The 52,856-nt window shown below is 69.2% G+C and carries 70 protein-coding genes (1 of these 70 running past the window's edge); 41 read left to right on the top strand and 29 right to left on the bottom strand.

Translation table 11 applies throughout. The features are described from left to right. The 3 genes from CFW40_RS35590 to CFW40_RS35580 form a co-directional block, all read left to right on the top strand. A protein-coding gene (locus tag CFW40_RS35590; RefSeq protein WP_088802622.1) for a hypothetical protein crosses the window boundary here: on the top strand, positions 1 to 22 show its end. Its footprint begins 284 nt before the window's first position; the window shows 22 of its 306 coding nt (coding positions 285–306); the start codon falls outside the window, past its left edge; the stop codon is at positions 20 to 22. Positions 23 to 78: 56 nt separating this feature from the next. After that, positions 79 to 549 carry a DNA-binding transcriptional regulator gene (locus CFW40_RS35585; RefSeq protein WP_088802621.1) on the top strand — a complete coding sequence of 157 codons (471 nt, stop codon included), beginning with the start codon at positions 79 to 81 and terminating at the stop codon, positions 547 to 549. 179 nt (positions 550 to 728) lie between these two features. After that, positions 729 to 1,781 carry a hypothetical protein gene (locus CFW40_RS35580; RefSeq protein ID WP_143034618.1) on the top strand — a complete coding sequence of 351 codons (1,053 nt, stop codon included), beginning with the start codon at positions 729 to 731 and terminating at the stop codon, positions 1,779 to 1,781. A gap of 87 nt (positions 1,782 to 1,868) precedes the next feature. Here the strand turns inward: CFW40_RS35580 and CFW40_RS35575 are convergent, their stop codons facing one another. The 14 genes from CFW40_RS35575 to CFW40_RS35515 all read right to left on the bottom strand — a co-directional run bounded on the left by CFW40_RS35575 (position 1,869) and on the right by CFW40_RS35515 (position 8,733). Then, positions 1,869 to 2,168: a hypothetical protein gene (locus CFW40_RS35575; protein ID WP_088802619.1), complete on the bottom strand. Its 300-nt coding sequence runs from the start codon at positions 2,166 to 2,168 to the stop codon at positions 1,869 to 1,871. A 134-nt stretch (positions 2,169 to 2,302) separates the two neighbouring features. After that, on the bottom strand, positions 2,303 to 2,872 hold the full coding sequence (locus CFW40_RS35570; RefSeq protein WP_088802618.1) for a hypothetical protein: 570 nt from the start codon (positions 2,870 to 2,872) through the stop codon (positions 2,303 to 2,305). Continuing rightward, positions 2,869 to 3,189, bottom strand: coding sequence for a hypothetical protein (locus CFW40_RS35565; protein WP_088802617.1), 321 nt, complete (start codon positions 3,187 to 3,189; stop codon positions 2,869 to 2,871). Before CFW40_RS35565 ends, CFW40_RS35570 begins: the two co-directional genes overlap by 4 nt. 65 nt (positions 3,190 to 3,254) lie before the next feature. After that, entirely contained in the window at positions 3,255 to 4,304 is a 1,050-nt protein-coding gene (locus CFW40_RS35560; protein ID WP_088802616.1) for a type III polyketide synthase, read from the bottom strand. A gap of 70 nt (positions 4,305 to 4,374) precedes the next feature. Beyond that, a complete protein-coding gene (locus CFW40_RS35555; protein WP_176956738.1) occupies positions 4,375 to 5,211 on the bottom strand; it encodes a helix-turn-helix domain-containing protein in 837 nt (278 codons plus the stop codon). Between the two features lie 380 nt (positions 5,212 to 5,591). Continuing rightward, positions 5,592 to 5,762, bottom strand: a complete 171-nt coding sequence (locus CFW40_RS37495) for a hypothetical protein (RefSeq protein ID WP_176956739.1) — start codon at positions 5,760 to 5,762, stop codon at positions 5,592 to 5,594. Next, positions 5,759 to 6,250, bottom strand: coding sequence for a hypothetical protein (locus CFW40_RS35550; protein ID WP_088802614.1), 492 nt, complete (start codon positions 6,248 to 6,250; stop codon positions 5,759 to 5,761). The genes CFW40_RS37495 and CFW40_RS35550 overlap by 4 nt, the downstream gene beginning before the upstream one ends. Then, entirely contained in the window at positions 6,247 to 6,732 is a 486-nt protein-coding gene (locus CFW40_RS35545; protein ID WP_088802613.1) for a hypothetical protein, read from the bottom strand. The genes CFW40_RS35550 and CFW40_RS35545 overlap by 4 nt, the downstream gene beginning before the upstream one ends. After that, positions 6,729 to 7,046 carry a hypothetical protein gene (locus CFW40_RS35540; RefSeq protein WP_088802612.1) on the bottom strand — a complete coding sequence of 106 codons (318 nt, stop codon included), beginning with the start codon at positions 7,044 to 7,046 and terminating at the stop codon, positions 6,729 to 6,731. The genes CFW40_RS35545 and CFW40_RS35540 overlap by 4 nt, the downstream gene beginning before the upstream one ends. Then, the gene (locus CFW40_RS35535; RefSeq protein WP_088802611.1) at positions 7,043 to 7,228 is read right to left on the bottom strand and encodes a hypothetical protein; all 186 of its coding nucleotides are present in this window, start codon (positions 7,226 to 7,228) and stop codon (positions 7,043 to 7,045) included. The genes CFW40_RS35540 and CFW40_RS35535 overlap by 4 nt, the downstream gene beginning before the upstream one ends. Beyond that, on the bottom strand, positions 7,225 to 7,458 hold the full coding sequence (locus tag CFW40_RS35530) for a hypothetical protein (protein ID WP_088802610.1): 234 nt from the start codon (positions 7,456 to 7,458) through the stop codon (positions 7,225 to 7,227). Before CFW40_RS35530 ends, CFW40_RS35535 begins: the two co-directional genes overlap by 4 nt. Further along, the gene (locus CFW40_RS35525; RefSeq protein ID WP_088802609.1) at positions 7,455 to 7,952 is read right to left on the bottom strand and encodes a hypothetical protein; all 498 of its coding nucleotides are present in this window, start codon (positions 7,950 to 7,952) and stop codon (positions 7,455 to 7,457) included. The genes CFW40_RS35530 and CFW40_RS35525 overlap by 4 nt, the downstream gene beginning before the upstream one ends. Positions 7,953 to 8,017: 65 nt before the next feature. After that, positions 8,018 to 8,290, bottom strand: coding sequence for a hypothetical protein (locus tag CFW40_RS35520; RefSeq protein WP_088802608.1), 273 nt, complete (start codon positions 8,288 to 8,290; stop codon positions 8,018 to 8,020). Between the two features lie 80 nt (positions 8,291 to 8,370). Further along, complete coding sequence (locus tag CFW40_RS35515) at positions 8,371 to 8,733, bottom strand: hypothetical protein (RefSeq protein WP_088802607.1); 363 nt, start codon at positions 8,731 to 8,733, stop codon at positions 8,371 to 8,373. Positions 8,734 to 8,861: 128 nt separating this feature from the next. Here CFW40_RS35515 and CFW40_RS35510 point away from each other — a divergent pair, with 128 nt between their 5' ends. Continuing rightward, positions 8,862 to 9,755: an ATP-dependent DNA ligase gene (locus tag CFW40_RS35510; RefSeq protein WP_088802606.1), complete on the top strand. Its 894-nt coding sequence runs from the start codon at positions 8,862 to 8,864 to the stop codon at positions 9,753 to 9,755. Here the strand turns inward: CFW40_RS35510 and CFW40_RS35505 are convergent. The 4 genes from CFW40_RS35505 to CFW40_RS35490 form a co-directional block, all read right to left on the bottom strand. Further along, positions 9,721 to 10,113, bottom strand: a complete 393-nt coding sequence (locus tag CFW40_RS35505) for a hypothetical protein (protein WP_088802605.1) — start codon at positions 10,111 to 10,113, stop codon at positions 9,721 to 9,723. The two genes, CFW40_RS35510 and CFW40_RS35505, sit on opposite strands and share 35 nt — an antisense overlap. A gap of 82 nt (positions 10,114 to 10,195) precedes the next feature. Further along, on the bottom strand, positions 10,196 to 10,930 hold the full coding sequence (locus CFW40_RS35500; RefSeq protein WP_088802604.1) for a hypothetical protein: 735 nt from the start codon (positions 10,928 to 10,930) through the stop codon (positions 10,196 to 10,198). A gap of 105 nt (positions 10,931 to 11,035) precedes the next feature. Then, complete coding sequence (locus tag CFW40_RS35495) at positions 11,036 to 11,419, bottom strand: hypothetical protein (RefSeq protein ID WP_088802603.1); 384 nt, start codon at positions 11,417 to 11,419, stop codon at positions 11,036 to 11,038. 146 nt (positions 11,420 to 11,565) lie between these two features. Beyond that, positions 11,566 to 11,775 (bottom strand): hypothetical protein, encoded by a 210-nt coding sequence (locus tag CFW40_RS35490; protein WP_088802602.1) that lies wholly within the window; start codon positions 11,773 to 11,775, stop codon positions 11,566 to 11,568. 207 nt (positions 11,776 to 11,982) lie between these two features. Here CFW40_RS35490 and CFW40_RS37490 point away from each other — a divergent pair, with 207 nt between their 5' ends. Further along, positions 11,983 to 12,147, top strand: a complete 165-nt coding sequence (locus CFW40_RS37490) for a hypothetical protein (RefSeq protein ID WP_176956740.1) — start codon at positions 11,983 to 11,985, stop codon at positions 12,145 to 12,147. A gap of 29 nt (positions 12,148 to 12,176) precedes the next feature. On the opposite strand, the gene CFW40_RS35485 is transcribed toward CFW40_RS37490, so the two are convergent. The 10 genes from CFW40_RS35485 to CFW40_RS35445 form a co-directional block, all read right to left on the bottom strand. After that, positions 12,177 to 12,914 (bottom strand): hypothetical protein, encoded by a 738-nt coding sequence (locus CFW40_RS35485; RefSeq protein WP_088802601.1) that lies wholly within the window; start codon positions 12,912 to 12,914, stop codon positions 12,177 to 12,179. 73 nt (positions 12,915 to 12,987) lie between these two features. Continuing rightward, positions 12,988 to 13,161: a hypothetical protein gene (locus CFW40_RS37485; protein WP_176956728.1), complete on the bottom strand. Its 174-nt coding sequence runs from the start codon at positions 13,159 to 13,161 to the stop codon at positions 12,988 to 12,990. Further along, the gene (locus CFW40_RS35480; RefSeq protein ID WP_088802600.1) at positions 13,158 to 13,490 is read right to left on the bottom strand and encodes a hypothetical protein; all 333 of its coding nucleotides are present in this window, start codon (positions 13,488 to 13,490) and stop codon (positions 13,158 to 13,160) included. The genes CFW40_RS37485 and CFW40_RS35480 overlap by 4 nt, the downstream gene beginning before the upstream one ends. A gap of 103 nt (positions 13,491 to 13,593) precedes the next feature. Further along, complete coding sequence (locus CFW40_RS35475; protein WP_088802599.1) at positions 13,594 to 14,040, bottom strand: protein kilB; 447 nt, start codon at positions 14,038 to 14,040, stop codon at positions 13,594 to 13,596. 80 nt (positions 14,041 to 14,120) lie between these two features. Further along, complete coding sequence (locus CFW40_RS35470) at positions 14,121 to 14,303, bottom strand: hypothetical protein (protein ID WP_088802598.1); 183 nt, start codon at positions 14,301 to 14,303, stop codon at positions 14,121 to 14,123. 201 nt (positions 14,304 to 14,504) lie between these two features. Continuing rightward, positions 14,505 to 15,008, bottom strand: coding sequence for a GntR family transcriptional regulator (locus CFW40_RS35465; RefSeq protein WP_088802597.1), 504 nt, complete (start codon positions 15,006 to 15,008; stop codon positions 14,505 to 14,507). Between the two features lie 75 nt (positions 15,009 to 15,083). Further along, positions 15,084 to 16,244, bottom strand: a complete 1,161-nt coding sequence (locus tag CFW40_RS35460; protein WP_088802596.1) for a hypothetical protein — start codon at positions 16,242 to 16,244, stop codon at positions 15,084 to 15,086. Positions 16,245 to 16,476: 232 nt separating this feature from the next. Continuing rightward, positions 16,477 to 16,767: a hypothetical protein gene (locus CFW40_RS35455; protein ID WP_088802595.1), complete on the bottom strand. Its 291-nt coding sequence runs from the start codon at positions 16,765 to 16,767 to the stop codon at positions 16,477 to 16,479. Positions 16,768 to 16,981: 214 nt separating this feature from the next. Beyond that, on the bottom strand, positions 16,982 to 18,187 hold the full coding sequence (locus CFW40_RS35450; protein WP_179265984.1) for a helix-turn-helix transcriptional regulator: 1,206 nt from the start codon (positions 18,185 to 18,187) through the stop codon (positions 16,982 to 16,984). Positions 18,188 to 18,365: 178 nt separating this feature from the next. Then, entirely contained in the window at positions 18,366 to 18,662 is a 297-nt protein-coding gene (locus tag CFW40_RS35445) for a hypothetical protein (protein WP_256331846.1), read from the bottom strand. 550 nt (positions 18,663 to 19,212) lie between these two features. Here CFW40_RS35445 and CFW40_RS35435 point away from each other — a divergent pair. From CFW40_RS35435 to CFW40_RS35375, 14 genes are all read left to right on the top strand, one after another. Continuing rightward, positions 19,213 to 19,458: a hypothetical protein gene (locus CFW40_RS35435; RefSeq protein WP_088802592.1), complete on the top strand. Its 246-nt coding sequence runs from the start codon at positions 19,213 to 19,215 to the stop codon at positions 19,456 to 19,458. Beyond that, positions 19,455 to 19,637 (top strand): hypothetical protein, encoded by a 183-nt coding sequence (locus CFW40_RS37480; protein ID WP_088802591.1) that lies wholly within the window; start codon positions 19,455 to 19,457, stop codon positions 19,635 to 19,637. The genes CFW40_RS35435 and CFW40_RS37480 overlap by 4 nt, the downstream gene beginning before the upstream one ends. Next, positions 19,634 to 20,002, top strand: coding sequence for a hypothetical protein (locus tag CFW40_RS35425; RefSeq protein WP_088802590.1), 369 nt, complete (start codon positions 19,634 to 19,636; stop codon positions 20,000 to 20,002). Before CFW40_RS37480 ends, CFW40_RS35425 begins: the two co-directional genes overlap by 4 nt. A 10-nt stretch (positions 20,003 to 20,012) precedes the next feature. Beyond that, positions 20,013 to 20,858, top strand: a complete 846-nt coding sequence (locus CFW40_RS35420) for a hypothetical protein (protein ID WP_088802589.1) — start codon at positions 20,013 to 20,015, stop codon at positions 20,856 to 20,858. A 46-nt stretch (positions 20,859 to 20,904) separates the two neighbouring features. Further along, positions 20,905 to 21,084 carry a hypothetical protein gene (locus CFW40_RS35415; protein ID WP_088802588.1) on the top strand — a complete coding sequence of 60 codons (180 nt, stop codon included), beginning with the start codon at positions 20,905 to 20,907 and terminating at the stop codon, positions 21,082 to 21,084. Between the two features lie 71 nt (positions 21,085 to 21,155). After that, positions 21,156 to 21,362 (top strand): hypothetical protein, encoded by a 207-nt coding sequence (locus CFW40_RS35410; RefSeq protein WP_088802587.1) that lies wholly within the window; start codon positions 21,156 to 21,158, stop codon positions 21,360 to 21,362. A 71-nt stretch (positions 21,363 to 21,433) separates the two neighbouring features. Next, the gene (locus tag CFW40_RS35405; RefSeq protein ID WP_088802586.1) at positions 21,434 to 22,627 is read left to right on the top strand and encodes a hypothetical protein; all 1,194 of its coding nucleotides are present in this window, start codon (positions 21,434 to 21,436) and stop codon (positions 22,625 to 22,627) included. A gap of 37 nt (positions 22,628 to 22,664) precedes the next feature. Continuing rightward, positions 22,665 to 23,183 carry a hypothetical protein gene (locus tag CFW40_RS35400; RefSeq protein WP_256331847.1) on the top strand — a complete coding sequence of 173 codons (519 nt, stop codon included), beginning with the start codon at positions 22,665 to 22,667 and terminating at the stop codon, positions 23,181 to 23,183. A 1-nt stretch (position 23,184) separates the two neighbouring features. Further along, the gene (locus CFW40_RS35395) at positions 23,185 to 23,781 is read left to right on the top strand and encodes a hypothetical protein (protein ID WP_088802585.1); all 597 of its coding nucleotides are present in this window, start codon (positions 23,185 to 23,187) and stop codon (positions 23,779 to 23,781) included. Between the two features lie 137 nt (positions 23,782 to 23,918). Continuing rightward, positions 23,919 to 25,826 (top strand): hypothetical protein, encoded by a 1,908-nt coding sequence (locus CFW40_RS35390; RefSeq protein WP_088802584.1) that lies wholly within the window; start codon positions 23,919 to 23,921, stop codon positions 25,824 to 25,826. Continuing rightward, positions 25,819 to 26,196 (top strand): hypothetical protein, encoded by a 378-nt coding sequence (locus CFW40_RS35385; RefSeq protein WP_088802583.1) that lies wholly within the window; start codon positions 25,819 to 25,821, stop codon positions 26,194 to 26,196. The genes CFW40_RS35390 and CFW40_RS35385 overlap by 8 nt, the downstream gene beginning before the upstream one ends. Positions 26,197 to 26,281: 85 nt before the next feature. Continuing rightward, a complete protein-coding gene (locus CFW40_RS35380) occupies positions 26,282 to 28,546 on the top strand; it encodes a type IV secretory system conjugative DNA transfer family protein (protein ID WP_088802582.1) in 2,265 nt (754 codons plus the stop codon). Between the two features lie 5 nt (positions 28,547 to 28,551). Next, complete coding sequence (locus CFW40_RS37475) at positions 28,552 to 28,719, top strand: hypothetical protein (RefSeq protein ID WP_176956730.1); 168 nt, start codon at positions 28,552 to 28,554, stop codon at positions 28,717 to 28,719. Between the two features lie 54 nt (positions 28,720 to 28,773). Then, on the top strand, positions 28,774 to 29,253 hold the full coding sequence (locus CFW40_RS35375; RefSeq protein WP_088802581.1) for a hypothetical protein: 480 nt from the start codon (positions 28,774 to 28,776) through the stop codon (positions 29,251 to 29,253). Positions 29,254 to 29,694: 441 nt separating this feature from the next. Here the strand turns inward: CFW40_RS35375 and CFW40_RS35370 are convergent, their stop codons facing one another. Then, positions 29,695 to 30,123 carry a hypothetical protein gene (locus CFW40_RS35370; RefSeq protein WP_143034613.1) on the bottom strand — a complete coding sequence of 143 codons (429 nt, stop codon included), beginning with the start codon at positions 30,121 to 30,123 and terminating at the stop codon, positions 29,695 to 29,697. A gap of 118 nt (positions 30,124 to 30,241) precedes the next feature. On the opposite strand from CFW40_RS35370, the gene CFW40_RS35365 reads away from it, so the two are divergent. The 22 genes from CFW40_RS35365 to CFW40_RS35260 all read left to right on the top strand — a co-directional run bounded on the left by CFW40_RS35365 (position 30,242) and on the right by CFW40_RS35260 (position 52,717). Further along, a complete protein-coding gene (locus CFW40_RS35365) occupies positions 30,242 to 30,751 on the top strand; it encodes a hypothetical protein (protein ID WP_143046331.1) in 510 nt (169 codons plus the stop codon). After that, positions 30,748 to 32,280, top strand: a complete 1,533-nt coding sequence (locus CFW40_RS35360) for a terminase large subunit domain-containing protein (RefSeq protein ID WP_256331848.1) — start codon at positions 30,748 to 30,750, stop codon at positions 32,278 to 32,280. Before CFW40_RS35365 ends, CFW40_RS35360 begins: the two co-directional genes overlap by 4 nt. Positions 32,281 to 33,013: 733 nt before the next feature. Continuing rightward, positions 33,014 to 34,960 (top strand): hypothetical protein, encoded by a 1,947-nt coding sequence (locus CFW40_RS35355; RefSeq protein ID WP_088802578.1) that lies wholly within the window; start codon positions 33,014 to 33,016, stop codon positions 34,958 to 34,960. 65 nt (positions 34,961 to 35,025) lie between these two features. Then, entirely contained in the window at positions 35,026 to 35,754 is a 729-nt protein-coding gene (locus tag CFW40_RS35350) for a hypothetical protein (RefSeq protein ID WP_088802577.1), read from the top strand. Between the two features lie 109 nt (positions 35,755 to 35,863). After that, on the top strand, positions 35,864 to 36,607 hold the full coding sequence (locus tag CFW40_RS37470) for a hypothetical protein (protein ID WP_176956731.1): 744 nt from the start codon (positions 35,864 to 35,866) through the stop codon (positions 36,605 to 36,607). Positions 36,608 to 36,622: 15 nt separating this feature from the next. Further along, positions 36,623 to 37,669 (top strand): major capsid protein, encoded by a 1,047-nt coding sequence (locus tag CFW40_RS35340; protein ID WP_088802576.1) that lies wholly within the window; start codon positions 36,623 to 36,625, stop codon positions 37,667 to 37,669. Between the two features lie 5 nt (positions 37,670 to 37,674). Beyond that, on the top strand, positions 37,675 to 37,971 hold the full coding sequence (locus CFW40_RS35335) for a hypothetical protein (protein ID WP_088802575.1): 297 nt from the start codon (positions 37,675 to 37,677) through the stop codon (positions 37,969 to 37,971). 84 nt (positions 37,972 to 38,055) lie between these two features. Beyond that, on the top strand, positions 38,056 to 38,394 hold the full coding sequence (locus CFW40_RS35330; protein WP_088802574.1) for a hypothetical protein: 339 nt from the start codon (positions 38,056 to 38,058) through the stop codon (positions 38,392 to 38,394). After that, entirely contained in the window at positions 38,391 to 39,233 is an 843-nt protein-coding gene (locus CFW40_RS35325) for a hypothetical protein (RefSeq protein ID WP_088802573.1), read from the top strand. The genes CFW40_RS35330 and CFW40_RS35325 overlap by 4 nt, the downstream gene beginning before the upstream one ends. Beyond that, complete coding sequence (locus CFW40_RS35320; RefSeq protein ID WP_088802572.1) at positions 39,230 to 39,409, top strand: hypothetical protein; 180 nt, start codon at positions 39,230 to 39,232, stop codon at positions 39,407 to 39,409. The genes CFW40_RS35325 and CFW40_RS35320 overlap by 4 nt, the downstream gene beginning before the upstream one ends. Continuing rightward, positions 39,399 to 39,776, top strand: a complete 378-nt coding sequence (locus CFW40_RS35315; RefSeq protein WP_088802571.1) for a hypothetical protein — start codon at positions 39,399 to 39,401, stop codon at positions 39,774 to 39,776. Before CFW40_RS35320 ends, CFW40_RS35315 begins: the two co-directional genes overlap by 11 nt. Further along, positions 39,776 to 40,225 carry a DUF6093 family protein gene (locus CFW40_RS35310; protein ID WP_088802570.1) on the top strand — a complete coding sequence of 150 codons (450 nt, stop codon included), beginning with the start codon at positions 39,776 to 39,778 and terminating at the stop codon, positions 40,223 to 40,225. The genes CFW40_RS35315 and CFW40_RS35310 overlap by 1 nt, the downstream gene beginning before the upstream one ends. After that, positions 40,222 to 40,608 (top strand): hypothetical protein, encoded by a 387-nt coding sequence (locus tag CFW40_RS35305; RefSeq protein WP_088802569.1) that lies wholly within the window; start codon positions 40,222 to 40,224, stop codon positions 40,606 to 40,608. The genes CFW40_RS35310 and CFW40_RS35305 overlap by 4 nt, the downstream gene beginning before the upstream one ends. After that, the gene (locus CFW40_RS35300) at positions 40,605 to 41,060 is read left to right on the top strand and encodes a hypothetical protein (RefSeq protein WP_088802568.1); all 456 of its coding nucleotides are present in this window, start codon (positions 40,605 to 40,607) and stop codon (positions 41,058 to 41,060) included. The genes CFW40_RS35305 and CFW40_RS35300 overlap by 4 nt, the downstream gene beginning before the upstream one ends. Before the next feature lie 122 nt (positions 41,061 to 41,182). Next, complete coding sequence (locus CFW40_RS35295; RefSeq protein WP_088802567.1) at positions 41,183 to 41,656, top strand: hypothetical protein; 474 nt, start codon at positions 41,183 to 41,185, stop codon at positions 41,654 to 41,656. A gap of 84 nt (positions 41,657 to 41,740) precedes the next feature. Further along, complete coding sequence (locus CFW40_RS35290) at positions 41,741 to 42,286, top strand: hypothetical protein (RefSeq protein WP_088802566.1); 546 nt, start codon at positions 41,741 to 41,743, stop codon at positions 42,284 to 42,286. Positions 42,287 to 42,429: 143 nt separating this feature from the next. Then, positions 42,430 to 42,687, top strand: coding sequence for a hypothetical protein (locus tag CFW40_RS38620; RefSeq protein ID WP_256331849.1), 258 nt, complete (start codon positions 42,430 to 42,432; stop codon positions 42,685 to 42,687). Positions 42,688 to 42,702: 15 nt separating this feature from the next. Beyond that, positions 42,703 to 47,907 carry a phage tail tape measure protein gene (locus tag CFW40_RS35280; RefSeq protein ID WP_088802565.1) on the top strand — a complete coding sequence of 1,735 codons (5,205 nt, stop codon included), beginning with the start codon at positions 42,703 to 42,705 and terminating at the stop codon, positions 47,905 to 47,907. Continuing rightward, positions 47,894 to 48,796, top strand: a complete 903-nt coding sequence (locus tag CFW40_RS35275) for a phage tail domain-containing protein (protein WP_088802564.1) — start codon at positions 47,894 to 47,896, stop codon at positions 48,794 to 48,796. The genes CFW40_RS35280 and CFW40_RS35275 overlap by 14 nt, the downstream gene beginning before the upstream one ends. An 8-nt stretch (positions 48,797 to 48,804) precedes the next feature. Next, positions 48,805 to 49,746 (top strand): hypothetical protein, encoded by a 942-nt coding sequence (locus CFW40_RS35270; RefSeq protein WP_088802563.1) that lies wholly within the window; start codon positions 48,805 to 48,807, stop codon positions 49,744 to 49,746. Then, positions 49,746 to 50,840, top strand: a complete 1,095-nt coding sequence (locus CFW40_RS35265; RefSeq protein WP_088802562.1) for a hypothetical protein — start codon at positions 49,746 to 49,748, stop codon at positions 50,838 to 50,840. Before CFW40_RS35270 ends, CFW40_RS35265 begins: the two co-directional genes overlap by 1 nt. After that, on the top strand, positions 50,840 to 52,717 hold the full coding sequence (locus CFW40_RS35260) for a hypothetical protein (protein WP_088802561.1): 1,878 nt from the start codon (positions 50,840 to 50,842) through the stop codon (positions 52,715 to 52,717). Before CFW40_RS35265 ends, CFW40_RS35260 begins: the two co-directional genes overlap by 1 nt. Positions 52,718 to 52,856: the final 139 nt, after the last annotated feature.

Below are 52,856 nucleotides of genomic sequence, written 5' to 3'. Positions count from 1 at the left end.
CGTCTCCCGCGCCACCAACTGACCGAACCGCCCGCGGCCCCAGGTGCCCCCTGGGGCCGCCTTCGCATGGAGGACCCAATGACCGACTACACCGACCCGCCCGGCATGCCGGAGGACGAGCGGATGACGGACGCCGAACTGCGCGTGGTCCGCGAGTACCTGAACGTCACCCCGGAGTGGCTCGGACAGCACCTGGGCGTGTCCGCCCGCACCGTGCGGCACTGGGAGGCTGGCAAGTACGCCATCCCCGACGGCGTCCGACTTGAGGTGGAGGATCTGGAGCGGCGCACCGGCGAGTTCGTGGGCGGCATCGTCGACCAGTTGATGGACACGCCGGAACCGGGGGCAGTGACCTACCGGACGGATGAGGAGTACCACGCCGCGCATCCGGAGGTCCCGTTTCCCGCGGCGTGGCACCGGGCGGTGGTGGCCCGCGTCGCCCAGGAGGTGCCGGCGCTGCGCATCGCCTACGCGTCCGACGTGGAAGTGGCGTCCGGCTCGGCGCCACAGGCGGCGCGCGGACGAGAACTGCGCAACGGAGCCGTCTAGTGGCGGGGTCGTGCGAGGCGCCTACGAAGCACTGCGGGACCCCTTACGGTTGGCGGCTCGGCGGGCGGTGCGTTGACTGCCGGCGGGCGCACAACGACGAGACCAAGGAGGCGCGCCGCCGCAAGAACGCCCCGCCATCCGCCCTGCTCGACCGTGTCGCGGAGCAGATGGACCTGGGGATGACCCTGCCCGAGGCGTCGCGTTCAGTCGGGGTGCCGCCGAAGCGGGTGCGGGCCTCGGCGCCTGGACATCCGCGTCTCGCTGCCGCCATCGCCCGCCACGAAGACACCCCGGACGGCGGCGGCGACTTGATCGAGGCCGTGGAGGCGGCGTGCGCATACCTTCTCGCGCTCAAGGGGTCCGCCAGCCCTGAGCAGGCACCCGCAGGGCCCTCCGAGTGGCGGCACTGCCCGTCATTCGTGGCTCTGGAGCGGCATTTCAAGCTCGCTTCCATGTCTCCCCCGGATCGCTTCACTGCGCTGCTGAAGCAGGGGTGTTCCATCCCGGATGCTCTGGAGGCGGCAGGCCCGGACGTTAGCCGCTTCAAGGTCGACAAATGGCGGCGGGAACATCCGGACCTGAATGCGGCGTTCATCGCGGCGCGATGGCAGGACCAGACCCCGCTCTCGCAGCTGACGGCAGAGGAGGTGGCTAGCCTGCGTGCCGCATGGTCTGACCCCTCAGTCCCGATCTCCGAGATCGCAGAACGGTTCAGCGTCCACCCGCAGACCATCAGCAGGTGGCGCAGGAAGCTCGATCTCCCGAGCCGTCGGACAGGCGGCGACGCGGCGGCGCGCACAGACGAGAGCTTCGTCGCCCAGCTGGTGGAGATCTTCGAGCAGGAGCCCGTGGCGTTCGCCGAGGCTGCCAGGCGATGCGGGTTACCCCTTGGTCGCCTGAAGAGATTGAGAGCTGACCCTGAGTTTAGGGCGAGGCTGGATGAGGCTCGACGTGAGTGTCTTGAGCGCATGCGGCGCGAAGTTCGTGAGCGCGTGGCGGCGCGGAAGCGGGGCCTGCTTACGCAGCCCAGGCGCCCGTATGCTGCTCGCCCTCAGATCTCTGACCCCGAAGTGGAGCGCCAGCTTCGGGAACTGTGGGCCAGTCCCAGTTTCACGGCGACGCAGATCGCCGCGGAGCTGGGGGTGAGCCTGGGGACGGTGGAGAACTGGAAGAGGGCTCTCGGGTTGCCGCATCGCTCAAACCACCACCCTGGCAGGGAGCCGTCGGATTGATCCACGTACCGAGACGCACCGCCCGAACTGGGTGGGGCTTCGTCGTGCCGCGGCGCTTTCTTCCTCGGACGGTGTGGCGCCCCACGTTCACGGCTCGAGCGGCGGGTCCCCAGCGGCGGCGATGCGCATGGCGTCGGGGTCCCAGCGGTAGGTGCGGGCCTGATAGCTGGTGTCACTGTCCAGGTGCACGTCGACCTGCACCGCGGTCCGGCCGTCCCGGTACCGGTGCACGGCGATGACGGGGCAGCGTCGCCACTGGCCGCGGATGAAGACGCGGAGCGCGGGCCGGCTCGTCCGCGGCCACGTCTGCACGGTGGGCGAAGGGCCCTGGCCGGGCGCCCAGGGTGTGGCTTCGACGGCCTCGTGGGGCTCGGGTGGGGCCGGCACCCCGGCAGTGTCTCAGCCAGCCTGCACGGCTCGCGCGATGGCCCAGTCGATGGCGACACGCACCCCGTACACGGTGAGGATGCCGCCGACAGCCACGCCCAGGACCGCGCCGATGATGCTGCTGGCCCGGTCGCTTACCGTTGCTCCTCGACTGGATCGTACTGATGCCAGCCCGGGGCGGCGACGTAGCTGGTATCGGGTGGGCAGTGGCGGCACCAGACCGGGTCGGCGATGTGCGCGCTCTTTGGGTGAGTGCAGTGCGTGCACGGGTGATTGGCGGACGTGGCGGACGGCTCGGTCGGGGAGCGAAGCGCGGACTTGGCGGCGAGCACGCCATGCTTGTAGCCACGAAGGTAGCTGCCACGGTCAGGCTCGTTGGCGTCCATGGCCTCAGGTGCGGTGGAGACGTTCTGCACCCGGTCGATGGCGGCCAGGGCCTCGGAGCGCTTCTCGCCCAGCTCGAAGTACTTCTGCTCCCATCCGCGGGCCTGGTTCTCGGCCTCGTCGAGTTGCTTCTTCAGGTCGGGTGGTGGGCTCTGCTGGCGGTAGGCGGCGATGATCTGCGCGGCGTTCCGGGCGTCTTCGGGGACGGCGTTCAGCGGGTCGATGAGGCAGGTGGTGCCGTTGTCGGGGTGCTCGTCTTCGTGCTGCTGGAGGGCTATGACGAGGTCGATCGCCCAGGCGGGCGCGTGGTGCTGCGTCACTGCTGCTCCTCGGCTGGCGGCTCGACGAGAAGGGGCGCCGTGCGTTCCTCGCGGGCGGCCTGGTTGGGGTCGTTGGGGTCGGTGTACCGGTAACCGTCATCGGTGAGCAGGTAGACGGTGTGCCGGATGATGCGCTGGCCGTCCGGGACGGTTTCCACGGTCAGCGGGTCGGGCACGGCGACGTTCTGGTAGTCGATGCCGTTGGCGGTGAGCCAGTCGCAGAGCTGTTGGCGTCGGGGTGTCTCGGCGATGGTGGGCCAGATGGTGGCGTCGTTGAGGACGATGCGGTCGGGCTGGGGTTCAGGGGAAGGGGCCATGTCCCCATGCTGGCGCGGTTCGCCGGATTCATTGCCCCTACCAGGGCGCGGTCGGAAGGGGGCGGTCAGCTGACCCAGGTGCCGGTGAGTGCGGTGGTGGCGAACCCTGGCCCGTAGGCGAGCGTGACGCCGCGGTCCCCGTCGGCTGGTGGGGTGTCGTGGGTGCGGCGCAGCACGTCGAGGACGGAGGCGCCGCCGAGGTTGCCCACCTGCGCGAGGCTGGCCCAGGAGTGGGTGAGCTGTGCCGCGGTGAGGCCGAGGCCTTTCTGGGCGGCGTTGAGGATGGCGGGTCCGCCGGCGTGGATGACCGCGAAGGCCGGGGCGAGGCCGTCGTGCTGCTTGAGCCAGTCACGCAGGGCGGGCATGGCGTCAGTGGGTGCGGTGGTCGCGGCGCGGGTGGAGTCGAAGTGAATGCCCGCCTCGTCGATGCGGCCCCAGTAGCGTTCGCGGGAGTGGGGGAGGAGATATTCCCAGGTGTCGTCGATGCGCATGCCCGGCTGGAGCTGGTCGGCGGTGACGATGCAGGCAGAGGCGGCGTCTCCGAACAACGCCTTGTAGATCATCGACTCCATCGACGTGTCCCCGTGGTGGTAGATCGTGGACAGGGCCTCGGACACGACGACAAGGACGCGGGCGCCCGGGTGCGCGGCGACGAGGTCCGCGGCGCGGGTGAGGGCCTGGGCGCCGCCAATACAGCCGACGGTGGCGAGGGCGATGCGGCGGGCGTCGGGGCGCAGGCGCAGCTGCTCGACGAGGTGGACGTCGAGGCCGGGGGCGGCCCAGCTGGTGGTGTTGCTGGTGACGATCGCGGTGATGTCGCTCGGCTGGAGGCCGGCTTCCTCGAGGGCCCTCTCGGCGGCGGTTTCGGCGAGGCTCGATGCGTCGTCCCACGCCTGCTGGTTGCGGTCGGCGACACCCAGGCTGCCGGATATCTGCTCGGATTCCAGGGGGTGGTGGAGTGCACGGCGTTGGACGCCGGTGTTGCGGATGACGCGCAGCACGGTCCCGAGTTTGGGGTGGTCGGGGTGGTGCTGGGTGATGTTGTCGCAGATGTCGTCGGTCGTGGCCCAGTGGTTGGGATGGTCGATGGTGGGGCGGGTGACGTGCACGGGCATGAGGCCTCCCCCTGGTGAAGCCTTCACGATACGGCGATGGCCCGCCCGGTGTGCCTCGGGCGGGCCGTGATCAAGCCGCGGCTCGTAGGTAGGGGCGGCGTATCTGTGAGGGGTCGGCGCCGGGGTTCAGCTTCACGAACATGACCCGGGCGTTGGGGCTGGACAGGGGCTCTGCCGCGCAGATCTGCACCCAGCACGGCCCGAGCGTGGGGTGGAGGAGGGGGCGTTCCTGCCCGTCGGGGTGGACCTGGGCGGTGGAGCGCTCCTCGTACAGCGGTCCGCATTCGGTGTCCTTGATGACGGCGTCCTCGATGCGGGCGAGGGTTTCGTCGTCGGGCAGGATGGCGCGCGCTCCGCGTAGCTGTGGCAGGACGTACGGCGTCCAGACGGTCTTCCAGCCCGTGAGGGTGGTGCGTGCCTCATCGGACAGCAACATCCACTCCATCATGTTCGGCGGCGGTTGCTGGTGGGCGAACAGGCTGACGAAAGGCTCGTTGTGGGCGAGGAGGTTGTACGACTGGTCGGTGATGTACGCCATGTGCCGGCTGCCGTCGATGACGTCCTTCCACATGCCGGGCACTTCGAGGCCTGAGCGGGGGTGGAGGCGGCTGTTGGGGTCGTCGCCGCGGGCGTAGCGGCACATGGCCACCCACTCTTGCTCGGTAAGGCGGAGTGCGTTGGCGTAGGCGCGGAGGAGCTTGAAGCTGGGGTTGTGGATTTTGCCGTTGATGAGGCGGTTGTAGGTGTTGTTGTCGTAGCCGGCCATTTGGTCGACGTGGGACTGGGTGAGGCCTCGGCCTGCGGCTCGGCGTCCGGGGTTTTGGGCGACCTGGATGCCGGGGACGGTCGCCGGGTCTATGAGGGCACGGCGGGCCTCGAGTAGGCCGGCGAGCGCGGTGCTGTCCAAGCGTTCTCCTGGGGCGGGGCTTTGTTGGGGTGTTCTTCCTAGGAAGGATTCGCTGATGTATTCGGTTGAATATTCGCCAATGATGGCGGTGTCGCCGGTAACGCGGGTGACGGGCGGGCCTGTTGTGGAGCGGGCTTGTCTGGGCTGTCAGCGCCGGCGGCCCGCTCCGGTCATTCGCAGCTGGCCGGTGGCTGGGCCGTCGGGCGGCAGTCGATTTTTGCGTTGCGTGCATATGCCACGGGCGTGTTGACGTCAGGTGTAGCAGGCCGTGTTGCTGCTGTCGCGTCTGGCTGAATTCTATTGCTGTCGGTCATCGAACCCTCACCCAGCGCTCACTCGGCCGTCACGCCGGTCACGCCCCGTTCGACGCGTCGCGGGCATCACGCCTCCTTGGCGCGGTCGAGGATCTGCTGGAGGCCGGCCTCGACGTCGATGACCTCGTCGAGGGCGGCGAGCATCCGGTCGTTGTCGGCGGTGAGCCGGTCCAGCACGTGGTCGGTCTCGGTGCGGGCGGCGCTGTCCGCGAGGTGCTGGTCGATAGGGTCGGTCACTGCTGCTCCTGGGGTTCGTAGTTGTGCCAGGCGTCGTCGCTGCCAGCCTGGTCGCACACGGTGCACAGGCCGACAGATACGGGCTCGTCCGCGTCCTGGTGCTGGTCTTTGGGATGCCCGCACTCGGCGCACGACGCCTCCTCGATGCCGAGGTCGCGGCGGACCGTCTCGATGATGGGCGCGAGCTTCACGGTCTCGGGGAGTCGCTGCTCCCATACAGCCAGGCGTTCCGCAGCGCGGGCGATGGTCGCCTCGGCTTGTTCGGCTCGGCGGTGGGAGCCAGCGAGGAGGTTGACGGCACGTTCCGCCTTCCAGGCGCGGGTCCGCAGCTGCTTCAGCTCGGGGCGGAGGGAGCCGAGGGCGGCGTCGGCGTGGGCGAGCCAGATGGACCGCATGTGGTTCCATGCCGGGTCGGTGTTGCGGAACGCGCGGCTTCCGGCAGCCTCCGCCATGGCGGAGGCGATGCGCTGCCGCAGGTCGTCGGTCACTGCTGCTCCTCGCTGTCGGCCACATCGAACGTCACGACGCGGGCTGTAGTGGTGCGCCGGGCGATGCGGTACTCGAAGTCCGGCTGCGCCCGGCGGCGCGCGGCGAGTCGCTGGAGGACGAGGGCGGGGTTCTGGGTCGTGCCGCCGGCCTGCTCCCACGTGCCGTCGGGCTGCTGGCACTGGACGAAATACTCGACAGTCTCCCGCCGTTCCGTGGAAGCCTCGAGAGATTTGATCGCCGGGTAGAGGTCGGGGAACGCCAAGCAGGCGTCGATGACGTGGGCGATGGTCTGCCGGTCCTTGCCGATGGGCTCGCCCTCGGGGTGCCGCATGCCCTGGACGTAGCCCATGACGGCTGCGTCATGGACCAGCGCCTGCTCCCAGCCGGTGAGGGCGGCGAGAACGGCGCGGACCCTGTCGGCGTGGGCGGCCTGTCGCTGCTGCAGGTAGCTGGCGAGGGAGTCAGGGATGGTGTTGGTCACTGCTGCTCCTTCTTGGTCCGGTTGACGGCCCAGTTCGGGTCGAAGGCAGGCTTGAAACATGGCGTTTGGGCCGATTCAGCACGCCGACGCTGGTTTTCCCGGCGGTTACTCATGGCCTGGATCGGGTGGATGAGGATGAAGCCGAGGAAGTAGATCTGAGCGATCCACCAACCGGGGTGCCGCTTGGCGCTGGCGTGGCGGGCCTGCTTCCAGATCCAGGGATTGAGGCGGTTGTCGAGGGCTTCGATCGGGCGGGTGCGGCCAGCGAGGTACCCGACGGCCAGGGCGGCGATCACGGCCAGCGTGACAATCACCGCTCCTCCTCAGCGCTGCTGCTGCGTCGTGCTTCTGACCGGTGCTGGTCCTGCTGTTCGGGGGTGAGCTGGTCCCATGGCGGCGCGGTGCGCTGCGGGTTGATGTGGGCTGCGCCGGCGAGGCCGCGGGCGAGCTGTTCTACCTGCTCGTCGGTGGCCTGCTCGGGGTGGGTGCTGGTCACTGCTGCTCCCGGGCGTTGATGTGGGCGTGTGCGGCTGCGCGGGCGTCTGTGCTGTGCCCGTTGCGGGTGGGGCGGGTGCTGGCGCCGATGAGCCACGCGGCCGCGGCGTACGGGCCTTCGCGGTCGGCGATGTGCTGGTGGAGGTTCCAGGCCTGGTCGCGGTGCTCGTCGGTGTCGAGCCAGTCGGTGAGCGTGGGGCCGCCGGCGGCGTCGAGGGCGTGGCTGGTCACTGGTCATCCCCGAAGGTCTCGGGGTGGCTGGCCTTCCACTCCGCCCAGTGCTTGCTGGGGTATTCGGTGTGCATGCTGTGGCAGCGGTCCATGACCTGCTCCAGCGTGTGCGCGGGCAGCAGGTCGTACTCGAACTCTCCGCCTCGAAGCCGCGGGGAGACCGGGACCCAGAAGGGGCCGTACTGCCAGGTGACGACGCGGTATGACCAGTCACTGTCACCCCACTTGTGGAAGATCTTGGTGACGGCGTCGACGTCGAGCGGACGTTTCAGCAGCTTGGCCTTGTAGGAGTCGTTGAAGAAGTACTCCTTGTACTCCTCAATGAAGCTGGCGAGCATCCTTGCCTCGGCGTCGGTGGGGCGGGCCTCGGAGCCGCGGTCGAAGGTGGCGATGTAGTGCCACTTGGGGTGGGTACCAGTGACGGGGATGCGCAGGGCGGTGAGTGGGTCGTCGCGGTCGGCGTCGGTTCCGAACGGCCAGGTAGCGGCGGTCATGCGGGGCTCCTTGGGCGGGTGTCCATGCTGTCGCGGTTTGGTGCGGGGCGTTGCCCCGGCGTGGGTCAGTGCGAGGCGTTGAAGAGGGAGCGCGCGAGGCTCGGGCTGAACGCGGTAACGACGTCGCCCGCGGTCCGCATGTCGCGGAAGGCCTCGGTGCGCTCCTCGTGGAGTGCCTGCGTCCACTCAGGGTCCTCGCCGTTGTTGCGGCGGAGTTCTTCTTGAGCCCAGCGCCAGCGGTTCTTGGCGGTGAGGAAGTCGTCGCGGGCTTCGGTGACGTGCTGGGGGATGTGGCCGAAGAGGGCGGTGAGGACTTGGCTGGAGAGCTTGTGTGTCATGACGCTGCCTCCTGCTGGTGTTGCAAGGATTGGGGCGGCCCGCGCCTGGGGGTGAGGGCGCGGGCCGCGGTCGGTGGTGGTCAGCCGGCGATTTCGGGCCAGAGGGCGACTGCGCATCGCATGTAGGCGTCGGCCAGCAGCTTGCGGGACTCGGGGCCGCCGACTTGGGCGGCGAGGCGGGCGTAGATGTCGAGCCGGTCGGTGGTGGCGGGTTCGTTGGCCAGGACCGTGGCGAGTTCCTGCGGGGTGGTGGGCAGCTCGGGGAGGTGTTCCAGCGTTTCGTCGTGGGGCTCGACGTCGACCTGGGCGTCGGCCTGGTCGCGGAGGTGGTGGGTGAGGTTCCAGGCGGTCAGGTCGGCGACGCCGCGGATGGAGTAGGGGCCGAGGGCGATGGTGGTGTAGCCGGGGCGGGTGAGGGTGACGGAGTAGCGGGTGGTGTCCATGCGGGGCTCCCCTGTTGTCTGCTTGAGAACAGCATGACAGATTTCGAGGGTCTGCACAACAGGTTCAGTGAAGTGTTCGTACGGCCCACGCCACGGTGACGACCACCACCGGCCCTCGTTGCCCTGGCATGCCACTCCGACTGCCCGCGACCGTCGCCCTCGCCGAAGCCGCCACCGACCTACCGTCCGGGCCCGGCTGGGCATACGAGCCGAAGTTCGACGGGCACCGCGTCATCGTGGCCCGCCCCCAGGAAGGCCGCGCACGACTCCAGGCCGGCCGCTCCCACCGCTCAGTGACCGCCCACTTCCCCGACCTCGCACAGGCCGCCGAGCAGCTACCGCCGGGCACGGTCCTCGACGGGGAGGCCGTCATCTACCAGGAAGGCCACGTGGACTTCACCGCGGTGCAGCAGCGGGCCCTGTCGTCACCGCTGCGGGCCCGGCTTCTGGCCTCGCAACTGCCCGCCTCGTACGCGGCGTTCGATGCTCTGGCGGTGGAGGGTGAGGATTTGCGGGCGCGGCCGTACGAGGAGCGCCGCGAACGGCTCCTGGCTGTCCTGGGGCCACTGGGGCCGCCCCTCCAGGCCGTGCCGTCCACCACCGACCGGGGCGAGGCCCTGGAGTGGCTGGAGGCCCTGCGCGGGCAGGGCATTGAGGGGATCGTCGCGAAGCGGACCAGCGGACGGTATGCGGCGGGCCGGCGGGCGTGGGTGAAGGTCCGGCACGCGCGGGCGCAGGACGCGGTGGCCGTCGGCTTCACCGGTGCGGCGTCCCGGCCGAAGCGCGCCGTCGTGGATGTGGGAGGCGGCCGGCTGTTGCTGTCGACGCCGCTGGATGTGGCGTTGTCGGGGCTGCTGGCGCAGGCCCTGGAGGTCGCAGGTGACGCGGTGGGCGGGGTGGAGTGGATGCGGGATGGGACGCAGTTTCATGTGCTGCGGCAGGTGATGCCGGTGGAGGTGGAGGTGGGGACGACGCGGCATCGGCATGTCACGGTGCGGCGGTTGCGCCCGGATCTGGGGTAACGGTGCTGGCATCGTTCAGGCGGGAGAGGGAGGCCATGGCCTCACGCAGGGCGGCGCGGGCGACGGTGAGCCCGACTTCGGCGTTGAGGAGCGCCCGCAGGGCCAGGGACACGTCCTCGCCCGGATCCCCGGCCCCGGCCACGCTGACCGTCTGCTGCTCCTCGAGGGCCCGCAGCGCGGCCGCGGTCTGCCGGGCGGCCTGTGGGAGCTGGTTCACGGCCAGGTGCAGGCCCTCGGTGACATCCCGCACCTCCTCGACCGTGCCGAGCTGCGCGGGCTTGGCCGTGGCTGTGACGAGGGCGCGGCATTCTTCCGCGGCCTGGTAGGCAATGAGCGCGGGGTCGCGGTCGATGCGCATGGCGTTCTCCCGGGTTGGGGTGTTTGTCCGGGAGTGTGACAGCAGGCACTGACAACGGGTGCGGTTTGGGGCCGGGGAGGGGTCAGGCGACGCCGAGGGCGGCGGCGTTGGCGAGGAGCTGCTTGATGCCGTTGAGGTCGTAGGGGGTGAGGGTGCCGGCGCGGGAGTCCTGGTAGCCCCCGTTGGGGCTGGTCATGAGCGGCGTGACGCCAGTGGTGTCCTTGACGGTTTCGTAGCTGGTGACCTTGCCGTCGTTGTTCATATCCGAGTTGCAATGGTCGAGGCCCAGGGCGTGGCACAGCTCGTGGACGAGGGTGTTCTTGCGGACGGTGTCGGTGATGGTCCAGGTGCCGTCCCAGTACTCCGAGTCGATGAGCACGTACCCGCCCCAGACGCTGTTGTCGGCGGTGTTGTAGCAGGGCAGGCCCTGGGAGTAGCCCGCGGTGCCGACGGGCCTGTACGCCTCGCCGTACTGGATGTGCCCCTGCGGGGGGACGGTGGAGTAGTCGGGCGTCTCGATGCCGCCGATGGCGATGTTCACGCCGACGCCGACGAGCTGGCCGACCGCGGTGGTCAGGTAGGGGACGTAGCGGTCCTTGAGGGCCTGCGTGGGGAACGTGACCGTGTACTGCTGGCTGGGGCTGAGGCAGTAGGTGCGGCACTGGGTGGTGATCCGCCATCCGGTACCGGCGAAGACGGGCCCGGTGGCGACGAGCCCGCCGGTTCCGGTGGTCGCGGTCCGCGGGGCCGGCAGCGTGGCGGTGGCGGGGAGGCCTGCGGTGTGGGCGGCGGAGAGGTGCGCGGGGAGAGTTGGCATCCGTCCATGCTGGCGCGGATCCGGGCGGGCATTGCCCCTGCCGCTGGAGCACGAAAGCGGCCCCCGGCTTGAGGGCCGGGGGCGGTCATCACAGGCAGGGCGAGGTCAGTCCTCCGCGAGCCCCGGCAGCCCCTTGGTGTCGACGCCCATGGCTGAGGTGGCGGAGTGCATCCGGCCGAGGGCGGCCGCGAGTTCCTGCGCGTGCTGAACCGCATCCTCGCTGGCGGCCAGCATCTGCACGATGGCGGCGTCCGGGTCGCCCTGGCCGTCGATGAGCAGCCGCCCTTGCTCGTAGGTGCGCATGGCGGGCCGGGTGGCCTGGTCGATGGCCTGGCCCAGCATCTGGGCGAGGTGGGTCAGGTTGCCGAGGGCGCCGTAGCTGTGACTGGGGAAGGTCCACTCGTCGCTGGCGTGGCGGCTGGCGTGGTTGAAGGCGCGGATCTGCTCGGCGGCGCTCGACAGGTTCTCGACGGGGCTGGTGTCGGTCATGAGGGGAGCCTAGCGAGGCCCTGCTCACCCCGTCAGAACGCGCTGGACACCAGCCATATGACGCCCACGTACGCGCCGACGCCGACGCCGACGCCGACGCCGAGGATGATGCCGAGCCACAAGCGCGACTGCGCGGCCGGGCCTGGTCAGTGAGCCGCCTTCGCGATGCCCTCCACCAGTTGCTGCACCGCGCCGAGGACGCTGTGCCCGAACGCGGTGGGCGCGAGGAGCAGCCCGAGGACGAGGATCACCGTGATCCCGAACATTTGGTCGAGGCGGGTGCGGGGCTCGACAGGCCGCCGGAGCCGCACGAAGACGATGATGGCGAGCAGCACGGCCACGTTGATCGTGAGCATCCAGCGGTCCCCTCCCACGTCCGCCGGGTGGCGGTCTGGGGATGGTGTACCGCCGCCGGGGCTGAGGTGTCAGTCGAACAGGCGCGGGTTGTCGTGAAAGCGGCGGCCCGGCCGAAACCCGGCCGCCGGAACAGGGGGTCTTGCTCGCTTCGGCCCCCGCCACGCGCCTCGGCTGCTACCAAGGGGAGACCTACAGGGGAGCGGCAGGTGAACTTCGAGTTCGTGTGCGGATGGTGCGATACGGAGTGCGTCGTCTACGGCGAGCCGACCGGGTTTTGGACGGAGCAGTACCGGCTCCCTGGGGAGTGGGACTGCTGGTGGTGCGACGGGACGAACACCACCCCTGACGGGCCGTGGACACCAGCCGACTAACGAGGAGTGCCCCCAGCCGAAGCCAGGGATCACGCCTCCTCGGCGGGCGACTGCGGGTTGAGAACGTCCAAGCCCTGCTGCTTCCACTGCTGCTCATACCGCCACAGCCCGTTCGAGCACTCGTCGCGCTGCCGCGTGTGGAACACGGCGGAGTCCTGGCCCCAGTCGGGACGCCACAGGTTCGGGCCGGGAAAGCAGGTGGCCTTCATACGAGACGTGATCGTCTCACCGCACCCCAGGCACGCGCCCCGCGGAATGGCCATGAGGCGGTCCGTGTGGGCCATCTCGCGGTCGATGGTCGCTTCCAGGGTGGCGTGGTTGCAGGGAGGGACCTCGTTGCACAGGCGGCAGACGCTGTAGTGCTCGGGGAGGACGAAGTAGGTGTGGGAGACGCGCACAGCGTAGTGCTTGGCCTTCGTAGTGGGCCTGTCAGCGGGCCGGATGACAAGAACGACGGGCCGGTGCTCCCACGTGGCGCGATCAGGACCGGGTCCCGACAGGCGGCCGGCGGCGATGTGCTCGGCGCGCCATTTGCAGTACCGGTCCCACTCGTCGCAGAAGCGCTGGGGCCACAGGTCGAGGGGGCGTTCGGTGATCTCGATTACCTCGTAGGCCCTACGGTCACTCCAGACGATGATCGAGCCGGGGCGGATGCGGGTGTCCCGCAGGCTGGTTTCCTTGAGGCCAGGCATCGTGCTGGGCATGTGGCCGGTCTTGTGGTGCTGCTCGGGGCGCCACCGGTGCAGGTAGCTGGCCGGAAGGGACATCACGCCTCCTTGGCGCGGTCGAGGATCTCCTGGAGGCCAGCCTCGACGTCGCTGCGCTGCCACAGGTCGTCGGTCACTTGCTGCCCCTCTGTTGGCGTCGGGCTAGCATCCGGGCTTTGATCTGGTCTTGGGTGGGCTGCTCCCACTGGTGCCAGCCCACGGGCGGCTTCCACTGCTGCATGTGCTGGCGCTGGTCGATGCCGCACCAGCGGCAACTGTTCGGCTGGGGCATGCGGTTCTGCGTCATGCGGCGGCCTCCACTGGGATGTTCTTCTCCGGCCACGTGAGGCACAGGTCGCAGCAGCAGGCGCCTCCGTCCTTGGCGATGACGTGCCCGAACTTGTTGAGGGTGTAGGTGCCGGGCTCGTACCAGTGGGGCGACGTCTCGTAGGGGTTGTTGCCGGGGCCGCGGGCGTCGATCTTGTCGATGACCTGCCGGAACCAGTCGAGGGCCTGAACTTCGGTGCCCTGCCAGGCGTGGCTGATGATCTGGCCGTTGATGAAGGTGCGGACGTGTCCGGGCTGCCGGGCTTTGAGGATTTTGATGTCGCGGCCCTTGTACGTGGTGCGGATCATGCGGGGCTCCTCGAGGGGAGGCGGGTGTCTATGGTTCCGCGGTCAGCGGGGTTCGTTACCCCGACGCGGTGGAGCGGGCGCCGCGGGTGCGGCGCCCAGGGGGTCATGCGGCGAGGAGTCCACCGGCGGCGTGGGTGAGCGCGTCGGTGGCGGTGATGGCGTCCTCGCGGGCGGCGTTCAGCGCAGCGTGGTCGGTGGCGTTGCGCATCGCGTAGGTGGCGGCGGCCGCGGCCTGGACGGTGGCGGCCAGGTCCGGGAGGAGGACGGTGACACGGACGGCGGGCGCGGTGATCGCGGCCCGGGTGGCGTGCGAGTCGGCACGCAGCCCGGTCCAGTCGGCGCCGGAGAGACGGGCGTCCTCCCGCAGCCACATGGTGCGGCGGTGGTCGGCGAGCGCGGTGACGAGGTCCGTAACGGCGTCAAGGGCGTCCCTGCGGTGCGCGGCGGTTGCGGCGGCGGTGCGTTCGGCGCGTTGTCCGCGCTGCTGGAACCAGGCGGAGACGGACGCGCCGGCCAGAGTGCCGAGGATCGCAATGACGGACTGCCACATGGTGAACCTCCGCGAGTCGAGGTGGGCGGCCCGGCCGCCGGGCGACCCGAGGGTCACCCGGCGGCCGGGCCGGCGTTACGTCACCGCTCGCCCAGGTGCATCCGGACCAGGTTGCCGATGCTGTGGGCGACGCCGAAGACGAGCTCCAAGTGCTGGAGTTGCTCAGGCGGCAGCGCGGCGAGGACGATGAGGAGTGCCGCGTAGGTGCCGAACTGGTTGGGCTCGTTCGGGTGGCTGGTAGCGGCGGAGCTTTGGCTGATCATGGTCTACCTCCGGGAAGGGCGAGTGCGGCAAGGTGGCTCCTTGCCTGGTCGCCAAGTCACTTGGAGGCGGGGTGCTGTTGGGCCCCGTCGGTGCCTTCAACACCGGCGGGGCACTCACAGCATGACACCTTTCGAGTGTTTACACAACAGGTTCGGCGAAGCGGGGGGTGAGGGGCGGCTCCCGCAGGCCCCCGCGATCCGTCAGGTGACTGAGTCGATCACCGTGTAGCGACCGTGGTGCACCTTCCGGAGGACCTTGTCCTCGGCAGCCAAGCGGCCAAGGATGTACGAGACGGTCGTGCGTGCGATGCCCAGCTCACGGGACACGGAACCGGTTCCCAGGATCGTGCCCGCAGGGTACGAGCCGTCATTGATCCTGGCGGTCAACGTCTCCCGGACCAGGCGCCTGTCGGCTGTGTCGTCGTAGCCGGCTTTGGGGTCGTACCGGCTGTGGCGCCACTCCTTGTCGTAGAGCGGCTTCTCTTCCTTGGTGGCGCGGACCTCGGTTTCGCGGGCGACGGTGCGATTCTCGTGCCACTCCACCGTGGTGCGCGCGACCAGGTGCCACCACGGCTGATTGTCCTCGTGCTCGCGCAGGCGGTATTTCGGGAAGCGAGAGATGCCGAGGTACAGCAGCACCTCGTGGGTGTCGTAGAGGCGGTATAGGGCGGTGGGTTCATCGGCGTACATGTGCGTGACGGTCATGGTCCCCCCTCGGGACTGGACGGTAGCGGTGGGCACTGACAAGCCCGGCGACGCTGCGGGCCGCCGGGCGGTCGGTCAGACGAGCGCGCCTTCTCGGCAGTCCCGGCAGAGAACGGGCTCGGTGGCGCCGATCAGTGGGCGTGTGCACTCCGGGCACCGCGGTCGGCCAGGAGCCGCCTGGACGGGCACAGACGGTTGCGCTTCTGGCGCCCGGGGGGCTCCTGCGGACTCTCGCTGACGGTCGGCCTTGCGGTCGCTCTTCCTCACCTCGCAAGACCGGCACGGCTCGGCGGTGTCGACGTCCACCCGCTCGTCGCACCGGTCGTGGTCCGAATCGTCGGCCGTCACCATGGCCCGCAGCGGGCCGAACGGCTGCTTGCCCAGCTCTCCCGCGTAGAACTTCGATGCCCAGAAACGCTCCCAACGAGGCAGCACCCGGTAGGCCACCAGCTGCTCAGGCGTCCGCGACCGCGGCGTGCCCTCCGCCAAGCCGGCGAGGATGTCGTCTGCGATGTTCCGGGGCGTCTTCACCGGCAGAGCCCGGTCCAGGTCGCGGGGCAGGAGATCCCGTACGGCCTGCACCATCTGCTTCTGCTCTCGGGTGAGACGGGGCTTGCTGTTGCCGGACGCGGCGAAGCCGCCCTCGGATCCGCCTCTACTACCTGCACCTGTCCTACGGACATCCAGGGCGCGATGCGCCGAAGGTGCCCCATCCGTCTTGTTCGTGTCTGTGTTGCTCTCCGTATTACTAATACGGCCCGGGAAACCGACTGCCGGAAAACCGACGCCCGGAAACCCGTCTTCGGCCTGACCAGCACCAAACGCAGTGTTTCCGCAGGTCACACCGGAAACGGGATCCTGGGCCCCGGCTCCACCAGCGGAAACAGCTTCCTGGAGCATGAAGGTCAACAGTGGCTCCTCTGACAGCACAGACTCGGTCCGCCAGTGGCCACGCTCGTCCTGGAACCGGTTGCGGATGATGTAGCCGAACTGCACCAGCTCGTTCGCCGCGCTGCGCATGGCCTCGCGGCCTTCCACCTTGCCGCCGTGCTTGGCGGCCTCCTTCTTCGCCCGGTCGACCATGTCGTCGACCGTCGTCTCCCAGCCCGGCGGGTAGCTGAGCAGCTCCACCAGCAGGCCGCGGGCCCGCCAGGAAAGGCGGTAGTCGCGAGCGACGAGGTTCGGGACCTGCACGAACGAGAACTTCGGCTGCGTGCGGCGGATGGGCGTCTTCACGCGGGCACCTCCGCCGTGCGGAGGATCACGGTCATGTGGCTGGGGGTAGTACGGACTTCCAGTACTGCTTTGGGTACGCTCTTCATCAACGCCTCTTTTGCAGGGATGGCGAACTGTGCGGCGAGCTGCGAACTCGTCGTATTGCGCTTCGGACGGCCGGCTAGCTGCGAACTGCCGGCCGTCTTTGCGTTTCCGGGACTGCCGCGGATGCGGCCTTGGCGTCCTAAGCGGGTCACTGAGCGCCCCGCGGCTTCTTGTCCGGCCCGCGTCCGGTGATCGGGTTCTTCCGGAAGTACTCGAGGAACGGGCCGGTCTCCATCACGTGGGCGTTGGCCAGTTCCCAGTACGGGTATGGGCGGTCCGGGCCGAAGGGCCAGTCGGGATCGCTGGCGGAGATCCGGCGAACGCCTTCACGGCTCATGTTGGACGCGAGTCCGAGGCGTACGAGCAGGTCAGCGCCGGTCGCGAAGGTCACGACGGGCGGCGTCTGGGTCTTCGTTCTGGGGTCGGCGGGCACCTTCATGCGTCCGCCTTGTGAGCAGCAGTGCTCCAGGGGAGCGCGAGAGTATCGCCAACAAGTACAGTCACAGGGACGGCCTTCCTTGCAGAGGGATGGGGCGTCATGCCGGCGTAGCTGCGATCCACTCGAGGTAGCGCCGGTATCCAGGGCGGCGATCGGTCTCCACACCGGTCGCCGCTCACCTTTTAGGGCGGTCCGCGCATGTATGTCCCCTTCGTCATGCCGCCAGCTCCTTGATTGCCTGCACCGTCTCCTCGGCGGTCCGGTTGCCCTGGAACCGCGGGGCAGACAGCATGCTCGCCAGACGATCAGCGCGCTTGATGATCCAGGAAATCTGCTCCTCCAACGGCAGCGACAGGATCGGCCCGATGGCCTCCGCCGCACCTTCCACGTCACCGAGCTGGACGCGAGCCGTGGCCAGGTAGACGTGCGCGAGGCGCTCGTCGTCCAGCGACCGCTCGTCCTCGGGTCCGGCCTGCCACATGCCGATCGCGGCCGTGGCCTCACGGGCTGCGCGCTCGGCGTCGTGGCCGCCGTCCAGCCAGATCAGCGAAGACCCGGCGTAGTACGACTGCTTGGCTGCGGAGAATCCGAAGAGCCCGCCGAGGCTGTCCGGCCGGCGGATCCGCCCGCGCGCGTCCTCCGCGCCATCCAGAGCGGCGTTCGCCGCCTGTGAGTCGCCGAGATTCGCCAGGCACTGCGCCTCGCCGCACCGGAGCCGGGCCTCGCCCGTCCCCGTCCCGGACCCCACGTGCTGATAGCCGTCCCGGATCGCGTCCAGCGCCAGCCCGTAATCGCCCATGAACCGGCAGATCAGCGAGCGCGTACCAGCCACCCAGGCCGCCAGTTCCGCGTCCCCGGCGTACTCCGCGCACCGAGCAGCAGCCGCCACGTGATGCAGGGCCTCCTGCGGGTCGCCCATGTCCAGCAGCGCGTATGCCAGCACGCCGGACAGCTGCCCGGCCGTGACGTACAGGTCCGAACGGTCCTGCGGCCGGTGATGCCCGGACCGGATCCGCTCGGCGGCCGCGGCCCGCAGTGCGTGCGCGCGGTCCATCATCGGCGCCGGGGGAGTGCCCAGGTAGTCCACCGCGGTCGCCTCAACGCCAGCATGCAGCTCGCTGATGTCCAGGTCGGCCATGGCGCACAGGTCCCGCGATATGGCGAGGGCCGCGGCCCGGGTGCGGTGCGTTGCTGCGTCGCGCCGGCGGATCGCGTCTTCCTTCTCCCACGCCTTGTACAGCTCTCCGTCCGCGTTGAGGGCGACGTCCACCGCGGCCGCGAACGGCTCCGTAGCGGTGCGTCGTCCGCTCTCCGCGTGGGCGAAGTAGGTGCGGTCGTAGCCCGTCCGCGTGGACAGGTCGGCTAGTGACATCCCCGCCGCAAGTCGGCGGGCGCGAAGCTGCTCTGGGAAGGTCGGCATGGTGGCGAGTGTTCCTCCTCTCCGTCTTGCGTGGTGCCGGGTTTGAGGCATCTGCCCGACCTGACCTGTTGACAGATTCCGTTCTGGCGAACTGTCAACAGCTGGCGCTGCTCCTGGGGTACGGACCGGTGCTGGCATGGAAGGCATGAGCGATCACGCCCTCCTGGCCGGCCTCGGCCTACGAATTTCCTTCTTCCTTGGCCTGCATCCGGTCAGTCCGCTGCCCCTGCCGGGACTTGCGGTTGGTGAAGTACGGCTCGAGGACGTGCCAGTCGAAGACCCTGATGCGCCCCACCTTCGTGGCCTCGTCCATGGGGATTGGCCAGTCCGGGTCGGTTTCGGCGAGCTGCCGGATTCGTTGGGGGCTGATCTTCTTCAGGCCGCTTGCTTCCAGCCGTGCAGGCATGTCAGCGAACGACACCAAGTCGGGGGCTCCCTTCTCTTCGCTTCTCTCTCCCTTGGGGGAGTCGGTCATTACGCATCCTCTCATACTTCCTTGTGCTGGAACAAGGAAGTGCGCTATGGTCGTCTCAGCACAACAGCAAGACCCCGGGCCAGCAATTGCCGGACCGGGGCCGTGTGTCCAACCCGGTGCTACCAACACCGAACCGGATGCGCACCGTCCTACCTGCCCAAACAGGAGACGATCCACATGCAGGATTTTCGCACGACTGCGCACGTAAGCACCATCGGCCCGCGCACGGCGCGCCCGGTGGTCCCGATCCGCAACCAGGCCGACGAGCTGCTGCTTGAGAACGCCGTCGCGTTCGCCAGCCTCGTCCAGGCCGCGATGGCCGCCGCCCCGAACGGAAGCCTCGGCGACCCGGCCGCAGTCCACGCCATCAGCGACCCGGACACCGGGAACCTGATCGGCGGAGGACAGCTCCCCGACCACGTCGTCCGCACCCTGACCGCCGTGTACCGCGAGGCCGCTGACCGGCTGGCCGGCGACGACGGCCTGACCGCCCTCATGGACGCCGTGTTCCCCCGGCCCCGCGACTCCTGGCCCTCGCCGGCGGTGCGTGATGGCGGAGATCTACAACCAGCTCGGCGACGCCGCCACCATCACCCTCGTCGGCCTCGCCCTCATCCTCCGCGACGACTTCCGCCTCCCGGCCTGGATCGTCGCCATCCCCGGCAGCCTCTACACCCTGCGCTGGATCGCCCTCGACGACACCGGCAACGCGATCAGCGGGGCTCTTTTCACCGCCATCGCGGTAGCGCTCCTCACCTGGATCAGCCACGGACCGAAGACGGAGGGCGCGGCATGACCGCCGCCGCGGCCCCCGAGCCCGTCGACCTCGACCTCGAAGCCGAAATCGAGCTCACCTTCTGGGCCATCCACCCCCTCGACCTCCTCGCCGACGTCTACGACCACTCCGCCGACCCCGACGCCTCCTTCGCCGCATTCCAGACCCTCGTCGACCCGCTCGAAGGCGGCACCGCATGACCCGCGACGACCTCACCACCGCGATCCACGAACTGTCCGGCGGCCTGTACGGCGCCCACCCCCTCCTCGACCAGATCATCAGCAACACGGTCGCCCTCCACCACGCCGACCTGGACACCGACGGCCTTGCCGCCGTCGCGCCCCGGCTCTTCGGAGACGACAGCTTCCTCCGCCTCCTCGCCCTCATCGCGCAGGGCATGGCCAGCAGCGACACCGTCCAGGACCTCGCCCCCAACGACCGTGACGGTGCCCAGAGCGCCCTCAACTCCCTCGCCGACCAGCTGCTGGCCTTGGCCGCCGGCCTCACCCACATCGCCGATCAGGCCGCCGCCGACAAGGCCGCCTGGCACCTCGACCCCGCATAGGAGCACCGACATGGCCACCACGATCCGGAACACGTACGGCACCCCGCACAACGTCAGCGACACGAACCCGACCCACGTCACCAGCTGCGACCGCTACCGGCTGCCGCTCGTCGGCACCATCGCCCCCGGCAACCCGGGCTACGAGGACATGGTCGAGATGCTGAAGGACAACGGCCACGACACCCGCCCCGAGGGCTACGGACTGATCTTCCTGGAGTCCGAGGAGTTCAGCGCCACCTACTTCGGGTCGATCGAGCAGATCGAGCAGTACAAGCGCGACAACGTCGACGGCAAGGCGACGTTCGATGCCCAGCAGGGCGTCACGTACGCACAGTGGCCCCACGGCAAGGGCTGGGACGAGTTCCTGCCCCGCGTCTTCTGGAACCAGGCAGCCCGCGGAGCAATCGCGGACGGCGTCGGCCTCGTCACCGCCTTCGCGCACACCGAGGTTCCGGGCGCCGAGGTCATCGTCTACGAGTTCGAAGGCAAGTGGCTGCCCGACAGCGACACGACCCAGATGGTCACTTACCACTGCACCGCCTGCCACAAGGACACGTTCCACGACTCCGGGCACGTGCGCGAGAACAACGGCCCCTACAGCCGACGTTGGGCGGCCCGGCAGGCCCGGCAGCACATTGTGAGCGCTCACCGCCACGGCGTCGGCGACAGGAACAGCTCCTGCCGGCCGAACGGCGGCGAGATGCTGCGCGTCGTCAACGCCGTAGCGAAGAACCGCCTCGGCATGACGAGCAACCCTCTGCCGGACACCGACGACGCGTACTGCGCGACCAAGGGCCCCTGCTCGATCATCCGCGAGCTCCGCGCGGGCGTCCGCCCGGCCGTCTACCGCGCCTGAGAGACCCACCCCAGCCTCCGCACTGCACCCGAGACAGGAGAACACGATGAGCAGCAAGGCCGAACGCAAGCAGGCCCGCGCCGAACACCGCGCCGCCAAGCAGGCCCTCCACAACAACCAGGCCGCCGAGAAGAAGGCCGGCATCAGCCACGAGACCGACACCTACCGCGAGCTGAACGCCCGCGTGAACGAGACCGAGAAGTCGGTGCCCTGGTACCGGCGCTAGCCACCCACCGACCGGGGCCCGGTCGAGCCGACAGGCCGGGCCCCACCCACCGACCCCGCATAGGAGACCCCATGGCACCGCCCAAGGCCGAAACCGCCGCCATCAACGCCATCAACAACCTCCACACCGCCCTCGCCCAGTCCGGAGCCGCCCACGACCCCGCAGGCATGACCGACACCGACATCAACCGCGTCGTGGATGCCGCCTACACCGCCCGCGCGGCACTCGACGCCGCCGGCGGCCCCCTCAAGACCGCCGCCGACAAGCTCACCGCCTGACCACCCCTCCCGCGGGGCCCGGAAGCCGACACCGGGCCCCGCACCCCGCGCCCGAAAGGACACCGCCGCCCATGCTTTCCCAGATGCTGCACGCGGTCGCGCAGGTGCCCGGAGAAGCATGGGCCGTCCTGCTCGCCCTGCTCACCCTCACCTTCGGCTACCGCATCGCAAAGACCCGCGTCCGCACCGACCGCAAGCAGCCCCACGACGCCAAGAAGCGCCGCGCCCGCACCGGCTTCCTCGGCATGGGCCTCGTCGTCGCCGCCGGCCTCGCCCTCTCCACCAACACCTCCTCCCGCTTCGCCGAGAAGCGCCTCCACATGGACTCGCCCTGGCACATGACCGTCGGCCTCGTCCTCGAAGCCATCGTCATGGGCCTGTCCATCTACTCCTGGGCCTTCAACGACAAGGGCGCCGCCCGCACCGCCTACTTCCTCGTCTTCGCCCAGGCCGTCGGCGCCACCGAGGTCGTCCGCCAGGAGCACGAGGACCTCGGCACCGCACTGGTCCGCATCGTCGGGCCGGTCATGCTCGCCTACGGCCTGCACAAGCTGCTCGGCCTCGAAGCCAAGCTCGGCAAGATCGAGATCAAGTCCGACGGGATGCTCGCCCGTGCCTGGCGCGACCGGATGAAGCGCCTCGAATCCAAGCTCGGCATCGGCTCCCGCGGCGCGGACGCCGAGTCCATCAGCCGCCGCAACGCCCAGGACAAGCTCGCCACCCTCACCACTCTCGGTAAGCCCTGGTACATGAGCCAGCACCGCTACAACAAGGCCCTGATGCGCGCCGGCGACGCCTCCTTCCACGGCCTCGGCGACACCCTCGACGAGCTCGGCATCGAGCTGCGAATCACGACCCGCATCGACCGGATGCGGGCCTTCAAAAACCTCCCTTCCCGGGACGAGACCTACGTCCTGCGGTCCCTGCGCCCCGCCAGCGGCCCGCAGGGCGCACCGGAGGCCGCGCCCGACGACATCAGCGCTCTGACCAGCGAGGGCGCACCGGGGCGCACCACAGGGCGAGGTGAAGGCGCGCCCGAGGCGAACCCGGGCGAGGCGCAGGCGAGCCAGGGGCCCGACGCAGGCGAGACCGACCGGCGCACCCTCGCTTTCGACCTCTACTTCGACCTCCGCAAGACCGGCCCGGCCCCCTCGCAGAACGCCTTCGAGAAGGCATGGCGCGATGCCGGCTACGGGCTGAAGACCGACGACATTCGCGCCCTCTACAAGGACGTCCACACCAAGGTCACCGGCAACAACGCGTAACCGCCGCGCCGCCCACCACCCCCGGAAGGAGGCCGCCATGAGCCGCACCACCACCTTCGACCAGACAACGCGGACGGCGCCCTCGAGTGCCGCCCCGGTTCGCACGAAGACCACCCGGCAGCTGGTCGACGAAGCCCTCCGCGGTCTCCCGCCGGTGACCTCCGAGACCCCGTCCTGGTCCCACCGCCTCCTCCCCGCCACCGTGCGGGGCCTGCTCGCCGACCTCGGCCTGTGGCAGGACCCCACCCCCCAACGCCCTTCCGTCCACCTTGAGCAGGTCCTCGCCGTACTCCGCCGCTACGGCTGGTGCCAGTCCCTCGACGTCACCGCCACCGGCCGGCTGTGCATCCGCGGCGCCATGAACGTGCTGGAGAAGACCGGTCACGTCACCCCCCAAGCCCGTGACCGGGCCGTCCACTACCTCCAGCAGACCCTCCATCAGGCCGGAATCACCATGCAGTACTTCGCCTGGAACGACCTCCCCGACCAGCAGTTTTCCACCATCCAGACCCTCCTCGAAGCCGCCGCCCGCACCGCCCGAGAAAACGGAGAATGAAATGCCTGCCCCCGACCCCGAATTCGACCGCATGATGAGCAAGGAATTCCCCGTGAACTACCCCGCCGAATACGTCGACAACACCCCCTATGGCGGACCCGCGCAGGCCGCAAAGCCCGGCCTGACAAAGCGCGGAAAGGTCGCCCTCGGAATCGGCGCCACCGTCATCGCAGGCGGCGGCCTGATCGGCTACCAGACCCACGCCGCCAACGAAGTCAAAGCGCAGGAAATCGCGCTGAAGGCACAGGCACTGGAAATCCAGAAGATGCGCGAGCTGAACAGGGCTAGCGAGGCCAACAAGAAGGCGCAGAACAAGCAGGCCAACGCCCGCCAGGCCTCCATCGACTCGTGCGTGAAGAGCCACGACGACCAGGTCGGCAAGGTCCTCGGAACCACCTACCGGGACGTCGTCGAGGCCTGCCAGACCCAGTACCCGGACACCGTCGCCGGCGGTGACATGGAGGCGGCAGGCGCCTCGCAGACCGCCACCGACAACGGCGCCGGCGGCGTCAACCAGGGCCTCCTGGTCGGCGGTGGCGTCCTCGCCGTGGCCCTCGTGGTCGCCGTGAAGAAGGGCACGCGGAGTAACCCCGCCTAGTTCTTACTCCTCTTCCTTCAGCCCGAAAAGACCTCCTCTCGACCCCCTAGAGCCCGCCAGGACAGCTTTTTCGGGCCGAGGGATGAGGAGTAAGAACTCCACCGCAACCACGTCAGCTACCGAGAGTGAGGAGTGTGATGGCAACCGCCACCGTCCCCGCGGCCGTTCCCGACCCCAACGACCCGCCCAACACCAGCACCGGCAACGGCCCCTCCGGGCTGCTCGCATCCATGCTCGCCCCCGTCGAGCCCGCCCGGCCTGCCACCTTCGACATCCCCGCACCCGCGGCATCTGACGGGACGGCCGAGGAGGCCGTCGCGGCCGCGTCCAGCGCGGCCTACCACGGCACCGAAGAAGCAGCCGGCCCCGGCCACAAGAGCAGCACCACCATCGACAAGAAAAGCATCTGGCGCGCCTGGCTCCTTGCCGGTGCAGCCCGTTGGGGAAAGGGCGGCGGTGCGCACAATAAGCGCCTCGACATGCTGAAGGCGAAAGCCGCCGCGCATCAGGTGAAGGAAAACAGGCAGGTTTCCGTAAACCGCTCCAGCGGCCTGCTTCCCGGAAAAGGGAATGCAGGATCCAACGGGAGCGGGAAATCTGGCGGCGGCAAGGGTAATTCGGGAGGAGGGGGATCTGGCAGCTCCGGCGCATCCGGGAAGGGGCCAGCCAAGGGGCCGGTGAAGAGCCAGGGGAATTCCAACGGACACGCCCACAAGGGCCCGGCGGGACGGTCTGGGGGCGGTGCCGGCTCCGGATCGGGAACTGGCGGACGCGGGGCGGGCGGGTCTGCCGGCGGCGACGGCGACAGCAGCAGTAGCGGCCGCGGTGGCGCCGCCCCCAAGTGCCCCAAGACAGACGGAAGCAGCGGACGCGACCCGAAGCCCTCCAAGGCCGACCTGACCAAGGGCAAGGACCACCACCACGGTGGCGGGGCGAGCGGCAGCAAGAACGGCACTACCGGCCCGACCGGAAGCAGCGGCAAAAACGGCACCTCCACCAACGGCGGCAGCGCCAAGGGGCCCAGCCCCGCGGCCGCCAGCAAGGACGGCAAGAGCCCCAAGGCTACCTCCGGCAAGGGCAGCGCCGACACCAAGGGCGGGAAGGCCAGCAAGACCGACCTCACCAAAAGGCCTGGGGAGAAGCCCGGCAAGCCTGACCCGGCCGAAGCGCCCACCGGCAAAAACCCCGAACCGGACTCACCAGCCACCAAGACCGACAAGACGCCCAAGGACAGCAAGGACAGCAAGGCCAAGGACGACAAGACCGCACAGCCCAAGTCCAAGGCCGAGACCAGGAAGCAGGCCGACGGAAAGAAAACCGTCGGCAAGCCCTTCACCACCAGGGAGTCCCGCGCAACCGGCTACCGCGACGGAATCCGCGCCGCCACCTGCGTCGCCCACGCCAAGGCGTACTGCGACGGCGTCAAGGACGGCTGGAACGACGTCACCGAGGCCGCCGACCGGCAGAAAGCTCAGCTCGACAAAGCCCACGAAAAACGCAAGAAGGCACGGGAAGCAGCCCGAGACAAGGAGCAGGACGTGAGCGGAGCCGGCACCAGCGCCGACCATCACAAGCCCCAACCCATCGAAGTGAAAGGCGTCGACGCAGACACCGTCTGGCTGGGCGAAGGCGCCGACCGAAACTCCCTCAGCCGCGGCGAAGTCCGGTCCCTCAAGCACTTCGAACGCCGCCTCGAGGCCAAGGCGACGTCCATGAAGAAGGTCGCCGAGGGCACGAAGCTACTCAAAGCCCACGCCGAGGCACAGTCCCAGAAGGCCACCGCGCTCATGGAGGCAACCAAGTCCGTCAAAGGCGGGGAGAAGCTGATCGCCTCCCTGGTCAAGACCGCGGACGCGGCGAAGGTCCAGGCCGACCTGGCCGAAGAGATCCACAAGCGCGCAGTCCGCGCCGCCGACGGCTGCGCCGCAGTCCTCGCCAACGCCCAGACCCGATACGGCGCCATGTACAAGGCCGTCGTCGACTCCGACGAGGAAGTACCCGGAGAAATGGACTTCTACAAGGACGGAGCCACCACCCATGGCTGACATCACCTACAAGCAACTCAAGGCCGCCGTCGAAGGCCTCGCCAAGGAGGTCACCCGCGCCTCAGACGCTATCCGCGGCAAAGCCCAGCAGATCGACGAAGAGGCCAAGGACACCGCCCGCATCGCAGAGATGATCGCCGGGATGGGCGTCGACACCGCCACCGTCGGCGAGACCCGCGACCTGTCGCGCCTCATGAACGGCGTCTCCGAAGCGGCCATCGCCTACGCCTCCGCCGGCGGCAACACCGCCAAGTCCGCCAACGCCGCAGCCATCCAGGCCCACACCACCCACGGCGGCATCCAGGAAGCGTTCGCCAGGGCCGCGCTCGACATGAGCCACCTCGACCGCGAATGGCTCCGCCAGGGCTAACCGCCCAATGCGGCGGGCGGGACCGGAAGCCCCCGGTCCCGCCCTCTAACCCAGGCCACTACGACCCGCACCCAGGAGTATCCCCGTGAACACGCCCGCCGCCACCACCCCCCGCACAGCATCCACCGAACGAGCCGTCGCCTTCGCTACATCCGCAGCCCCCGTAGCCGTCGGCGTCGTCGCCCCGTTCCTCGACGGCGGCGCAGCGTTCACCGCGACCCTCGCCTACGGAGGCGCAGCCGGATTCATGGCCGCCAACTACATGCGCCGCATCCCGCAGGCCCTGGCCAACAACCTCCCCGCCGCAGACATCATGCAGGCCCACCGCTCCCCGCTGTTCATTTCCACCCTCTCCACCGGCATGGCCCTCGGCATCGGCACCCTCGGCGGACCCGACGGCGCCGACGCCCTCATGGCCGGCCTCCTCACCCTGCCCTCCGTACCCGGCATCGTCTCCCTCGGCTGGTGGGCCGCGGTCGCCCTCGTGCCGCTCAAGCTCCGCAACGTCTTCGGCCGCAAGGCACGCAAGACCTCCGTGGGCCACGCTACGGCCGCAGCTGTGGCGCACACACTCGCCCCGACCGACGCCAACGACATCCTCAAGCAGTGGGCCCAGCACATCTCCAACCCCCACAACGGCACCCACAAGGGCCAGGAACTCACCGTCCGAACCATCGGCCCGAACCGCTGGACCGGCACCATCACCGCCCCCGTCGGATCCTCCGTCACCGTCACCGAGGAGAAGATCTCCTCCGTCTACCGCAAGGACGCCGCCTGGATCACCCTCAGGTCCGGCGCCCACACAGGGGAGAAGCACATCACCGTCAACCTCACCGCCCCCGCGGAACTCGACACCAGCACCCTCGCCGGGGCCTGGAAGAAGTGGGTCGCCCCCGCCGTCATGAAGGGCTCCCACCTCGAAGAAGTCCAGACCGACCCCCACACCGGCGGAGAGGTCGCCATCGTCGTCGCCAACGAAGACACCGCCCGCCTCGTCACCCCCAACCAGGACGACCTCGCCGGAGCCCTCCGCACCACCACCCTCCTCTGCTCCTACTCACCCACCCCCGGCAACCCCCGCCGCGGAGAGATCCGCCTGATGCAGCACAACCCCCTGGAGGACGGCACCCCGTTCCCCGGCACCGACGTCCTGAAGATCTCCGAAGGCGGCTACGTCCAGGTCGGCCGCCACGTCTCCGGGTTCCCCGCCCGCGTCCAGTTCACCGACCCCGTCCTCGGCGCCCGTCACCTCTTCATCGCCGGCGTTACCGGGTCCGGCAAGGGAGGACTCGTCCAGATTGCCGCCCTCGCCGACCACGTCAACGGCCACGCCATCATCTACTCCGACCCCAAGGGCTCCTCCAACCCCGACGTCGAAACCATGGCCTGCTACAACGGCCTCGGAGAAGACGGCTGCATGGGCGGCCTCCGCGTCGCCTACGCCCTCATGCAGTGGCGCATCGAAGAGTCTGCTCGCCTCAAGATGAAGAACTTCGTCGCCACCCCGGAACGCCCCTGGGTCCGCTTCATCCTCGACGAGGCCCACGTCCCCCTCTCCGAGCTGGACCACCACAAGAAGGAAGCCCGCATCATCCTGGAGGCCCTTGCCGCCAAGGCCCGCTCCCTCGGCATCATCCTGCTGATCGTCAACCAGGCTGTGAACGCTGACAAGCTCGGCGGCTCCACCGCCCTGCGCACCAATGTCATCCAGGGCGGCAGCCTCGTCATGCTCCGTACCGACTCCGACCAGCAGCACCTCGCCACCACCGGATTCGAAGGCGTCGACCCCGGCCAGATCCCTGCCGCCTGGGACGTCGACCGCCCCCTCATCTACGACGAGACCGTCGCCCTCAAGGACCCCCGCTCGACCTTCGGCCTCGGATACACCCTCGGCCCCGGCGGATCCGCCGAGATGATGCGCACCTTCACCCTCGAGTCCGCCGCTCCCTACATCGACGAGACGGCCGTCGCCTACCCCGCGGACTGGCCCGACTGGGAGAACCGCGACGAGATCGCCGCCACGTCCATCCTCGGCGAGGACGGCGCAGACGGAGACTTCGGCGATTCGCCCAGCACCTTCTTCAGCGGATTCGAAGCCCCCAAGAAGCCCGCCAGCGCCGACGACAAGATCCTCCAAGCGCTCGAGGACGTTTCCGACCCGCTGGGCATCGACGTCATCTACAAGCACAAAGACGAGATCGCAAAGCTCGCCGACATCCAGGGCTCCACCCTCGACAACGCCCTGACCCGCCTCAAGAAGGCAGACAAGATTCACCCCCGGGAAGGCGCCCGAGGCGAGTACGGCCTGGGCCCCAAGCCCACCACCGACGAGGAAGCCCCGGCGGAGTAGCGCCTGTGCCCAGCACCACCCCGGCCCCGCCGGACCGCACCGCGACGTACACCGCCCGCACCCCCAGCGGGCGGCTCGTCATCGCCCACCTCGGCCCCGACCCCACCAGCCCCCTGCACCGCCACCTCGCCGCCGCCCGCCTCCACTACGAGGCCCCACAACCCCGCAAGTGATCACCGCTTCAGCCTCGTAGACTGAAACGCTCCCCACTGGAAGGACCGCCCGCCATGCGCCCGCACCGCCTCATGGAATTCGTCGTCGACGCCCTCGGCAAAGCCCCCGAGGTCCAGCGCGCAGAGGCGTGGCAGGAAGGTACGACCCGGCCCGCCGGCGTCCACGTCACCTTCATCACCGGCTCCGAACTGTGGCTCGCCATCACAGGAGGCCGCCCCGGCGACGACCACAGCCAGCCCGAGGTCCCCGTCACCGACGCACCCCCCGCCGAAATGCCCGTCCCCGACCTCCTCCGGAACGGGAAGATCACCCCGTCCAGCGCTGAGGCGTACCTCGCCGCCGTCCTCAACAACTCCGGCAGCGCAGAGATCAAGCGCACCTACGCCTACTCCGCCGACGCAACCCCCACCGTCCACCCCGGCGTCGGCATCGAATTCCACTCCGAAGCCAAAGGCTGGATGCCATTCGTACACACCGCCCGCCCCGGCCAGGGCAAGGGCAGCAGGGCCTTCGACCTGCAAGACGCTTTCTGACCACTGCCCCCGGGTAGTCCAGGGTGTCGCTCCGCACGGGGCGGCACCCTTTCGCATGCCTGGAGGCATCATGCGGATCGACCCGGCCTTAACCGAAGCGACCTGCCCCAGCTGCCAGCAGATCGTCGGCAGCCCGCCCGGCCAACCCGTCACCACCCACCAGAAACCCGACGGATCCCGCGAGACGTGCCCCGGAGGCCTCGGCCAGTAGCCCGGGGGAATGCACGCCAGACAAACCCGCTGACGTGCCCCACCATCAACAGTGCACGGCCCGGATCCATCTTGTCCTTAGTGTCCCCGCGCCGAGGAACCGGGTTGAACCGGGCCGTGCACCCCCAAACGTGCGCCCGTCGTTCCCCCAGACCGCGGCGCACCGCCCGGCAGGAGCGCACTCCCCGCCGCGGCCGGCGGCCCCGTCCCTCAGGGCGGGGCCGCCCTCTCTCACCGGTTCGTACGCAGCCACGCAACCGCATGCTGGATCGGCACATTCACCGCCGCGGAGTTGCCCCGCGCGTTGAGGTTGTCCCGCCCGTAGTGATCCGCCGCCTCCTCGCCCCGCCGCAGATCCCGGATCGGCTCCGCGAACCGCGCCTTGTCCTCCGCCACCAGGGCCAGCCGCAGATCCCGCGCCGCCGCCAGCTTCGCCTCCATGAAGTCCGTGCAGTCCTCCGCGGAGCAGCCCGGCGCGGTCACCTCCTGGTACCGGGACAGCGCCTCGTCCACGCCCATCGCAGCCGACGACGAAGCCGCGGCCGACGGGCCCGCCGATGCCTTACCCCCTGCGTCCCCCGTTCCGCCCGAGCAGCCCCCGACCAGCACCAACACCGCCACAGCAGCCACCGCTACACCCGACACACGCACACGTCTCATACGGCGGAGGATCCCACCGCCACCGGGCACGGGGGAACGGAACGTCAGAAACCGGGGAAGATTCAACTAGGCGCGGGGCCTGCACCACCGACACGACCAAGCGGGAGCCCCGACCGCCATGCCCCACAGCAAATCCGAAATGGCCGAAGTCTCCGAACGGCGCCGCGAAATGTTCCGACGCCGCCGCGCCGGCGAGTCCATGGACTCCATCGCCAAGTCCTTCGGCCTGAGCCGCGGCACCCTCGCCAAGGACTTCACCCGCGCCTACCGCTCCTACCTCGAGGAAGAGAAGACCGAGGCCGACGTGTGGCGCCGCTTCCAGACCGACCGCTACGAGGAACTCCTCGCCGCGGTCTGGCCCGACGCCCTCGCCGGTGACGTCCGCGCCAACGAGCAGGCCAGCAAGCTGGTCGACAAGCTGTGCCGCCTCAACGGTCTCGACCAGCCCGTCCGCGCAGAAATCACCGGAGCCGACGGCGGCCCGCTCGCCCTGTCCAGCGCCAGCCCCGACGAGCTGATGACGCTCATCTCCGCCAGCAGCCGTCTCGACCACGACAACCCCACCAACACCGCCACCTCCACCCCCGATGAGAACGACGGCGAACAGGAGGAGGACGGGAAGGAGTGAGCAGCCAGATCGAGCGCGCCCTTGACCGCTATCGCTCCCTCCCCGCCGACGAGCGCGCCGCCGTCGTCCAGGCCGCCGACCCCGAGATGCGCAAGGTCCTCGCCTGGGCCGAAAAGAAGATGGCGCTCGAGCGGTCGCCCGGCTCCATGGCCGCGGTGCTCACCGGCGGACGGGAGTGGCAGGCCCGGCACCTGGACCTCATCGACAAGGCATTCGTCCGCATCGCCAACGGGGAGCGGATGCGTGTCCTGCTGAACATGCCTCCACGGCACGGCAAGAGCGCCAGGGCCGCGCGCTGGGCTCCCCTCTGGTATCTGGCCCGGCACCCTGATCACCGCGTGATGATCGCCTCCTACGCCGCGAAGCTCGCCGAGGGGCACGGACGGTGGATCCGCGACGGCATCAAGGAGTTCGGCCCGCAGCTGGGCATCGAGCTGCGCTACGGCTCCATGGCCGCGAACCGCTTCGACCTGGCCGGCACCCCGGGCGGGCTCGTCACCGCGGGCGTCGGAGGATCTTTGACCGGCATGGGCGCGAATGTCGCAATAGTCGACGACCCCCTGAAAGACGCCAAAGAAGCCGACAGCCCCGTCAAGCTCGCCAACCTCTGGGACTGGTGGCAGCAAGTCATCAACACCCGCATGGAACCCAACGGCTCCATCGTCGTCATCCAGACCCGCTGGTCAGAGAACGACCTCGCCGGCCGCATCCTCCAAAGCGGCGCCGAAGGCTGGACCGTCCTCGACCTCCCCGCCCTCGCCCTCACCGACACCGACCCCCTCGGCCGCAAAATCGGCGAACCCCTCTGGCCCGAACGATTCCGCCGCAAGCACCTCGACCGCTTCAAGAAAGACGTCGGCGAACGAGGCTGGTGGGCCCTCTACCAACAACAACCCCGCCCCCTCGAGGGCGGCGTGTGGCAGTGGCCCTGGATCACCGAGAACCGCATCACCGCCCAAGCCTTCCGCGGCATCGACCTCACCCGCACCCTCGTCGGCATCGACACCGCCGGCGGCCGCGAAGACAGCGATGAAGTCGGCCTCATCGGCGCCGGCCGCGACAAGGAAGGCGAGATGTACCTGCTCGCCGACCGCTCCGGGAAGATGGGCGCAGCCGACTGGGGCCGCGCCGCCTGCCTCCTCGCCATCGACCTGACCGCGGACGCCTTCGTCGTCGAATCCAACTTCGGCGGCGACATGGCAGCCCAGATCATCCGCCAAGCCTGGGCAGAACTCGAGCGCGAAGGCCGCACCAAGGGCCTGCTGATGCCGCGGATCATCGAGGTCACCGCCAAGGTCGGCAAACGACTCCGCGCCGAACCAGTCGCCCAGCTCTACGAGAACGGGCATGTCCACCACGTCGGCGAATTCCCCGGCCTGGAGATCCAGTACATCTCCTGGCTCCCCGGCATGGACTCCCCAGACCGCCTCGACGCGGCCGTACACGTCATCACCGAGCTCGCCAACGAAGTCGCAGCAGCCGTCGGCACAGCTCAGTACGCCGACAGGCGACTCTCAGGGCGCCGCTAAGACTCTGCTAGGCCCGCCCGGGACCGTCCGCCCCGCTCCAAAGCGCTGAAAATATCCCTTAGGCATATGACAAGACATTGAGTTTCCCGCATTACTAACAGACAGTGGAAAGAATCACGAGTGACACTTTCCGGGCCAGTACTTACGGACCCGATTACAAACCTCGTGTCTCGCGGGCTACAGTGACGGAGTCCAACTCAGCACAACCATCCATGCGTAGCTGGAGTGGAAAACACTGAAGGCCCCGCGGTAGCGAGGCCCTCAGCGATGGAGACGGTGGCCTCAGCCTGTGGGCCGGTCACCGCTGGTGCGGACGCCGGTCCGGGTCATCAGGGGCTGAGAGCCTGCGCGATGTCCAGTAGCAGCTGGAAAAGCGCAACGTACAGGGTCAGCAACTCCACCCGGTCCGGTGGTTCGTCCCCGAGCATCCTCATCTCCCATAGGTTGGCCGGGGGCCTTGTGCTCCCGGACACGTGTCCCGGGAGCGCGGGGAGCGAAGGACGTCGGATAGTCCGCCAGGCGTCACTCTAACCCCCCACAGACCCCCCTCAGACCATCAACGGCGCACCGGACGAACGTCCCTGAACGGCCGTCACCTAAACGGGTGAACCTATCCCCGTGAGGGCACTTTCAGATCAACTCAGCGTTCCGCCACCGCGACCGGGGCAACGTCCACACGATCCGCCCGTACCCTGATCGATAGGCGCGGGGCCTGACGTGGACGGAGACCACTGTGGGCCTGATTGGGCGAACCCGCGAGGTCGTCATCCATGCCTGGAGCTGGCTGAACTACAAGCCGGTCTACAGCGGCGACGCCGCGGGCATGCCGAACCGCCGCGCCTTCCCCGAAGCGCACGCCATGTGGGTGCCCGCCGAGGACGAACGCCGCCTCGCCGCCTACAAGCTGCTCGCCGCCTACGACCAGAACCAGGCCTCCGAGGTCGCCGCCGTCGGCGGAGACCACCACGCCCGGGACCGCCGCGAATTCGGTGACCCGTCGATGCTCATCGACACCGTCATGGCGCACGTCCTGGGCCGCGAGCAGACCATCACCGTGCCCGGCGCCGAGCACGAAGGCGACGACGACGCGGATGCCGAAGCGGCGATGGCCGCCCGCGTGCAGGAATTCCTGCGCGACTGGGCCGAGGCCGAGCAGCTGCCGATGCGCCTCCAGCAGGCCGAACGCAAGGCCGTCTCGTTGGGGGACGGCGTGTACCGGCTGGCCTGGGACCGCGGCAAGAACCGGCCCACCGTCCGCGTCCACGACCCCGGCTTCTACTTCCCCGTCATCGGCGAGGACGCCGACGGCGGCGACTACCCCACCCGCGTGCACTTCGCGTGGGAGCTGCCCGAAGACCCGAAGCGCGGCCTGAAAGCCAGGATCCGGCGCATCACCTACGAGCTGGACTGGATCCGGCCCGCCACCGGCTCCGGAGTCGACCAGGCCGGCCGTGCCGTGCGAGCCCCGCTCCCCGGCGTCCTGCCCGACGAAGCAGCCGAGGGGGAGGAGCCCCCGCCGCCTTTGACCCGCGGCGACTTCCTCAACCCCGACAGCGGCGCCATCTCCCGCCAGTACGCCTGGAACGACGAACCCAGCTACGTCACCTGCTACCTCACCGACGCCACCTGGAACCTAGGCGACATCAAGGGCCCCTGCGACGTCGACTCCCTGCCCCTGGACGTGGCGACGTTCGCGACTCGCGGCGACGGCGAGGTACTCGACCACCTGGACCTCTTGATTGACTTCGTGCCGGTCGTGCACCTCCCCAACACGGTGCCGCCAGCCGAGGAGCACTGGGGCCAGTCGTCGCTCGCCAAGGTCCTCCAGACCCTCGACGAGCTCGCCGGCACCGACACCGACTCCTCCCGGGCCTCCGCCACCACCGGCTCCCCGATGGTCGGCATCTGGGGCAAGGCCGCCACCGGCAGCAACGCGCAGGAAGTCGCCCCCGGCATGGTGTGGACGCTGGGGGAGGGCGGCGGCATGGTCGCCGTCGACACCTCCAAGGCTCTCGCCGAGCTCCGCAACCACACCCACGACCTCCAGGACCGCACCGCGAACGTCGCCCGCCTCCCCGCGGTCGCCCTCGGCACCATGGACCCGTCTAAGGTCCCGTCCGGCTACGCCCTCCAGCTGTCCCTCGGCCCGCTCGACGCGCTCGTCTCCTCCATGCGCCTGGCCCGCGACCACAAGTACGCCCTGCTCCTCAAGTTCGTACAGCGCCTGTACCTCGCCGGACAGCACCCCGACTGGGTCGGCATACAGCCGCAGCCCGCCAAGCTCACGTTCGGCGCCTACACTCCCACCGACAAGGCGGCCGTTCTCGAGCAGGTCAGCACCGGCGTCGGCGCGGGAGTCCTCTCCCTGGAGACCGCGATCCGCATGCTGATGGACGCGGGCTTCCCGATCGAAGACGCCGCGCAGGAGATCGAACGCATCCAGTCCCGCTCGTTCGACCAGGCCAAGGCCCTCGCGGACGCCACCGGCGACAGCGGCGCCGTCGGCGACTACCTCGGCCTGGACCTCAACCCCGACCCGACACCGCCCACCGTCGTCCTCCCAGCAACCCCCGCCGACCAGGCCGCCCCTGACGCGCAAGCAGCCACCGACCCGAACACCACCACCGATGTGACCAGCGGAAACGCTAAGCAGGGGCAGAGCAGGGGGAATGCCCCGTGACGAATGCGCCTACTCTGATCACAGGCGCGGGGCCTGACGACTCTCCTGTGGGAGGACTTGCCCTCATGCGCCGCCCCGCGCTGCACCACCCGCACCCGGCCACCACCGGCTGGTCGCACCCCTACGCCCCGAACCCCGCCATCTGCTACGCCGACGGCGGCGACGACCCCGCGCCCACACCGCCCGCCGCAGCCGAGGCCCCGAAGCCTGCCCCGCCCGCCGGGAAGATCTTCACCCAAGACGAGGTCGCAGCCCTCGCCGCCAAGGAGAAGTCCCAGGGAGAGCGGGCCGGCGCCCGCAAGGCCCTCGAGGACTTCGCCGCCGCCAACGGCTTCAAGAACGCCGACGACGCCAAGGCCTTCATCGAAGCCGCACGTCAGGCCCAGCAGGATGCCCTCTCCGAGGAGGAGAAGCGCCGAGCCGAGCTGGAGCGACGCGAGCAGGAACTCGCCACCCGCGAGTCCGCCGCCATCGCCCGGGAACGCAACGCCAACCGCCGCGCGGTCCTCGCCGGGCTCGGCGCGACCGGCGACGACCTCGACGACGCCGCAGCCCTACTGCGTGTAGAGGACGACGCGGACGACACCGCGGTCCAGGAAGCAGCAGCCAAGCTGAAGGAACGCCGTCCGGAGCTGTTCGGCGTCCGGCCCGCGCCTGCACCATCCAGCCTCCCACCCGCCCCCGGCGGCGCACCCGCCGGAGGACCGCCGGCCCGGCCCGCGTCCACCGGCAAGCCCGGCGACCGCGGCCGCGAGATGGCCCGCATCCGCGGCCACCTCAAGAACACCGCCTAACCACACACTTCCCGGTCACGGCCGGGCGAACGGGACCACGCCCTCTCCTCGTGGACGCGCACCACCCGGTGCCGCAGCAGCACCGTCACCGCACGAGGAGAGAGCAGTCGTGAACGACTTCCAGCCGCTCTCCTACTCGGACAGTGTCACCGCCGACCGGCCGTGGCTCGCGTCCCTGGTAGGAGTCCAGGACACCAACACCATCACCCTCGACCTGACCAAGTTCAGCTCGGGCACCCACTACACCGCCTCCACCAGCCCGTTCCTTCAGGGCCGCAATGTCATGAAGTCCGGTATCCCGCTCGGCAAGGTCACGGCCAGCGGGCTGTACGCCCCGTACTCGGGGCCGACGTCCGAGACGCAGACCGTCACCATCAGCGGCTCGCCCACGGGCGGAACCTTCACGCTGGCGTTCTCAGGGCAGACCACCTCCGCCATCGCCTACAACGCCACCGCGGCGACCGTGCAGGCCGCGCTGGAGGCCCTGTCGAACATCGCCCCGGGCGACGTGACTGTCACCGGTAACGCGGGCGGCCCCTACACGGTGGTCTTCGCGGGCGCGTACCTGTCCGACGACGTCTCCCAGATGACCGCCTCGGGCTCGTTCACCGGCGGTTCCTCCCCGGCCGTCGCCGTCACCACCAACACCGCTGGCGGCGCCGCATCCGCCTCCGACGGCACCCAGAACCTCGCCGGGTTCCTCGTCGACCACATCTTCTTCAACCCCGGCAGCACCAAGGCCGCGGGCGCCCTGCTGTGGCGCGGCGAGATCTTCGCGGCCAAGCTCCCCGTCCCCATGGACCCGACGAACATCGCGTCCACCGCCCCCGGCGTCAACATCCACTACCGGTAAAGAAGGAGGAGTCCGATGGAAGCCCTTGAGCTCCTTCTTCAGGACACCAGCGCCACCGACCTGACCGTTTTCGCGCGTCAGCTCGACACGCCCGCCAAGTACCGACTGACCCGAGAGGTCCTGCCGCCGCGCACGATCCAGGGCATCCGCTTCAAGGCCGAGTCCATGAAGCGCCGCGTCAACGCCGCGAAGTTCCGCGCCTACGACGCGCCGACCGCCATGGCGCAGCGCCAGGCCGAGCGAGTCGTCAACGAGGGCATGCTCCCCGCCCTCGGCCAGACCCTCGCCGTCTCCGAAATGGACCAGATCCTCCTCGACGTCGGATCCGGGCAGGACACCGCCCGCTACATCGACCTGCTCTACAGCGACGTCGAGCGGCACGTCGAATCGATCCAGACCGCGCAGGAACTCGCCGCCGGCCAGCTGCTGGCCAACGGAACCGTGAACCTGCCCGGCATCGGCCTGGACATCAACTGGAACGTGCCGTCGGCGAACATGCCGACCGCGGCCGTCAAGTGGGACCAGCCCTCCGCGACCCCGCTCGCCGACGAGCGCGCGTGGATCGACTACCTCGTCAACTCCGGTGCACCCACGCCGAAGATGGTCCTGACCTCGCGCCGCGCGCGCAGCATCCTTGCCTCCAACGCCGAGTACCGAGCAGCGTTCTACGGGTCGTACTCGACCGAGACGACTCCCACAGCGACGCTTGCGCCGAACGACGTGGACACCGTACGCGCCCGCTACGGCCTGCCTCCGATCGTGGAGTACGACGTCCAGGTCTGGGACGACGACGTCTACAAGCGCGTCATCCCCGACACCAAGTGGATCCTCGTCCCAGACGTGTCCCCGGCAGAGTGGGCCGAGACCCAGTGGGGCCGCACCCGTGAAGCCGCACAGTTCACCAGCGGCACCAACCCCGCCCTGACCCGCGAAGAAGCCCCCGGCATCGTCGTGGTCACCCACGTAGACGACAACCCGGTGCAGATCTACACCCGCGGCGCGGCCGTCGGCATGCCCGTCCTGTACGTGCCCGACATCCACATCTCCGCAACGGTGCTCTGATCGCCATGGCCAAGCTCGCGAAGACGGTGTTCGTCACCGACCCGGAACGCGCAGGCGTCAGTGTCCGGCTGGACGCTGGCCAGGAAGTGCCCGAGCACCTCGAGTCCGCGGTCACCAACCCGGACGCGTGGGAGGACGGCAAGCTCCCCGCCGCCGCGGCAAAGGCGGCCGCGGAGGAGCAGCGCAAGCCCGAACCGTCGCCCGACGACGACGGGGACGACAAGCCGGCCGCCAAGAAGACGGCGGCCAACCGACCGGCTCGGGGCCGGAAGTCAGCCGCCGACGAGGGCGAAGGCAGCTGACACACGGGTGCGGGCCCCGGCAGGGGCGCTCAGGGCCCGCACCCACACCCCACCCTTCCCAACCCGCACCACCTGGAGGCCGCAGTGGACGTAGCCATCCGCGACTGGCTACTCGACCAGCTCGGCAAAGACACCGACATCGCCGACCTGGAAGCCCGCTACGCCCGCCTCGGCAAAGCCCGCGCCGTCGCACTCACCGTCCTCCAGCAACGCTGGAACGACCTCGTCGCCCAGCCGACCGTCATCGGCGTGAGCTCCGTCGTCAACCTCAACACCACTGCGAACCTCGCCGCCCTGGAACGCAAAATGGCCGCCCTCCAGGCCGACGGCGCGCCGCCCGCCCCCGACGAGCCCGCCGACACCAACACCAGCAGCGACGACAGGTTCGGGATCATCCGGCTCGTAGAGCGGCGCCGCCGATGACCACACCCATCCAAGACCAGCGCACCCGCAACGGCCGCGAAGAGCTCACCGCCCTCATCGCCGCCGGCGCAGCCCAGCTCACCACCGCCTGGTCCATCCTCCACACCAGCCAGCGCGTCCTCCTCGCCCGCCTCGCCCAGATCCAAGGCGGCCACACGGTGGGCGCCACCCAGCAGATCCGCACCGCGCTGGTCGAGTTCAACGCCGACGTGGGGGAGTTCGACCGCCGCGCCCGAGCCTTCGTCGAACGCTGGGCCGCACAGGACCTGCCGGTCGCCTACCGCGACGGCGCCGTCCGCGCCCTCGAGCGCACCGAAGCCAACCGTGACCTGTTCACCTGGACCGCGACCCATCAGGCCGCCATCACCGGAATCACCGCGCCGTTCTGGGGCGACCTGATCCGCCGCATCACCGAAGCCGTCCGCCGCGCGCAGGCCTTCGCCCGCGCCGCGCAGGACGCCGCCCGCAGCATCCTCGGCATCCAGACAGATCGGCTCCTCGAGGAGCACCCACTCGACACGGTCATCTACGCCAACCAGGCCCGCCACCCCGTCCGCTCCTGGGCCGCAGCAGCCCTGTCCTGGCAGGGCGTCGTCACCGCCAACCACGGCGCGATCAACACCGCCCGCGACGAGCTCGGCGCCGAGTGGATGCAGGTCCGGGACGGCCCGGAGTGCGGATGGACGAGCCACCCGGACACCGATCACGCCGACGGCACCCTCCGCTCCCTCGACGAATGCGCCACCTACCCCAGCGCTCACCACGGCTGCATCCGGGAGTTCTACCCCCGCCCCGACCTCACCGGCCGCCCCGACATCGCAGACGGAGACCCTGCATGAGCGCGATGCATGTCCTCCCGATCAACGACCTGATCGAGCATGAAGACACAGGCACCTCCTGCGTGTGCGGCCCCACCGAACGCCCCGTAAAGGCCGACGACGGATCCATCAACTGGGTCGTCGTGCACAACTCCCTAGACGGGCGAGAGATGGAGGAGGGGCAAGATGCCCACTGAGCCCACCGCGCATGGGGTCCGGATCGACGCGCAGCCCGGCAGCGTCAGCATCCGCCTCGACGGCACCGAGATCGGGCCCGACGTCATCGGCTACACCCTCCAGCACGACGTACACAGCACCCTCCCACAGATGCTCGTGCACACCCGGCAGCCCGCCGGCGTCACCTTCGAGGGCCTGGCGCACGTCATGGTCGCCGACACCACGCCGCCCGCCGAGGCGATCCGCGCGTTCCTGCGCACCGTCAACCCCGCCGAGCTAGAGCAGGCGGCCCTGGACAGCGACGACCTCGAGGACGAGCGCTACGCCCTCACCCGGGCGATGCTCGCCCAGCTCATGGACTGGGCCGAGGAGAGGGGAGGAGCCTGATGGCCAGCCTTGATGCCGCGCTGGCGGGCGCCGTCCGCTGGATCAACACCAATCTCCTGGTGGACACGATCCGCATCACGCTGCCCGCCACCGGCGGCCCGGTCTACAACCCTGACACCGGGCAGAACGAATACCCCGAGGGCGACGTGCTGTACGAGGGGCCGGGGGCGGTGCAGGGCGGTACCGCCCAGTCGGAGATCAGCGCCACGCCCGATGCCGGGCAGATGTGGGTGCAGGAGACAAAGTCCCGCTACCGGCTGATGACGCCGCTGTCCGCGCCGCTCGCCCCCAAGGACGCCATCGTCACCGTCGTCAGCGTCCACAACGTCGCAAACACGGCGCTCCTCGGCCGGTCCTGGATCACGCAGGACCCGGCCCGCGCCGCCACCACGGAGGTCGTCCGCATCACCCCACTCGACCAGAACCAGGCTCCGCGGGAGGCCGTATGACGCCCGACCAGCTGGCCGCCCGTCTTGAGGCGGCCGCGCTGCGCATCGGCCCCGCCATCGCACACGGCGTAGAACACGCCGCCGAGCTCGGCCGCGCCCAGATCAAAGGGCACGCCTCCGGCCGCCCAGGACCGAACGTCATCACCGGCTTCTACCGCAACAGCTGGCAGATCGAGAAGCGGCACCTTCCGCACGGCGCGCAGTGCACCATCGGCACCATGGAACCGTACGGCCGCCGCCTCGAATTCGGCTTCGTCGGCGCCGACAGCCTGGGCCGCGTATACAACCAGCCGCCGTTCCCACACGTCCAGCCGTCCCTGCCCGCGATGACCGCGGCGCTGCACTTCGGGATGATGTCCGCCGTCGCGGAGGCCCTGCGGTGATCGAACGCCGGACCGTCACCAACGCCCTCGCCGCCCTCCTCGGCACGGCCACCAGCCTGCCCGTCGGCCGCGGCGTCCTGCCGGCCAGCCCCGCCAACGCCACCGCCTACTACGTCCTCACCCCCCTGGACTCCACCCTGTCCGGCGCCCCCTTCGCCGACATGAACGAGGACCTGTCCCTCGTCGTCCAGGTCACCAGCGTCTCCGCCCCAGACAGGACGCGCCCCGGGTCCGTCGGCACCCTCGAGCAAGCCGAAGGCCTCGCCGACAAAGCCCGCGCCGCGTTTCTAGCCCGCAACCCCTCGACCGGCCAGTGGACGAACCGCCTCGCCGTCGCCGGCGCCGCGTGCATGTGCCGGGAACTGGAGGTCGAGGTCGGGGCAATGAATGATCCCACCGATGGCATCATCAGCTATGTGCAGCGGTTTCGTTTCGACCTGACCGCCGCCTGACCCACGGTCAGGCACTTCACCGCACCGCGGCGGCCCCTTTCGCGGACGCGCCACCCAGTGGCCGAACACCCACACATCACGTGAAGGGGCCACGACCGGCCCCGGGACAAGGGGCCCACCTCATGGCCAGGTTTTCCCGCAAGGGCGTAACGAAGATCCTGTTCGCCGAAACCATCACCTCCACCAGCTACATCCCCACCCGCGCCGAGATCACCGGCGCCACCAAGCTGACCAAGGCCATCGCCGCTGTCGACGGGTTCTCCCTGGAAAACCAGGAGATCGAAACCCCCGACATGGAGTCCACCTTCGACTCCAAGATCCCCGGCTCCGACCAGGCCGCCGACTCGTCGCTGACGTTCTACGAGGACGACACCGACAGCGACCTCGAAGAAGCCCTGGCAAAGGGCACCGTCGGCTTCATCATCATCCTCCGCAAGGGCGACGTCCCCGCCAGCATGTCCATGGACGTCTACCCGGTGCGTGTCGCCTCCCGCAGCTCGGAAATCACCGCCGACAACGAGGCCGCCAAGTGGACGGCGAAGTTCAGCATCACCGACACCCCGGTACAGGGCGCAGCCGTCCCGGCCGCCACCTGACCCACCCAGCCCCCGGCCGGCGCCCTCCGCTTTTGGGAAGGGGCGCCGCGGTGCCGGCCGGGCCCCTTCCCACTGGAGAACACCATGACCACCACCCTGCCCCAGCCCCCGGCCGACGCCGTCGCCAAGGACGCCCACTGGGCCACCACCCTGGAGCGCCTGCGCAACCGGCAGCGCCCCACCGCCACGCTCACCATCTGCGACGACCAGGCCGCCAAGACCGCCCTCGGTCTCGCGCAGTACGAGCAGCGCAACGCCAAGCGCCTCGCCGAGGACGACACCTCGCCCGAAGCGAAGAAGGCCGTCAAGACGGCCGACGCTGCGGTCGCCAAGGCGCAGGCCGCCGTCGACGAGGCCTCCATCGTCCTGACGTTTCGGGCACTGGAGCGCGCCGCCCTCGACGCGCTGAAGAAGGCCCACCCACCAACCGAGGAGCAGGCCGAGGACGGCTTCGAAATCAACGCCAACACCCTCGGCCCCGCCCTCGTCGCGGCCTCCAACCTCGACGGCATGACCGAGGAGCAGGCCCGCGAATTCCTCGACACCTGGTCCGACGCCGAGGCCGGCGCCCTGTTCTCCACTGCCTGGAACGTGCAGTTGGAGTCGCGCCTGGACCTGGGAAAAGGCTGATCGCCGATGCGCGACTACGCGGCGAGCTCGAACTGTGCGACCGGTGGGGCATCCCGCACAGCCAGTTCCGCGGCATCGGCGACGGCACCTGGACATCCCGCGACCGCGCCAAGGCCCTCGCCTACCGCGACTACCAACGCTCGGTGTGCTCGCAGTGCGGCACCCGAGCAGAGGACTGGGACCAGGGCGGCGACGACGACACCGAGGACGCCTACGTCGCCATCACCCACCTGTGCATCGGCTGCCAGACCATCGCCGACAAACAGGACTCCCTCAAGACCGACGACTCCAGCAGCCACGGCAAGAAAGTCCTGCTCATCCCGGCTTCGGTGCACGCCGCGACCGAAGCGATGAAGCAGCTCCAAGCCAAGCAGCGCCGCAAGTTCGAAGACGACGAATAGAAGGGAGCGGGCCCGGTGGCGAACTGGAACCTGTCCGTTGACCTGCGGGGCAACGGCACGTCACTGGCCCGCGCCCTCCGCGAGTCCGCCACCCACGCCCGAACCCTCGACCAGTCCCTCACCCGCGCCCGCACCGGCGTCCGCGAACTCGACACCGCCGCACGGTCCGCCCGCGGCAACCTCCGCTCCCTCGGCCGCGAGGCCCGCAACGCGGCCCGCGACATCCAGCGCCTCGGCAACAACGCCCGCACCACCGCCCGCAACCTGGGCCGTTACGGCGACGCCGCCCGCACCGCACAGCGCAACATGGACCGTCTCGGCTCCAACAGCCGCAACGCGGCCCGCGACATCGCCCGCATGCGCAGCCAGCTCACCACCGCCGTCCGCGACCTCCAGCGCCTCACCGTCGCCGCCCGCACTGCCGCCACCCAAACCGACCGGGTCGGCTCCCGAGGCATCTCCTCCATGCGCCGCTTCGCCGGCGAGACCGGCCGCGCCCACGGCCAGCTCCGCAGCATGGCCGCGCTCCTGTCCGGCGGGGCGCTGGTCATGGGCCTGGCCGGGATGGTCAAAGAGGGCAACGAATACCAGCAGCAGATGAACGCGTTCGGCGCGGTGACCGGTGCCACGCAGATGCAGATGAAGCGGGCCGCCGCGACTGCCAACCAGCTCGGCAACGACCTGTCCCTGCCCGGTGCCACCGCCGGCGACGCCGCCGAGGCCATGGTCGAGCTCGCGAAGGCCGGCTTCCGCACCGATCAGGCCATCTCGGCGACCGGCGCATCCCTGCGTCTGGCGTCCGCAGCGCAGGTCAACGCCGCCGACAGCGCAAAATACCTCGGCGACATCATGGACCAGTTCGGCATGGGTGCCGACCAGGCCTCCCGCGCCGCCGACACCCTGGCCTCCACCGCCAACGCCGCGTCCGGTGACATCAAAGACATCTACTACGCGATGAAATACGCCGGGCCGGTCGCGCACGGGCTCGGCGTCAGCATCGAGGAGACCGCCTCCGCGGTCGGCATGCTCGGCAAGGCGGGCATCCTCGGTCAGACCGCCGGTACGACGCTCCGCGGCATGATGGCCAACTTGGCTGCGCCCACCCCGCAGATGATCGAAGGCCTCAAGGCCATGGGTATCGAGGCGTGGGACGCCTCCGGGCAGTTCAAGGGCCTGCGTTACGTCATCGACGGCCTGTCCAAGGCCCAGCACAAGATGACGCAGCAGGATTTCGCGGCCGCCGTCAAGAAGTCCATGGGCAAGCCCGCGATGTCCGGCGCGATCGCCATGGCCCACCAGGGCGTCGACAGCTTCGATAACCTCATGGCCGCCGTAAAGGGCACCGGATCGGCCGCCGACATCGCCGCCGCCAAGGGCAAGGGTCTCGCCGGCGCCATGCTCGGCCTCAAAACCCAGGCACGCCAGACCGGACTCGCCATCTACCAGGGCATGGCCCCCGGGATGGAGTGGATGACCCGCGGCATCACCAAGGGACTGTCCGCCGCCACCCCGAAGATCGAAAAGTTCTTCCAGTACCTCAACAGCGCCGCCACGCTCTTCGGCCCGGAGGTCGGCGCCGCCCTGTCCAGCAAGTTCTCCGCCATCGGCAAGAGCGTGTCCGGAATGGTCGGCCCCCTCAAGGACTTCGGTGAGCACGCCCTCGCCCAGGTCCTGCACGTTCTTCTGTCCATCGGCGACACCGCCGGTCAAGTGTTCGACAACGTCGTTTCCTTCATCCAGCCCGTCGTGAGCGGCTTCTCCTCCCTCGCCCACGGATCGTCCGGCCTGGGCTCCGCTATCGACATCGCCACCATGGCTCTCGACGCGATCCTCTCCGTACTGGGCTGGCTCTCCGGAGTCCTCGGGCCCATCGGCCACCTCGTTGGTGGCATCGTCTCGGCCTTCGGTTCCCTCCCCGGACCAGTACAGGCAGCCGTCGCCGCAATGTTCCTCTTCCGCCGCGTCCAGGGCCCCCTGTCCAACATCGCCAACACCGTCCGCGGCCGTGTCACCGGAGCCTTCCAGTCCCTGTCACAGCAGATGGCCTACCAGCGAACCCTGGCTGGTGCAGCCGGCCAGTCCCTCTCCCGCTACGGTGCGGCATTCGCTGTCCTCCAAGACCGGGTGCCGATCATCGGCCGGATGGCTGGCAGCTTCCGGACCGCGGCCGCCGCCGGATCCGGGTTCACCGGCACACTCCGCGGCGTCGCTGCCGCAGCAGGTACCGGCTTGCGCGGAGCAATGTCCGGCCTCACCGCCGCTATGGGCGGCCCCTGGGGCGTAGCCATCGCCGGCGCAACCGTCGCCCTGGGCTTCCTCGCCAGCGCACAGCAGAAAGCAGCCCAGGCCGCCGCAGAGCACGACCAGCGGATCGCGAACCTCTCCCAGGCCCTGCGCGAGTCCAAGGGCGCCGTCGACGACAACGTCCGCGCCGTCGCCGCCCAGCAGATCCAGGACATGAAGGTCGGCGGCGGCCGCCAAAAACTCGTCGACGTGATGCGCCGCTCCGGCGTCACGCTGAAAGACCTGACCAGCTCCTACCTGGGCGAAGGCAAAAGCCTCGGCAGTCTCCAAAAGCAGCTGGAAGCGGTCGCCGAGGCCCACACCAAGGTCACCGTCAGCTCCGGCGGTGGCGTGGCAACCGACATCGACCCCGTAGGTAAGTCCGCGAAGGACGCGGCCGAAGCCCTCTCCGGCATGAAGGGAGAGATGAAGGACTCGGTGCAGTCCGCGAAGGAGCTCGCCGCAGCACAGAAGGGCTCAGGCGAGGGAGTCTCGGCCTACCAGCAGCTGAAGGACAGCGTCGCGGCCCTCGCCGACAAGACCGGGGACGCCGACTCCCGCACCCGCGCCCTGCGCGCGAGCCTCGACCTGCTCTCCGGCGGCAGCATCAGCCTCCAGGCAGCCCAAGCCCGCGTCAACGAGGCCATCACCCAGGCCAACGAGGCGATGGCCACCGGCGTCAAGAAGTCCGACGGCTGGGGCAAGGCACTCGTCAAGACCAACGGCACGATCGACACCACCACGAAGAACGGCCAGGGCCTCTTCAACACCCTCAACAACATTGCCAGCGGCAGCGCTGACGCCGCGATTGCTGCCTACGACTTCGCGGAGTCCCAGGGCAAAGGGCTCCCGGAAAAGCTCAAGGCCTCCCAGGCAGAGATGCAAAAGGCCCGCGATGCGGCCATCAAGCTGGGTGAGGGCTACGGCCTGTCGACGAAGCAGGCGCAAGGCGTTGCCGACGCCATGGGCCTCATCCCCGGCCAAGTCAGCATCCTGCTCCAGACGAAGGGCGTCGACTCCACCCTCGCCGAGCTCCTCGCCGTCCAGGCCGAGTTCGCAAAGGTCCCCAAGTCGAAGACCGTCAAGGTCGACACCCTCTCCGACGACGCGAAGAAGAAGCTCGAGGAACTCGGCTACACCGTCAAGCTGATCCCCGGCACCCGCGAATACAAGGTCACCGCCAAGACCGGGCAGGCCAAAGCCGACCTCGCGAACCTGCTCAAGCAGATGCAGGCCGTGCCGGGCGGCAAAAACATCAGCATGAGCGCCAAGACCGCTGGAGCGCTCCGCGATCTGCAAAACCTCAAGGCTGCAGTCGAGAAGCAGCACGGCAAGACCATCACCATGAACGTCCCCACCGCCGAGGGCCGCCGACAGCTGGAACTCCTCGGCTTCAAAATCCAGTCGACGAACGGGAAAACCGTGGTCGTCAGCGTGCCGACGGGGACGCCCAGGTCTCAAGTCGCAGCAATCCAATCCGCGATCAACAGCGTCCACGGAAGCTCGGCGACCATCAGCGTCTACAAGAAGACGTTCATCGACACCATCGTCCGCAAGTCCAACCCGGGCCCCTACGCCTCCGGGTACCAGGCCGACGGCTCCGTCCAGGTCAGCCGCTTCGCCGGCGGCGGCATGCGGCGTGAGAACCACGTCGCACAGATCGCCCGCGCTGGCGAATGGCGAGTGTGGGCGGAGGACGAAACTCAGGGCGAGAGCTACATCCCTTTGGCCAGGTCGAAGCGCCCACGGTCTCGGAAGATAGCCGAGGAGACCGTGCGCCGACTCGGCGGCAAGGGCATCGCCTGGAACGCCGCGGGAAGCGTCACCCAGTTCGCGGACGGCGGCGGCCTCGACTTCACCTACTCCGGCACCGGAGCCGGAGCCCAGCGATACACCCTGTCCGGGCTCATCAGCGCCTCGAACGACAAGAAAGGCAACTTCAACCTCTCCATCTTCAACAGCAAACTGCGAGCCTCGAACAACTCCCTCGACGCCTGGCGCAAGGACCTCGCCACCGTCGCATCCCGCGCCGGCCAGGACGTAGCCGACGCCCTCGCCGAGATGGGCGACGAAGGCATCGCCCTCACGAAGAACATGGCCCACGGCTCGTCGAAGTACTTGAAAGACATGGCATCCCAGCTGCGGAATTTGGCCGCCTCCGCCAGGGCCTCCCTGGGCGAGTACACCTCCCAGCTGAACGCCGCCGTCAAGGACCAGGCCACCTTCCAGGCGAACCTCACCAAGCTCGCCGCCGGCGGCTACGGGGCTCTCGCTACGCGTCTCGCCTCGCAGAACGACCAGGACGCTGAAGCCCTGGCGGCCGCCGCGGTCAAGGACAAGGGAAAGGCGTCCTCGGCGAACAGGGCCGCTACCGCGGCAAACAATGCGCTCTCCTCCGAGCAGATCGCGCAGCTCGTGCAGATCATCGCCGCGGTCAAGACCAGCAAGACCGGCATCCACGACGTCGCCGCAGCCACGGGCCTGGGCGAGGACGACATCGTTACTGTCGCCACCAAGGCCAGTGCCCAGATCAAGAGCAGCCTCGGCTCCCGCTCGACGAAATTCCTCGTCGACCTGGCCCGCGCGCAGAAGGGCTTGAGCTACGCCAACGGCGGCATCCGCCCCGGTATCTACGGCACCCGCACCGGCGCCGTCACGTTCGCCGAACCCTCCACCGGCGGCGAGGCGTACATCCCCCTCGGCGCCAACAAGCGCGCCTCCGCCACCGCGGTCCTCGGCGACGTCGCCCACCGCTTCGGCGTCGGCCTCACCGACGCCAACGCCGGCCGCATCGTCGTCATCAGCCAGGAAGGCCCCACCACTGTGAACGTCCCGGTGACCAAGACCAACGCCTCCGCCTACGACATCGGCCACCAGGTCGGCCGTCAGATGCGGCGCGCCAAGCGGGGAGGGGTGGCAGCCCGTGCCGGACATTGACCTGGAAGAAGGACAGTGGGACCTCGGCGGAATCCTCATGGGCACCGGCACGCCGGTCCGGTTCAAAGAGATCACCGGCCTGGGCTGGCCGGGTACACGCGACAGCGACGTCGACCAGCCGTCCGCCGACGGCGCGTTCCCGGGCCCGGACTACTACACGGCCCGCACCATCGAGTTCGACGCCAATATCCGCGTCCCCGGGAACGGCCCGGCCTGTGAGGCGATCCTCGCGCAGATGCAGGCAGCCGCCGACGACCCCACGATCCGGCTCGTCGGCGGCGCCACCATGCCGCTGCGCGTCCGCCGGCCAGGCAGCGACACCCGCCGCGTCAACGGCCGCCTGCGCCGCCTCGCCCCGGAAATGGCCACAGCCATCCACGGCTTCATCCCCGTCGACATGGCCTTCGAGGCCACCGACCCGACCTGGTACGGGGACGCCGAGCAAACGGTCGACATCCCCTTGGGGTGGATGACTGGCGGCGGCTTCACCGCACCCGTCTTCGCGCCGATCTTCGTCACCTCCGCCACCGAGGCAGCGGTACGCCCCGGGTGGGTCACCAACGCGGGCACCCGCAGCACCTGGCCTGTGCTGCGCATCCAGGGGCCGTGCAGCAACGTCACCATTACGCACGTCGCATCCGGCCGCACGCTGACGCTGCCGACGCTGACGCTGACCGCGGAGCAGTGGGTGGAGCTCGATACCCGTCCCGGCCGTCTGTCGGTGGTGCGGGAGAACGGCGGCAACGCCGAGACGTACCTGTCCCCGGCATCGCGCCTCGATCAGTTCTCGCTACCGCCTGGCCAGTCCGAGATGCGGTGGACGGCTGTCGACCCGACCAACTCAGCCCGCCTCAGCGTCACCTGGCGCGACGCCTACACCGCCCTCTAGGAGCACCAATGGCCCTGTTCCAAGCGCCGATCATGACCGATGGCGCGTACCACTCAGCACAGCAGTTCCGCATGCTCGTGCGAGACCTGGCCCGCGGCTCCGAGGGCATCACCGAAGGCGACGACCTGAAGGTCACCGCCCTGTCCACGCCCGGCAGCCAGGTGCAGATATCTGACGGATCCGGCATCATCCGCGGCCGCGACAACACCTTCCAGGGCTCCTACGCAGTGTGCAACGTCGGCACCGAGACGATGGACATCGCCCCGACGGGCGGGAGCCCACGCTCCGACATGATCGTGTTGCGTGTCGAAGACCCCGAATACGGCGGCAGCAGTCTCGACCCACTCGTCGATCAGATCGAGTACTTCCAGGTCATCTCCAACGTCACCAGCACCGCCACCGTCATCCCGGATGCGCGTACGGCGATCCCGCTGGCCCGCATCGACATACCGGCCTCCACGTCGATCATCACCAACGCGATGATCACGGACCTGCGGAGCATCGCCAACCCTCGCCGCGACCGGCAGATGCAGCTCCAGTCCCCGGGCTCCCTGTCCACCGAAATCTCCGGGAGCAGCGGCACCTACTCGTACTTCAGCACCGCCGCGGGCTGGAACTTCGCCATCCCCACCTGGGCAGCCCGCGTCAAAATCAAGATCGACGTGGGCCAGATCCGCTACAGCACCGGCACCATCTTCGGACAGCTCCGCGCCACCTTCGGAGCATCCCTCACCGTCCAGCAGGTCATCCTCGACGACAACCAGGGCACCGGCGTCCGCCGCGCCACCGTCGTCCTCGGCGACAACCTCCTCATCCCCGACACCTACCGCGGCACCAGCCAGCTCCTGCGCCTCCAGGTCGCCGGATTCTCCGGCAACGCCGGCAAGTTCTCCGTCGACTCCAGCACCACGATCATTGCGGACGTCGAATTCTTCGAGGCGCCGTACTGATGGCCGACTACCGGGTGCTGACCCAGCACGCCCTCACCGGTCAGTGGCTGTCCAAGGCCCTGCCCATGACCGGCCTGGAGTACGGATCCGAGCTGAACGGCCCTGGCTCCCTGTCCGGCACGCTCTCCCCGCACCTCCTGGCGTCCAACACCACCCTCACCGACCCCGGCACCACGCTGATCTACGTGGAGCGGGACGGGCTGCTGCGCTGGGGCGGCCTGGTCTGGGACGCCCGACCCCAAGGCTCCGAGTACGCCATCGAAGCCGCCGGCTGGTCCTCCTACCTCCAGCACCGCCACGACCTGGACGGCAACCTCGGCGGCCGCGGCCCCTACGCCTACGCCGACCCCTGCACAGTCATCCGCGACATTTGGGCGTACGCCCAGTCGATCGCCGACGGGAACCTCGGCGTGACGGTGGACGCGACGACCAGCACCGCGAAGGTCGGCACCACCACCGAACCCCTCAAATTCAACTGGTGGGAGTCACCAGTCCTTGGCGACGCCATCGACAACCTCGTCTCCGGCGACGCCACCCCCGACTACGCCTGCGACGTCGCCTGGAACACCGGCCGCACCGCGCCCGTGCGCCGCGTCCGCCTCGGCTGGCCACGACTCGGCGCCCGCCGCACCGACATCAGCTTCGCGACCGGCGTCAACATCATCGAAGACCCCGAAGTACCGCAGGCCGGCGACGAGTACGCGCAGGTCGTCGTCGCCGCCGGCGCCGGAGATGGATCCGCGAAGAAGCGATCCATCAGCGCCGTCCGCAACGGCCGCCTGCGCCTTGAAGCGATCCTCGACCTGCCCGACGTCAACGGCACCGACCTCCTCGCCAGGCGCGCCGCCGCCGAATCGAAGTGGCGCCAGACCCTCGGCTCGGTCGCAGAGATCACCGTCCGCAACCACCCCGCGGCCCCCATCGGCTCCTGGCAGGTCGGCGATGACGTCCCCGTCCGCGTCAACAACCCCTGGACCAGCTTCGTGGGCTGGTGCCGCATCACCGGCTGGACCGTGAAACCCACCGCACAGGGCGGCGAGCAGGCCACCCTGCAGCTCAAGCCCGCAGAGTCGTACGTCTACGGAGGCGTCTGATGGACATCGGAGCCCAGCTCGCCCGGCTAGAGGCCCGGCTCACGAAGGTCGAACGATCTTCACGTCTGTCGTCCGCATCCCTGGACGGGACCTCGCTCGTCGCGCGAGACGATACGGGAGGCCTGCGCGCCATCGTCGGCCAGCAGGCTGATGGCACGTCCGGCATACAGGTCGTCAACGGACCGCCCCCGCCCGCACCGTCCGCACCGATCGCGGTGTCCGTCCTGGGCGGGGTCACCGTTTCGTGGGACGGGCAGTTCGTCGACGGCGCGGTGATCCCGCTGGACTGGGCCCGGATCGAGGTCCACGCCTCCACCAGCCCCGGTTTCACGCCGACTGCGGCGACGCTACAGTCCACGATCGAGACGGCGCAGGGCGCCACCGTCGTCGTAGTGACGGACGACCCGGTGTACGTACAACTGCTAGCCCGCAACACGTCCGGCGCCGCCTCAACCCCCTCGGCCGAAGTGGGCCCGTTCGGACCGACGCCCGTGGTCGCCTCCGACGTCCTCGACGGCATCATCACCACCGTCAAGCTCGCCGACGACGCAGTGACCGCGGCCAAGGTCGCCGCAGGAGCGATCGGCACCACAGAGATCACCGATAACGCCGTCACCACACAGAAGATCGTGGCCGGGGCGATCCTCGCCGGTCAGATAGCCGCCGGGGCCGTCCTCACCGACAAGCTTGCCGCGGAAGCCGTCACCGCCGCCAAAATCGCCTCCCTGGCGATCACCACCGACAAGCTCGACGCCAACGCGGTCACCACAGCCAAGCTGTCCGCCGGATCGGTGGACGCGACCGCCCTGAAAGCGGACGCCATCACCGGCAAGACGATCACCGGGGGCACCATCACCGGCACGGACATCATCGGCGCCACCGTCACCGGCGGCGTCCTCCAGACCAACACCTCCGGCTCCCGCGTCGTCGTCACCCCCACCCCGCCCGCAGGCATGGTCACCAGGCCGACGGTTCTCCTCTACTCCGGAGTCACCGGCGAAATCTTCCCAGCAGCCCTCAACTCCGGGCCGAACGTCACCAACTCGGCACAACCCACGACCGTCATCGGCGCGCCCGTCGTAGCCCAAGACAGCAGCGGCAACTACTCCCAAACCTTCCTGTCCCTCAGCTCACCCAAGGCCGGCTCGTACTCGGGAAACTTCACCTGCGCCACGGGCGCCCCCACCGCGACCAGCGAAATCGGGTACGCAGGGATCAGCGCTACCACCGCCACGACAACCAGCGGGGCCTCCAGCTGCAACATCTACGCCAAGGACGGCAACATCACCGGCAAGCACTCCTCGGTCTACATCACCGGCGACTACGTCAACATCACCGCCAACGGCGCCGATCACACGTTCACTTCGTCCGGGATCCAGGTCACCGGCAGCGTCATGGCCCAGAACACCCCGTACCTGGTCAGCAAGCCCATCAACACCGACCGCATCAGCACCACGACCCGCACTGCGGACCCGCACCTGACGGTGTCCCTCCTCGCGAACGCGACGTACATCGTCGAGTTCCACCTGTACACCGGCGGTTCGTCGTTCGCGTTGACGGTGACGGAGTGGCTGGTGCCCAGTGGCGCTACCGGCCTGAAGGGCGCTATGGGCCCGGCCTCGTCGGCTACAGAGACGACCGCGGGCAACAACAACGCCGACGGCATCGCCATGCGATCGGGCAGTCACGGGTTCAGTACGACCGTCACATACGGCCGCCGCAACGTGAACACCAACCTGGTTTACGCGATCGAGACCGGCACGGTCACCACCACCAGCGCCGGAACGCTCGCCCTCGGATGGGCCCAGTCAACCTCCAGCACCACCTTCAACCGCATGGGCCTCGGCTCATGGATGCGAGCCGTCCGCATCGCCTGACACATCAGGGGCAATGCCGGGGCTGATCGCCCGTACTCTCATCTGTAGGCGACCCTCCGCCGCACCCCGAGGGACTGACCGCGCCCGTGGCGCCCAGTCAGACACCACATCAGCTCAGGCGCGGGGAGTGCAGGAGCTC

This window comes from Streptomyces sp. 2114.4, from assembly GCF_900187385.1.
Classification (GTDB): domain Bacteria; phylum Actinomycetota; class Actinomycetes; order Streptomycetales; family Streptomycetaceae; genus Streptomyces; species Streptomyces mooreae.
The sequence above is the reverse complement of the archived record's forward strand: the minus strand, read 5'-3'. Positions and strand labels throughout refer to the sequence as shown.

What these genes read in the sequence shown, in the direction of transcription:
- CFW40_RS35515 (WP_088802607.1), bottom strand. Translation starts at nt 8,733, where the DNA reads ATGGACACCACCCGCTACTCCGTCACCCTCACCCGCCCCGGCTACACC.
- CFW40_RS35560 (WP_088802616.1), bottom strand. Translation starts at nt 4,304, where the DNA reads ATGCCCGTGCACGTCACCCGCCCCACCATCGACCATCCCAACCACTGG.
- CFW40_RS35315 (WP_088802571.1), top strand. Translation starts at nt 39,399, where the DNA reads ATGCCCACTGAGCCCACCGCGCATGGGGTCCGGATCGACGCGCAGCCC.
- CFW40_RS35310 (WP_088802570.1), top strand. Translation starts at nt 39,776, where the DNA reads ATGGCCAGCCTTGATGCCGCGCTGGCGGGCGCCGTCCGCTGGATCAAC.
- CFW40_RS35580 (WP_143034618.1), top strand. Translation starts at nt 729, where the DNA reads ATGACCCTGCCCGAGGCGTCGCGTTCAGTCGGGGTGCCGCCGAAGCGG.
- CFW40_RS35390 (WP_088802584.1), top strand. Translation starts at nt 23,919, where the DNA reads ATGGCAACCGCCACCGTCCCCGCGGCCGTTCCCGACCCCAACGACCCG.
- CFW40_RS35475 (WP_088802599.1), bottom strand. Translation starts at nt 14,040, where the DNA reads ATGTGGCAGTCCGTCATTGCGATCCTCGGCACTCTGGCCGGCGCGTCC.
- CFW40_RS35425 (WP_088802590.1), top strand. Translation starts at nt 19,634, where the DNA reads ATGACCCGCGACGACCTCACCACCGCGATCCACGAACTGTCCGGCGGC.
- CFW40_RS35415 (WP_088802588.1), top strand. Translation starts at nt 20,905, where the DNA reads ATGAGCAGCAAGGCCGAACGCAAGCAGGCCCGCGCCGAACACCGCGCC.
- CFW40_RS35585 (WP_088802621.1), top strand. Translation starts at nt 79, where the DNA reads ATGACCGACTACACCGACCCGCCCGGCATGCCGGAGGACGAGCGGATG.
- CFW40_RS35400 (WP_256331847.1), top strand. Translation starts at nt 22,665, where the DNA reads ATGAGCCGCACCACCACCTTCGACCAGACAACGCGGACGGCGCCCTCG.
- CFW40_RS35295 (WP_088802567.1), top strand. Translation starts at nt 41,183, where the DNA reads ATGGCCAGGTTTTCCCGCAAGGGCGTAACGAAGATCCTGTTCGCCGAA.
- CFW40_RS35260 (WP_088802561.1), top strand. Translation starts at nt 50,840, where the DNA reads ATGGACATCGGAGCCCAGCTCGCCCGGCTAGAGGCCCGGCTCACGAAG.
- CFW40_RS35290 (WP_088802566.1), top strand. Translation starts at nt 41,741, where the DNA reads ATGACCACCACCCTGCCCCAGCCCCCGGCCGACGCCGTCGCCAAGGAC.
- CFW40_RS35435 (WP_088802592.1), top strand. Translation starts at nt 19,213, where the DNA reads ATGGCGGAGATCTACAACCAGCTCGGCGACGCCGCCACCATCACCCTC.
- CFW40_RS35480 (WP_088802600.1), bottom strand. Translation starts at nt 13,490, where the DNA reads ATGATCCGCACCACGTACAAGGGCCGCGACATCAAAATCCTCAAAGCC.
- CFW40_RS35445 (WP_256331846.1), bottom strand. Translation starts at nt 18,662, where the DNA reads ATGACCGACTCCCCCAAGGGAGAGAGAAGCGAAGAGAAGGGAGCCCCC.
- CFW40_RS35385 (WP_088802583.1), top strand. Translation starts at nt 25,819, where the DNA reads ATGGCTGACATCACCTACAAGCAACTCAAGGCCGCCGTCGAAGGCCTC.
- CFW40_RS35510 (WP_088802606.1), top strand. Translation starts at nt 8,862, where the DNA reads ATGCCACTCCGACTGCCCGCGACCGTCGCCCTCGCCGAAGCCGCCACC.
- CFW40_RS35325 (WP_088802573.1), top strand. Translation starts at nt 38,391, where the DNA reads ATGACCACACCCATCCAAGACCAGCGCACCCGCAACGGCCGCGAAGAG.
- CFW40_RS35410 (WP_088802587.1), top strand. Translation starts at nt 21,156, where the DNA reads ATGGCACCGCCCAAGGCCGAAACCGCCGCCATCAACGCCATCAACAAC.
- CFW40_RS35485 (WP_088802601.1), bottom strand. Translation starts at nt 12,914, where the DNA reads ATGTCCCTTCCGGCCAGCTACCTGCACCGGTGGCGCCCCGAGCAGCAC.
- CFW40_RS35525 (WP_088802609.1), bottom strand. Translation starts at nt 7,952, where the DNA reads ATGACCGCCGCTACCTGGCCGTTCGGAACCGACGCCGACCGCGACGAC.
- CFW40_RS35500 (WP_088802604.1), bottom strand. Translation starts at nt 10,930, where the DNA reads ATGCCAACTCTCCCCGCGCACCTCTCCGCCGCCCACACCGCAGGCCTC.
- CFW40_RS35350 (WP_088802577.1), top strand. Translation starts at nt 35,026, where the DNA reads ATGCGCCGCCCCGCGCTGCACCACCCGCACCCGGCCACCACCGGCTGG.
- CFW40_RS35465 (WP_088802597.1), bottom strand. Translation starts at nt 15,008, where the DNA reads ATGACCGTCACGCACATGTACGCCGATGAACCCACCGCCCTATACCGC.
- CFW40_RS35450 (WP_179265984.1), bottom strand. Translation starts at nt 18,187, where the DNA reads ATGCCGACCTTCCCAGAGCAGCTTCGCGCCCGCCGACTTGCGGCGGGG.
- CFW40_RS37485 (WP_176956728.1), bottom strand. Translation starts at nt 13,161, where the DNA reads ATGACGCAGAACCGCATGCCCCAGCCGAACAGTTGCCGCTGGTGCGGC.
- CFW40_RS35405 (WP_088802586.1), top strand. Translation starts at nt 21,434, where the DNA reads ATGCTTTCCCAGATGCTGCACGCGGTCGCGCAGGTGCCCGGAGAAGCA.
- CFW40_RS35320 (WP_088802572.1), top strand. Translation starts at nt 39,230, where the DNA reads ATGAGCGCGATGCATGTCCTCCCGATCAACGACCTGATCGAGCATGAA.
- CFW40_RS35305 (WP_088802569.1), top strand. Translation starts at nt 40,222, where the DNA reads ATGACGCCCGACCAGCTGGCCGCCCGTCTTGAGGCGGCCGCGCTGCGC.
- CFW40_RS35375 (WP_088802581.1), top strand. Translation starts at nt 28,774, where the DNA reads ATGCGCCCGCACCGCCTCATGGAATTCGTCGTCGACGCCCTCGGCAAA.
- CFW40_RS35335 (WP_088802575.1), top strand. Translation starts at nt 37,675, where the DNA reads ATGGCCAAGCTCGCGAAGACGGTGTTCGTCACCGACCCGGAACGCGCA.
- CFW40_RS35370 (WP_143034613.1), bottom strand. Translation starts at nt 30,123, where the DNA reads ATGAGACGTGTGCGTGTGTCGGGTGTAGCGGTGGCTGCTGTGGCGGTG.
- CFW40_RS35420 (WP_088802589.1), top strand. Translation starts at nt 20,013, where the DNA reads ATGGCCACCACGATCCGGAACACGTACGGCACCCCGCACAACGTCAGC.
- CFW40_RS35470 (WP_088802598.1), bottom strand. Translation starts at nt 14,303, where the DNA reads ATGATCAGCCAAAGCTCCGCCGCTACCAGCCACCCGAACGAGCCCAAC.
- CFW40_RS35395 (WP_088802585.1), top strand. Translation starts at nt 23,185, where the DNA reads ATGCCTGCCCCCGACCCCGAATTCGACCGCATGATGAGCAAGGAATTC.
- CFW40_RS37480 (WP_088802591.1), top strand. Translation starts at nt 19,455, where the DNA reads ATGACCGCCGCCGCGGCCCCCGAGCCCGTCGACCTCGACCTCGAAGCC.
- CFW40_RS35270 (WP_088802563.1), top strand. Translation starts at nt 48,805, where the DNA reads ATGGCCCTGTTCCAAGCGCCGATCATGACCGATGGCGCGTACCACTCA.
- CFW40_RS35520 (WP_088802608.1), bottom strand. Translation starts at nt 8,290, where the DNA reads ATGACACACAAGCTCTCCAGCCAAGTCCTCACCGCCCTCTTCGGCCAC.
- CFW40_RS35365 (WP_143046331.1), top strand. Translation starts at nt 30,242, where the DNA reads ATGCCCCACAGCAAATCCGAAATGGCCGAAGTCTCCGAACGGCGCCGC.
- CFW40_RS35505 (WP_088802605.1), bottom strand. Translation starts at nt 10,113, where the DNA reads ATGCGCATCGACCGCGACCCCGCGCTCATTGCCTACCAGGCCGCGGAA.
- CFW40_RS35455 (WP_088802595.1), bottom strand. Translation starts at nt 16,767, where the DNA reads ATGAAGGTGCCCGCCGACCCCAGAACGAAGACCCAGACGCCGCCCGTC.
- CFW40_RS35340 (WP_088802576.1), top strand. Translation starts at nt 36,623, where the DNA reads ATGGAAGCCCTTGAGCTCCTTCTTCAGGACACCAGCGCCACCGACCTG.
- CFW40_RS35265 (WP_088802562.1), top strand. Translation starts at nt 49,746, where the DNA reads ATGGCCGACTACCGGGTGCTGACCCAGCACGCCCTCACCGGTCAGTGG.
- CFW40_RS35490 (WP_088802602.1), bottom strand. Translation starts at nt 11,775, where the DNA reads ATGCTCACGATCAACGTGGCCGTGCTGCTCGCCATCATCGTCTTCGTG.
- CFW40_RS35565 (WP_088802617.1), bottom strand. Translation starts at nt 3,189, where the DNA reads ATGGCCCCTTCCCCTGAACCCCAGCCCGACCGCATCGTCCTCAACGAC.
- CFW40_RS35495 (WP_088802603.1), bottom strand. Translation starts at nt 11,419, where the DNA reads ATGACCGACACCAGCCCCGTCGAGAACCTGTCGAGCGCCGCCGAGCAG.